At 71.6% G+C, this 55898-nt stretch carries 58 protein-coding genes (2 of these 58 cut by a window edge); 42 read left to right on the forward strand and 16 right to left on the reverse strand.

Features of this window, described 5'->3' with window-relative positions; translation table 11 throughout:
- The 3 genes from ACFPLC_RS27545 to ACFPLC_RS27555 all read left to right on the forward strand — a co-directional run.
- Positions 1-193, forward strand: the end of a protein-coding gene (locus ACFPLC_RS27545; RefSeq protein WP_378202799.1) for a Xaa-Pro dipeptidyl-peptidase. The gene continues 1604 nt to the left of window position 1, outside the view; the window shows 193 of its 1797 coding nt (coding positions 1605-1797); its start codon lies beyond the left edge, outside the window; it ends in the stop codon at positions 191-193.
- The gene (locus ACFPLC_RS27550; RefSeq protein ID WP_378202796.1) at positions 193-858 is read left to right on the forward strand and encodes a YdcF family protein; all 666 of its coding nucleotides are present in this window, start codon (positions 193-195) and stop codon (positions 856-858) included. The genes ACFPLC_RS27545 and ACFPLC_RS27550 overlap by 1 nt, the downstream gene beginning before the upstream one ends.
- A 63-nt stretch (positions 859-921) precedes the next feature.
- Entirely contained in the window at positions 922-2319 is a 1398-nt protein-coding gene (locus ACFPLC_RS27555) for an FAD-binding oxidoreductase (protein ID WP_378202793.1), read from the forward strand.
- Between the two features lie 4 nt (positions 2320-2323).
- Here ACFPLC_RS27555 and ACFPLC_RS27560 read toward each other — a convergent pair whose 3' ends face one another.
- A complete protein-coding gene (locus ACFPLC_RS27560; protein ID WP_378202977.1) occupies positions 2324-2965 on the reverse strand; it encodes a response regulator in 642 nt (213 codons plus the stop codon).
- Positions 2962-4074: a sensor histidine kinase gene (locus tag ACFPLC_RS27565; protein WP_378202790.1), complete on the reverse strand. Its 1113-nt coding sequence runs from the start codon at positions 4072-4074 to the stop codon at positions 2962-2964. The genes ACFPLC_RS27560 and ACFPLC_RS27565 overlap by 4 nt, the downstream gene beginning before the upstream one ends.
- 95 nt (positions 4075-4169) lie before the next feature.
- Between ACFPLC_RS27565 and ACFPLC_RS27570 the strand changes: the two genes are divergently transcribed.
- Both ACFPLC_RS27570 and ACFPLC_RS27575 read left to right on the forward strand, forming a co-directional pair.
- A complete protein-coding gene (locus ACFPLC_RS27570) occupies positions 4170-5024 on the forward strand; it encodes a M23 family metallopeptidase (RefSeq protein ID WP_378202787.1) in 855 nt (284 codons plus the stop codon).
- Positions 5025-5227: 203 nt separating this feature from the next.
- Positions 5228-6280 (forward strand): DUF4192 domain-containing protein, encoded by a 1053-nt coding sequence (locus ACFPLC_RS27575; protein ID WP_378202784.1) that lies wholly within the window; start codon positions 5228-5230, stop codon positions 6278-6280.
- A gap of 117 nt (positions 6281-6397) precedes the next feature.
- Here ACFPLC_RS27575 and galE read toward each other — a convergent pair whose 3' ends face one another.
- The 3 genes from galE to ACFPLC_RS27590 form a co-directional block, all read right to left on the reverse strand.
- Positions 6398-7378, reverse strand: coding sequence for a UDP-glucose 4-epimerase GalE (gene galE, locus ACFPLC_RS27580; RefSeq protein ID WP_378202781.1), 981 nt, complete (start codon positions 7376-7378; stop codon positions 6398-6400).
- 99 nt (positions 7379-7477) lie between these two features.
- The gene (gene galK / locus ACFPLC_RS27585; RefSeq protein ID WP_378202778.1) at positions 7478-8662 is read right to left on the reverse strand and encodes a galactokinase; all 1185 of its coding nucleotides are present in this window, start codon (positions 8660-8662) and stop codon (positions 7478-7480) included.
- Positions 8659-9375, reverse strand: a complete 717-nt coding sequence (locus ACFPLC_RS27590; protein WP_020644897.1) for a metal-dependent transcriptional regulator — start codon at positions 9373-9375, stop codon at positions 8659-8661. Before ACFPLC_RS27590 ends, galK begins: the two co-directional genes overlap by 4 nt.
- A 113-nt stretch (positions 9376-9488) precedes the next feature.
- Here ACFPLC_RS27590 and ACFPLC_RS27595 point away from each other — a divergent pair, with 113 nt between their 5' ends.
- From ACFPLC_RS27595 to ACFPLC_RS27615, 5 genes are read left to right on the forward strand one after another with little or no spacing between them, the layout of a single operon-like run.
- Positions 9489-10334 (forward strand): sulfurtransferase, encoded by an 846-nt coding sequence (locus ACFPLC_RS27595; protein ID WP_378202775.1) that lies wholly within the window; start codon positions 9489-9491, stop codon positions 10332-10334.
- Positions 10335-10392: 58 nt separating this feature from the next.
- Positions 10393-10932, forward strand: a complete 540-nt coding sequence (locus ACFPLC_RS27600) for a hypothetical protein (RefSeq protein WP_378235955.1) — start codon at positions 10393-10395, stop codon at positions 10930-10932.
- Between the two features lie 10 nt (positions 10933-10942).
- Positions 10943-12112: an acetoin utilization protein AcuC gene (locus ACFPLC_RS27605; RefSeq protein WP_378202772.1), complete on the forward strand. Its 1170-nt coding sequence runs from the start codon at positions 10943-10945 to the stop codon at positions 12110-12112.
- Positions 12113-12114: 2 nt separating this feature from the next.
- The gene (locus ACFPLC_RS27610) at positions 12115-14796 is read left to right on the forward strand and encodes a bifunctional acetate--CoA ligase family protein/GNAT family N-acetyltransferase (RefSeq protein ID WP_378202769.1); all 2682 of its coding nucleotides are present in this window, start codon (positions 12115-12117) and stop codon (positions 14794-14796) included.
- A gap of 2 nt (positions 14797-14798) precedes the next feature.
- A complete protein-coding gene (locus ACFPLC_RS27615; protein WP_378202766.1) occupies positions 14799-15932 on the forward strand; it encodes a serine hydrolase domain-containing protein in 1134 nt (377 codons plus the stop codon).
- A gap of 59 nt (positions 15933-15991) precedes the next feature.
- Here ACFPLC_RS27615 and ACFPLC_RS27620 read toward each other — a convergent pair whose 3' ends face one another.
- A complete protein-coding gene (locus tag ACFPLC_RS27620; protein WP_378235762.1) occupies positions 15992-16855 on the reverse strand; it encodes an IS5 family transposase in 864 nt (287 codons plus the stop codon).
- A 188-nt stretch (positions 16856-17043) separates the two neighbouring features.
- On the opposite strand from ACFPLC_RS27620, the gene ACFPLC_RS27625 reads away from it, so the two are divergent.
- Complete coding sequence (locus ACFPLC_RS27625) at positions 17044-18300, forward strand: IS4 family transposase (protein ID WP_378235794.1); 1257 nt, start codon at positions 17044-17046, stop codon at positions 18298-18300.
- 231 nt (positions 18301-18531) lie between these two features.
- Here the strand turns inward: ACFPLC_RS27625 and ACFPLC_RS27630 are convergent, their stop codons facing one another.
- Together ACFPLC_RS27630 and ACFPLC_RS27635 are read right to left on the reverse strand one after the other, a co-directional pair.
- Entirely contained in the window at positions 18532-19563 is a 1032-nt protein-coding gene (locus tag ACFPLC_RS27630) for an acyl-CoA dehydrogenase family protein (protein ID WP_378192773.1), read from the reverse strand.
- Positions 19564-19571: 8 nt separating this feature from the next.
- Positions 19572-20735 (reverse strand): acyl-CoA dehydrogenase family protein, encoded by a 1164-nt coding sequence (locus ACFPLC_RS27635; protein WP_378192775.1) that lies wholly within the window; start codon positions 20733-20735, stop codon positions 19572-19574.
- 70 nt (positions 20736-20805) lie between these two features.
- Here ACFPLC_RS27635 and ACFPLC_RS27640 point away from each other — a divergent pair, with 70 nt between their 5' ends.
- From ACFPLC_RS27640 to ACFPLC_RS27700, 13 genes are all read left to right on the forward strand, one after another.
- A complete protein-coding gene (locus tag ACFPLC_RS27640) occupies positions 20806-20997 on the forward strand; it encodes a ferredoxin (RefSeq protein ID WP_378192777.1) in 192 nt (63 codons plus the stop codon).
- Positions 20998-21079: 82 nt separating this feature from the next.
- On the forward strand, positions 21080-21937 hold the full coding sequence (locus ACFPLC_RS27645; protein ID WP_191314966.1) for a 3-oxoacyl-ACP reductase: 858 nt from the start codon (positions 21080-21082) through the stop codon (positions 21935-21937).
- Positions 21934-22692, forward strand: coding sequence for a glucose 1-dehydrogenase (locus ACFPLC_RS27650; protein WP_191314965.1), 759 nt, complete (start codon positions 21934-21936; stop codon positions 22690-22692). Before ACFPLC_RS27645 ends, ACFPLC_RS27650 begins: the two co-directional genes overlap by 4 nt.
- A 96-nt stretch (positions 22693-22788) precedes the next feature.
- Positions 22789-23580: an MlaE family ABC transporter permease gene (locus ACFPLC_RS27655; protein ID WP_373309163.1), complete on the forward strand. Its 792-nt coding sequence runs from the start codon at positions 22789-22791 to the stop codon at positions 23578-23580.
- A complete protein-coding gene (locus ACFPLC_RS27660) occupies positions 23580-24428 on the forward strand; it encodes an MlaE family ABC transporter permease (protein ID WP_191314963.1) in 849 nt (282 codons plus the stop codon). Before ACFPLC_RS27655 ends, ACFPLC_RS27660 begins: the two co-directional genes overlap by 1 nt.
- Positions 24425-25747, forward strand: coding sequence for an MCE family protein (locus ACFPLC_RS27665; RefSeq protein ID WP_378192780.1), 1323 nt, complete (start codon positions 24425-24427; stop codon positions 25745-25747). The genes ACFPLC_RS27660 and ACFPLC_RS27665 overlap by 4 nt, the downstream gene beginning before the upstream one ends.
- Positions 25744-26781, forward strand: a complete 1038-nt coding sequence (locus ACFPLC_RS27670) for an MCE family protein (RefSeq protein WP_378192782.1) — start codon at positions 25744-25746, stop codon at positions 26779-26781. Before ACFPLC_RS27665 ends, ACFPLC_RS27670 begins: the two co-directional genes overlap by 4 nt.
- Positions 26778-27809 (forward strand): MlaD family protein, encoded by a 1032-nt coding sequence (locus ACFPLC_RS27675; protein ID WP_378192784.1) that lies wholly within the window; start codon positions 26778-26780, stop codon positions 27807-27809. Before ACFPLC_RS27670 ends, ACFPLC_RS27675 begins: the two co-directional genes overlap by 4 nt.
- A complete protein-coding gene (locus ACFPLC_RS27680) occupies positions 27806-28999 on the forward strand; it encodes an MCE family protein (RefSeq protein ID WP_378192786.1) in 1194 nt (397 codons plus the stop codon). Before ACFPLC_RS27675 ends, ACFPLC_RS27680 begins: the two co-directional genes overlap by 4 nt.
- A complete protein-coding gene (locus ACFPLC_RS27685) occupies positions 28996-30159 on the forward strand; it encodes an MCE family protein (protein WP_378192788.1) in 1164 nt (387 codons plus the stop codon). Before ACFPLC_RS27680 ends, ACFPLC_RS27685 begins: the two co-directional genes overlap by 4 nt.
- The gene (locus ACFPLC_RS27690) at positions 30156-31388 is read left to right on the forward strand and encodes an MCE family protein (protein ID WP_378192789.1); all 1233 of its coding nucleotides are present in this window, start codon (positions 30156-30158) and stop codon (positions 31386-31388) included. The genes ACFPLC_RS27685 and ACFPLC_RS27690 overlap by 4 nt, the downstream gene beginning before the upstream one ends.
- The gene (locus tag ACFPLC_RS27695) at positions 31385-31873 is read left to right on the forward strand and encodes a hypothetical protein (protein WP_378192791.1); all 489 of its coding nucleotides are present in this window, start codon (positions 31385-31387) and stop codon (positions 31871-31873) included. Before ACFPLC_RS27690 ends, ACFPLC_RS27695 begins: the two co-directional genes overlap by 4 nt.
- On the forward strand, positions 31870-32352 hold the full coding sequence (locus ACFPLC_RS27700) for a hypothetical protein (RefSeq protein ID WP_378192793.1): 483 nt from the start codon (positions 31870-31872) through the stop codon (positions 32350-32352). The genes ACFPLC_RS27695 and ACFPLC_RS27700 overlap by 4 nt, the downstream gene beginning before the upstream one ends.
- Positions 32353-32357: 5 nt before the next feature.
- On the opposite strand, the gene ACFPLC_RS27705 is transcribed toward ACFPLC_RS27700, so the two are convergent.
- Complete coding sequence (locus ACFPLC_RS27705; RefSeq protein WP_378192795.1) at positions 32358-33461, reverse strand: DUF4037 domain-containing protein; 1104 nt, start codon at positions 33459-33461, stop codon at positions 32358-32360.
- 54 nt (positions 33462-33515) lie between these two features.
- The gene (locus tag ACFPLC_RS27710) at positions 33516-33992 is read right to left on the reverse strand and encodes a hypothetical protein (RefSeq protein ID WP_378192797.1); all 477 of its coding nucleotides are present in this window, start codon (positions 33990-33992) and stop codon (positions 33516-33518) included.
- Between the two features lie 62 nt (positions 33993-34054).
- On the opposite strand from ACFPLC_RS27710, the gene ACFPLC_RS27715 reads away from it, so the two are divergent.
- The 3 genes from ACFPLC_RS27715 (at position 34055) to ACFPLC_RS27725 (ending at position 37564) form a co-directional block, all read left to right on the forward strand.
- Entirely contained in the window at positions 34055-35296 is a 1242-nt protein-coding gene (locus ACFPLC_RS27715) for an aspartate aminotransferase type Ic (protein WP_378192799.1), read from the forward strand.
- Positions 35297-35412: 116 nt separating this feature from the next.
- Positions 35413-36390: a ferritin-like domain-containing protein gene (locus ACFPLC_RS27720; RefSeq protein ID WP_378192801.1), complete on the forward strand. Its 978-nt coding sequence runs from the start codon at positions 35413-35415 to the stop codon at positions 36388-36390.
- A 67-nt stretch (positions 36391-36457) separates the two neighbouring features.
- Positions 36458-37564, forward strand: a complete 1107-nt coding sequence (locus tag ACFPLC_RS27725; protein ID WP_378192803.1) for an FAD-dependent oxidoreductase — start codon at positions 36458-36460, stop codon at positions 37562-37564.
- Here the strand turns inward: ACFPLC_RS27725 and ACFPLC_RS27730 are convergent.
- Positions 37561-38307 (reverse strand): TetR/AcrR family transcriptional regulator, encoded by a 747-nt coding sequence (locus ACFPLC_RS27730; protein WP_378192805.1) that lies wholly within the window; start codon positions 38305-38307, stop codon positions 37561-37563. The genes ACFPLC_RS27725 and ACFPLC_RS27730 overlap by 4 nt on opposite strands.
- A gap of 113 nt (positions 38308-38420) precedes the next feature.
- Between ACFPLC_RS27730 and ACFPLC_RS27735 the strand changes: the two genes are divergently transcribed.
- Entirely contained in the window at positions 38421-39170 is a 750-nt protein-coding gene (locus tag ACFPLC_RS27735; protein ID WP_378192807.1) for an SDR family oxidoreductase, read from the forward strand.
- 9 nt (positions 39171-39179) lie between these two features.
- On the opposite strand, the gene ACFPLC_RS27740 is transcribed toward ACFPLC_RS27735, so the two are convergent.
- On the reverse strand, positions 39180-40223 hold the full coding sequence (locus ACFPLC_RS27740; protein WP_378192809.1) for a LacI family DNA-binding transcriptional regulator: 1044 nt from the start codon (positions 40221-40223) through the stop codon (positions 39180-39182).
- A 161-nt stretch (positions 40224-40384) separates the two neighbouring features.
- Between ACFPLC_RS27740 and ACFPLC_RS27745 the strand changes: the two genes are divergently transcribed.
- From ACFPLC_RS27745 to ACFPLC_RS27765, 5 genes are read left to right on the forward strand one after another with little or no spacing between them, the layout of a single operon-like run.
- Positions 40385-41665: an ABC transporter substrate-binding protein gene (locus tag ACFPLC_RS27745; RefSeq protein ID WP_378192811.1), complete on the forward strand. Its 1281-nt coding sequence runs from the start codon at positions 40385-40387 to the stop codon at positions 41663-41665.
- Positions 41665-42585, forward strand: coding sequence for a carbohydrate ABC transporter permease (locus ACFPLC_RS27750; protein WP_310976341.1), 921 nt, complete (start codon positions 41665-41667; stop codon positions 42583-42585). The genes ACFPLC_RS27745 and ACFPLC_RS27750 overlap by 1 nt, the downstream gene beginning before the upstream one ends.
- A 9-nt stretch (positions 42586-42594) precedes the next feature.
- Positions 42595-43482 (forward strand): carbohydrate ABC transporter permease, encoded by an 888-nt coding sequence (locus ACFPLC_RS27755; RefSeq protein ID WP_378192813.1) that lies wholly within the window; start codon positions 42595-42597, stop codon positions 43480-43482.
- A gap of 18 nt (positions 43483-43500) precedes the next feature.
- Entirely contained in the window at positions 43501-44865 is a 1365-nt protein-coding gene (locus ACFPLC_RS27760; protein ID WP_378192815.1) for a GH1 family beta-glucosidase, read from the forward strand.
- A gap of 43 nt (positions 44866-44908) precedes the next feature.
- Complete coding sequence (locus ACFPLC_RS27765; protein ID WP_378192817.1) at positions 44909-45253, forward strand: antibiotic biosynthesis monooxygenase family protein; 345 nt, start codon at positions 44909-44911, stop codon at positions 45251-45253.
- Positions 45254-45257: 4 nt separating this feature from the next.
- Here ACFPLC_RS27765 and ACFPLC_RS27770 read toward each other — a convergent pair whose 3' ends face one another.
- Positions 45258-47054 (reverse strand): AMP-dependent synthetase/ligase, encoded by a 1797-nt coding sequence (locus ACFPLC_RS27770; RefSeq protein WP_378192819.1) that lies wholly within the window; start codon positions 47052-47054, stop codon positions 45258-45260.
- A gap of 128 nt (positions 47055-47182) precedes the next feature.
- On the opposite strand from ACFPLC_RS27770, the gene ACFPLC_RS27775 reads away from it, so the two are divergent.
- The 8 genes from ACFPLC_RS27775 (at position 47183) to ACFPLC_RS27810 (ending at position 52704) form a co-directional block, all read left to right on the forward strand.
- Positions 47183-47590: a polyketide cyclase / dehydrase and lipid transport gene (locus tag ACFPLC_RS27775; protein WP_378192821.1), complete on the forward strand. Its 408-nt coding sequence runs from the start codon at positions 47183-47185 to the stop codon at positions 47588-47590.
- Positions 47591-47599: 9 nt separating this feature from the next.
- A complete protein-coding gene (locus tag ACFPLC_RS27780) occupies positions 47600-48394 on the forward strand; it encodes a metallophosphoesterase family protein (protein WP_378192823.1) in 795 nt (264 codons plus the stop codon).
- A gap of 26 nt (positions 48395-48420) precedes the next feature.
- Positions 48421-48855: an SRPBCC family protein gene (locus ACFPLC_RS27785; protein WP_378192825.1), complete on the forward strand. Its 435-nt coding sequence runs from the start codon at positions 48421-48423 to the stop codon at positions 48853-48855.
- A 3-nt stretch (positions 48856-48858) separates the two neighbouring features.
- Entirely contained in the window at positions 48859-49992 is a 1134-nt protein-coding gene (locus ACFPLC_RS27790) for an ArsA family ATPase (RefSeq protein ID WP_378192827.1), read from the forward strand.
- On the forward strand, positions 49989-50384 hold the full coding sequence (locus ACFPLC_RS27795; RefSeq protein ID WP_378192829.1) for a hypothetical protein: 396 nt from the start codon (positions 49989-49991) through the stop codon (positions 50382-50384). The genes ACFPLC_RS27790 and ACFPLC_RS27795 overlap by 4 nt, the downstream gene beginning before the upstream one ends.
- A gap of 16 nt (positions 50385-50400) precedes the next feature.
- Positions 50401-51339, forward strand: coding sequence for an ROK family protein (locus ACFPLC_RS27800; RefSeq protein WP_378193154.1), 939 nt, complete (start codon positions 50401-50403; stop codon positions 51337-51339).
- A gap of 180 nt (positions 51340-51519) precedes the next feature.
- Positions 51520-51849, forward strand: a complete 330-nt coding sequence (locus ACFPLC_RS27805; RefSeq protein ID WP_378192831.1) for a hypothetical protein — start codon at positions 51520-51522, stop codon at positions 51847-51849.
- 12 nt (positions 51850-51861) lie between these two features.
- A complete protein-coding gene (locus ACFPLC_RS27810; protein WP_378192833.1) occupies positions 51862-52704 on the forward strand; it encodes an NUDIX domain-containing protein in 843 nt (280 codons plus the stop codon).
- Here the strand turns inward: ACFPLC_RS27810 and ACFPLC_RS27815 are convergent.
- From ACFPLC_RS27815 to ACFPLC_RS27825, 3 genes are read right to left on the reverse strand one after another with little or no spacing between them, the layout of a single operon-like run.
- Complete coding sequence (locus tag ACFPLC_RS27815; RefSeq protein ID WP_378192835.1) at positions 52701-53840, reverse strand: glutamate--cysteine ligase; 1140 nt, start codon at positions 53838-53840, stop codon at positions 52701-52703. The two genes, ACFPLC_RS27810 and ACFPLC_RS27815, sit on opposite strands and share 4 nt — an antisense overlap.
- A gap of 9 nt (positions 53841-53849) precedes the next feature.
- The gene (locus ACFPLC_RS27820) at positions 53850-54350 is read right to left on the reverse strand and encodes a hypothetical protein (protein WP_378192837.1); all 501 of its coding nucleotides are present in this window, start codon (positions 54348-54350) and stop codon (positions 53850-53852) included.
- Positions 54347-55114, reverse strand: a complete 768-nt coding sequence (locus tag ACFPLC_RS27825) for an alpha/beta hydrolase (protein WP_378192839.1) — start codon at positions 55112-55114, stop codon at positions 54347-54349. The genes ACFPLC_RS27820 and ACFPLC_RS27825 overlap by 4 nt, the downstream gene beginning before the upstream one ends.
- Positions 55115-55327: 213 nt before the next feature.
- On the opposite strand from ACFPLC_RS27825, the gene ACFPLC_RS27830 reads away from it, so the two are divergent.
- On the forward strand, positions 55328-55898 hold the 5' portion of the coding sequence (locus ACFPLC_RS27830; RefSeq protein ID WP_378192841.1) for a lysophospholipid acyltransferase family protein. 191 nt of this gene lie beyond the right edge of the window; the window shows 571 of its 762 coding nt (coding positions 1-571); its start codon is at positions 55328-55330; the stop codon falls past the right edge of the window.

Genomic DNA, 55898 nt, shown 5'->3' on the forward strand with positions numbered 1-55898 from the left:
CGGCGTCGACCTGATGCCGAAGGACTACATCCTGGCGGCCGGGCACCGGCTGGAGTTCCTGCTCGCCTCCAGTGACCACGACTACACGCTGCGGCCTAAGCCGGGCGCGGGGCTCGCGCTCGACCTCACGAGGTCGTCGGTCACGCTCCCGGTCACGGGCGGCAAGCCGGCGCTGCGGGGCGCGTTCGGCTGATGCTGCCGCAGCACCTCCGCGCCGACGTCCGCACGTTGTGGGACTACCACGACCTGCGGCACGCGCCGCGACGGTCGGACGTCGGGATCGGGCTCGGCAGCCGCGATCCCGGCGTGGCCGTCCACGCGGCGGAGCTGTTCCACGCCGGGTGCTTCCCGCTGATCGTCTTCACCGGCGCCAACGCCCCGACGACGGTGGACCGCTTCCCCCGCGGCGAGGCGGTCCACTACCGCGAGATCGCCCTGGACCTGGGGGTGCCCGACGAGGCGATCCTCGTCGAGCCCGAGGCCCGGCACACGGGGGAGAACATCGCGTTCACCCGGCGGCTGCTCGCCGAGCGGGGGATCGCCGTCCGAACCGTGACGCTCGTTTCGCGGCCCTACCAGCAGCGAAGGGCGTACGCGACGGCCAAGCGGCTGTGGCCGGAAGCCGACGTCGTCTGCGCGGCGAAGAGCGTCTCGCTGGAGGACTACGTCGCCGGGAGCGAGGAGGCCGAGCGGGTGATCGGCATGCTCGTCGGCGAAACCCAGCGGATCACCGCCTACGCCGAGCGGGGCCTCACGATCCCGCAGCGGGTGCCGCCCGGCGTCGAGCGGGCGTTCGGCAGGCTGGTCGAGGCGGGGTTCACGCAACGGCTGGTCACTGTCCGCGTCGACGATCACTGAATGTAACGATCGTCGCAGGTCAGGCGACTTACCGGCGTTCCGTCCGCTGCGAGAGGACCCGCCATGACCTCGACCGCCGAACCCACCTTGGAGAGCCTGCGCACCCAGCTGTCCGGAGCCGCGCTGACCGACGGCGACCCCGGCTACGACGTCGCCCGCTCGGTCTGGAACGGAGAGATCGACCGCCGCCCCGCGGTGGTGGTGCGGCCCGCCGGGCCCGCGGACGTGGCCACCGCGCTCGCGTATGCGCGTGAAGCCGGCCTCGACGTGTCGGTGCGCGGCGGGGGCCACAACTTCGGCGGCGCCGCGGTCGTCGACGGCGGCCTTTGCGTCGACCTGAGCTCCCTCCAGGCGATCACCGTCGACCCGGAGGGCCGGACCGCGCGCTGCGGCGGCGGGACGACCTGGGCGCAGCTCGACGCCGCGACGCAGGCGCACGCGCTCGCCGTGCCGGGCGGCACGGTCAGCCACACCGGCGTCGGCGGCCTCACCCTCGGCGGCGGGTTCGGCTGGCTCACCGGCAAGCACGGCCTGTCCTGCGACAACCTGCTCTCGGCCGAGGTTGTCACCGCCGACGGCGACGTCCTGCGCGCGTCGGCCGAGGACCACGCCGACCTGTTCTGGGCGCTGCGCGGCGGAGGCGGCAACTTCGGCGTCGTCACCGAGTTCGAGTTCCGGCTGCACCCGGTCGGCCCGATCGTCCACCTGGGACTGTTCTTCTGGGGTCTCGAAGACGGCGTGGCCGCGCTGCGGCAGGCCCGGGCCGTGCTCGACACCCTGCCGGCGGAGATGGGGGTGCTCGTCGCCGGGCTCAACGCGCCGCCGGCGCCGTTCGTGCCCGAGGCCCACCACTTCCGGCCCGGCTACGCGCTGCTGATCGCCGGGTTCTCGGGGGAGGAGCAGCACGCCGAGGCGATCCGGGCGGCGCGATCGGGGCCGGCGCCGCTGTTCGAATTCGTTTCGCCGATCCCGTACGTCGAGCTGCAGCAGATGATCGACGGCGCCGCGCCGTGGGGCATCCTCGGCTACGAGAAGGCGGCCTTCGCCGACGCGCTGACCGACGAGGTCATCGAGGTGATCGCGGACTTCCTGCCCCGCAAGAGCTCGCCGATGTCGATCATGCCGATCTTCTCGCTGCACGGGGCGTTCGCCGGGAAGGCCGACGACGACACGGCCTTCGGCGGGGCGCGGCGGAAGTGCCTGGCCGTGAACATCGCCGCGATCGCCGCCGAGGCGGGACCGTACGCCGCCGACCGGGCCTGGGTGCGCGAGTTCTGGGAGGCGCTGGTGCCCTTCTCGTCCAACTCCGCGGGATACGTCAACTTCATGGCCGAGTACGAAGCCGACCGCGTCCGGACGTCCTACGGTCCGGAGAAGTACGCGCGGCTGGCCCGGGTCAAGGCGGCCTACGACCCGCGGAACGTGTTCCACCACAACGCGAACATCCCGCCGGCGCCGTGACGGGTCAGCCGGCGATGCCCGCGCGGTAGGCGAACGCGACCGCCTGCGCGCGGTCGCGCAGCCCGGCCTTGGCGAACAGGTGGTTGACGTGGGTCTTCACGGTCGCTTCGCTGACCACCAGTGTGCGGGCGATTTCGGTGTTCGAGAGGCCGGCCGCGATCAGCCGCAGCACCTCGATCTCGCGCGCGGTCAGGCCTTCGACCTCCTTGACGCGCGGCGGGGTGCTGCGGGCGGCGGCTTCGACGAGCCGCCGCTGCAGCTCGCCGTCCACTGTGGACTGGCCGGCGGCGGCCGAGCGCAGTGCCCGCGCGATGGATTCCGCGTCGGCGTCCTTGGTGAGGAACCCGCGGGCACCGGCGCGCAGCGCGGCCAGCAGCGACTCGTCGTCGGCGTAGGTGGTGAGCACGACGACCTCGGTGCCCGGGTGGCCGGCGCGGATGCGTTCGGTGGTCTCCACGCCGTCGCAGCGCGGCATCCGCAGGTCCACCAGCACGACGTCGGGGTGGTGCTCGGCGACGAGTTCGAGCGCGGTCAGCCCGTCGGCGGCGGCGCCGACCACCTCGACACCGGGCAGCAGCCCGAGCAGCGTGACCAGGCCTTCGCGGACCACCGCCTGGTCGTCGGCCAGCACGACGCGCAGCGTCACGCCGGCACCGTCAGGTGAATCCGCCATCCGTCCTCCCCCGGCCCGCTCTCCAGGCGCCCGTCGAGCAGCGCGACCCGTTCGCCCATCCCGCGCAAACCGTAGCCTGCCGCGGTGGCGGCCGGCGGGCGCCTGCCCTGCCGGTCGGCCACGGTCAGCTCCACCGACCCGTCGGCGTAGCCGAGCGTGACGTCCACCTCGGCGTGCGCCGCGTGCTTGCGGGAGTTGGCCAGCGCCTCCTGCACCGCGCGGACCAGCGCGGTGCCGACCGCCGGGTCCAGTTCGCGCGGCTCGCCTTCGACCGCGAGATCGGCGCGGGCGCCGCTGTCGAGCCGGTACGCGGCGAGGAGGTCGGCGATCGCGCGTTCGACGCCGACGGCGTCCTCGCGCAGCGCCGCCACGGCCTTCCGGGCTTCGGCGAGGCCTTCCGCCGCCAGCTGCTGGGCCCGTTGGATCTGGGCGACGGCGTCCGGGCTCGAGCCGTCGCGCACCAGCATCAGCCGTGCGCCCTGCAGGTTCAGCGCCAGGCCGGCCAGTGAATGCGCCAGGACGTCGTGCAGCTCGCGGGCGATGCGGGCGCGTTCGGCGAGCGCGGCGGCGCGGGCGTGCTCCTCGTTGGCGGTCTGTGCGCGGGCCAGCGCCAGCTCGGTCTGTTCGATGCGGGCGAGGCGGGTGCGCCGGTTCAGCCCCATCAGCACGACCACGGCGAGGACAGCGTACGTCGACAGAGCCCCTCGCCACGCGTCGTAGCGGGCCGCGCCGATGGTGATCGCCGCGAGGTCGAGCCCGATCGCCAGCACGATCGGCGCGGTGGATTGCCGCAGCACCACGAAGAAGGTGGTGCTGAACATCGCCACCGACGCCCAGCTGCTCGGCAGGAGCACCCAGAGCGCGCCCGTGCCGGCGATCACCGCGAGGGGCACCGCCGTCGTCAGCAGGCGGACGCGGGTTTCGTGGATCCACAGCAACGGGATCGACAGTGCGAGGGTGAACCCGATCAGGAACCAGGCGCGCGTGTCGGCGCGGGGCATGGCGGCGACCATCGGGACCGCGACGAGGACCCAGCGCAACCAGCCCTGAGCCCGGGGGAACACGGCTGGTCGGGTCGTCATTTCGGCAGTCCTCCGCGGGTGCTTGTACGGAAAATGTACCGACGGGGACTTCCCTTCGTGGAGTCAAGTTGTCCCGTTTGTCAGGAGGTTCCCCCATGTCCAGGTTGCGACGGCTCGCCCTGCTCGCCGCCGCCGCGGCGCTTCCCGCGCTCGGCCTCACCCTCGCCGGCCAGGCGACCGCCTCGGCCGCGCCCAACTTCCAGGTGCCGTTCAAGTGCGGCGTCACGGTCACCGCCGCCACGTTCAGCGGGCACAGCCCGGCGTACTCGGTCGACTTCCAGAAGGACGGCATCACCGGCATGCCGGTGCTCGCGGCGGCGTCGGGCACGGTGACCCGGGTGGCCGACGAAGGCAGCACGAGCTACGGCAAGTGGATCGAGGTCGACCACGGCGGCGGCTGGCGCACCCGGTACGCGCACCTGTCGGCCCAGGAGGTCTCCGTCGGGCAGTCAGTGGCGGGCGGCAAGCAGCTCGGCAAGGCGGGCGCGACCGGCGGCGTCACCGGCCCGCACCTGCACTTCGAAGAGCGCCTGGACGGCGTGGTGCAGAAGGCCAAGCTGAACGGCGTCGCCGTGCCGTACTACGGCCACACCAGCTTCACGAGCAAGAACGGCTGCGGCGGCAACCCGTACTCGGCCGAAGAGGTGTGCGGCGACGGCTTCTCCGTCGTGGACCAGCAGGCGCTGGCCAACTCCTCGGGCACGGCCTACCTGCTGTACAACGCTTCCACCAAGGCGAACTGCGTGACCACGCTGAAGGCGACGTCGCTCGGCACGGCCAGCCCGGTCGCGGCGTTCCTCGAGGTCGAGGGCGGGACCCGGACGACCGATTCCGGCAGCTTCACCTACTACGCCGGGCCGGTGAAGAAGACCGCCGACTCGACCTGCGTGAAGTGGGGCGGTTCGGTCGGTGCCAACAGCTACGAGAGCGGGTTCGAGCACTGCGGCTGAGCCGGTGGCAGCCGGGGCATCGCCACCCGGATCACGCAAGATGACGAGTAGTCGGCCGGTGGGGCCGGGCAGCATAGCCCGCCCCACCGACAAAACCGTCCCGCCCGGCCGCCGCCGGGCGGTATCCGTCCACATCGGCCCCAGCCATCCACAGATTTCCCGCCACCGCCCCATCCGGCCGCGTCCTGCCCCACAGTGGAGGCATGACCACCACCGCCCCGGCCGACCTCCGGGACCCCGCGCAGCTGCTGGCCGCACTCCCGTACCTGATCGGCTTCCGGCCCGAGAAATCCGTTGTCCTGCTCGGCCACCAGGACCCGGGCGACCGCCCCGGCCTGGTGCTGCGCGGTGACCTGCCCCGCCGCGAACACCGGGCGCACCAGGCGCGGGCGCTGGCCCCGCGGTTCGCCGCGGGCCGCCACATCGGCGTCACCGTGGTGATCGTCGGCGGACGGCGAAGACCCGGAAAGCCGCCGCCCCACGCGGGTTTCGTCGGCGAACTGGCGCGGGAGCTGGAGGAGTCCGGCCTCCCGGTGCTGCACGCGCTGTGGACGCCCACCATCGAGACGGGCGCCCCCTGGGCGTGTTACCGCGTCGAAGACTGCGCGGGCGTCCTGCCGGATCCGCGCACGACGGTCGTGGCGGCGGCCGCGACCGAGTGCGGCACAGTGGCGTTCGACAGCCGCGAGGAGCTCGAGGCGCTCCTGGCCCCGCGGTCACCGGAGGCACTCGCCCGCCGCGCGGATCGCTTGTCCGCCTTGACATCCCCACCCTGGCCGGCGGCCACCCGCATCAACGACGCGGCCGCGGTGGTCCGCGCGGCCTTCGACCGACAGCGCCGAGACGAAGGGCCACCGACGGACGAGGAAGCGGTTCTGCTCGCCAGCGCGCTGAAGCTCCCCGAAATCCGCGACCTGTGCCTGGCGATGGCGGTCCCTCCGGCGGCGGCCTCGGCCCGGGAGGCCGAGCACCTGTGGCTGACCTTGGTCCGCGAGCTCCCACCCCCGCACCGGGCAGAACCGGCGGCCCTTTTGGGCTTCACGGCATACCTGCGCGGCGACGGGACATTCGCGGGCATGGCCCTGGACAACGCCCTCGAAGCGGCACCGGACCACGTGCTGGCTTCGCTGCTGAAGAGGGTGCTGAACCGCGGAACACCCCCGCAGGTGATCCGCGGCTTGGCGGCCGCGGCAGCGGGTCCGCTGGTCGGCTTCGGCCTGGAGCCGGTGGACTTCGACGTGGACGATGCCGCATGAGAGCCGGCCTGCGTCAGCACTGGATGTCCTCTGTGGCCACCTTCACCGAGCAAGGGTGACCCTCCGACAGCCGGTGAGGCCGGGCGCGGAAGCCCCAGCCCACCGGCCGTTGCGAGGTCAGCCCCGTCGGGACTGGGTGAACTCCCAGGCGTCCCGCACAATCCCGGCGAGATCGGTCCGCTCCGGCTTCCACCCCAGCTCCTCGCGCGCCCGGTCGCTGGCCGCCACGAGCACCGACGGGTCGCCCGCCCGGCGCGGGGCCACCGCCGCCGGCACCGGGTGGCCGGTCACCTCGCGGCAGGCCTCGATCACCTCGAGAACGGAGAACCCCGTGCCATTGCCCAGGTTGTAGATGCGGTGCTCGCCCGCGGTGGCGTGCTTCAGCGCCAGCAGGTGCGCGTCCGCGAGGTCCACGACGTGGATGTAGTCGCGCACCGCCGTGTGGTCCGGCGTCGGGTAGTCGTCGCCGAAGATCTGGATGCGCTCGCGGTCGCCCGTGGCGACCTGGAGAACGAGAGGGATGAGATGGGTTTCCGTGGTGTGGCGCTCGCCGAAGCTGCCGTACGCGCCCGCGACGTTGAAGTAGCGCAGGCTCACCGCCGCCAGGCCGTGCGCGCCGGCGAAGCTGGTGATCGCGGCGTCGATGGCGAGCTTCGTGGCGCCGTAGGTGTTGGTCGGCCGGGTCGGCGCCGTCTCCGGGATCGGCGACTGCTCCGGTTCGCCGTAGGTCGCCGCGGTCGAGGAAAACACCAGCCGGGGCGTGCCGTGCTCCTGCATGGCCTCCAGCAGCCGCAGCGACGTGACGACGTTGCCTTCCCAGTACTTCGCCGGCTCCGTCATCGACTCGCCGACCAGCGACTTGGCCGCGAAGTGCAGCACGCCGTCGAAGCCCTCGCGCAGCAGGCTGCCCGCCACTTCGGCGGCGTCGCCTTCGATGAACCGCGCGTCCGGGTGGACGGCGTCGGCGTGCCCGGTGGACAGGTCGTCGACGACCGTGACCTGGTGCCCGGCTTCGACCAGCCGGGCGGCGCAGACACTTCCGACGTACCCGGCCCCGCCCGTCACGACCAGCTTCAGGGCGTTGCTCTGCTCCGACACTTCCAGGCCTTCCTGCCGAGGGTGACTGTGGGGCACAGTCTTCCCCCTCGACGACGCGCGGGTCCGCGCGGGGGTTGCCCCGGGCGGACCCGCGCGGTGTCAGAGCTCGTCGCGGCCGGCGCCGCGCGAGGGCACGGCCGTGAACATCCGCGGCCGCCGGTAACCGGCCTTCTCGTACGCCGCCTCGACGGCTTCCTTGACCCGGTCCAGGTCGGCGTCGCGGACCAGCGCGATCGCCGAGCCGCCGAAGCCGCCGCCGGTCATCCGCGAGCCGAGGGCGCCGGCCGCCCGCGCGGAGTCGACCGCGAGGTCCAGCTCGGCCGTGGAGATCCGGTAGTCGTCGCGCATGCTGACGTGCGAGGCGTCCAGGTACGGGCCGATCTCGGCCAGCCGCCCGGCGCGCAGCAGCTCGACCGTCTCGAGCACCCGCTGGTTCTCGGTGACGACGTGCCGCACGAGCGGCACGAGGTCCTCCGGCAGCCGGTCGAGGACGTCGTCGAGACCGTCGACGGTGACGTCGCGCAGCGCCTTCACCCCGAGCAGCTCGGCGGCCCGCTCGGTGCCGCGGCGGCGCTCGCCGTACCCGCCCTCGGCGTGCGAGTGCTTGGTGCGGGTGTCCATGATCAGCACCTGCAGCCCGGCCTCGGCCAGGCCGAACGGCACCTGCTCCTGCTCACCCGACCGCACGTCGAGGAACAGCACGTGGGACTCGGTGCAGCAGAGGGACGCCGTCTGGTCGAGCAGGCCGGTGGGGGCGCCGACGAAGTCGTTCTCCGACCGCTGCACCCACCGGGCGACCTGGGGCCGCGTCGGCACGTCGGTGCGGCTGCCGTCCAGCTCCAGGCCGGCCAGCCCGAGCAGCGCCAGCGACACCGCGCACTCGAGCGCGTGGGAGGAGGACAGGCCCGCCCCCGACGGCACGTCCCCGGCGATGACCAGGTCGGCTCCGTTCGCGAAGCCCTGGTCGCGCAGCACCCAGGCGACGCCCGCCGGGTACGCGGCCCACCCGTCGACGCTGCCCGGTGCCAGGTCGGCGATCTTGAGCTCGCCGCTGCGCTGGAGCTGGCCGTCGTCGCCCAGCGTGGCCACGGACAGGATGCCGTCCTCGCGGGGCGAAGCCGCCGCGGCCAGCCGGTGGGGCAGGGCGAACGGCAGCACGAAGCCGTCGTTGTAATCGGTGTGCTCGCCGATCAGGTTGACGCGGCCGGGCGCGGACCAGACGCCGGCCGGCGCCGTGCCGTGGATCGTGCGGAACGCCGCGGCGGCATCGGTGGCGGGGCTCATCGGGCCTGCGCCAGGACGGCGTGCAGCGCGGAGCTGGCGACCTGGGCGGTGGTGTCGCCGCCGGTGACCTCGATGGTGCCGCCGTTGGCCTTGCCGACGGTGACCGTGCCGCCGGGCACGATGCCGACGGACTTGAGCTCGGTCATCAGCGACTCGTCGAGCTGGACGTGCTCGGCGATGCGCCGGATCTCGACGCGGCCGCCGCCGGTGCGGGCGAACTCGTCGAGCCGGACCAGGTCGGCCTCCGCGGGCGGTGCCGGGTCGCCGTCGCCCAGCTTGTCCAGGCCGGGGATCGGGTTGCCGTACGGGGAGGTGGTCGGGTGGTCGAGCAGCTTGACCAGCTTGCGCTCGACGGCCTCGCTCATCACGTGCTCCCACCGGCACGCCTCGTTGTGCACGTGCTCCCACTCGAGCCCGATCACGTCGACGAGGAGGCGTTCGGCGAGGCGGTGCTTGCGCATCACGGCGATGGCGAGTTCCCGGCCGTGGTCGGTCAGCTGGAGGTGCCGGTCGTCGGCGACCACGACCAGCCCGTCCCGCTCCATCCGGGCGACGGTCTGGCTCACGGTCGGGCCGCTCTGCTGCAGGCGCTCGGCGATGCGGGCGCGCAGCGGAACGACACCTTCTTCTTCGAGTTCGTAAATGGTACGCAAGTACATCTCGGTGGTGTCGATGAGATCGTTCACGCTGTCCCCTTCGTCCGCGTTGCTCATCGTAGTCGTTGACCCCGGCAGCAGCGGCGGCCCTCACGGGTAACAACTCGCCGGTGGGGGAAATGTCCGCACCCCGGCGCGGCCGGGTGGGCGGCCGCTGGAAGATGGGAGGCATGCGTCCGCTGATCAGCACCACCGACCTCGCCACCGCGCTGGCCGGCCCGGCCGGGAACCGTCCCGTGGTCCTCGACGTCCGCTGGCGGCTCGCCGGTCCGCCCGGCGCCGAGTCCTACCGCGAGGGCCACGTGCCCGGAGCGGTGTTCACCGACCTCGACAGCGTGCTCGCGGGCGAGCCCGGCGAGGGCGGCCGCCACCCCCTGCCCGACCCGGCCGACCTGCAGCGCGACCTGCGCGCGGCGGGCGTACGGGAGGGGGTCCCGGTGGTGGCGTACGACGACGCGGACGGCTCGGTGGCGGCCCGGGCCTGGTGGCTCCTGCGCTGGGCGGGCCACACCGAGGTGGCGATCCTCGACGGCGGTTACGCAGCGTGGACGGCCGAGGGGCACCCGGTGAGCACGGACGAGGTGCGGCCGGAGCCGGGCGACATCACGGTCCACCCGGGAGGCATGCCGGTCCTGGACGCGGACGAAGCAGCCGCCCTGGCCCGCGACGGCCTCCTCCTCGACGCGCGCGCGACGCCGCGTTACGCGGGCGAGACGGAGCCGGTGGACCCCCGGGCGGGCCACATCCCGGGAGCGGTGAACGCCCCGTTCGCAGCCCACATCGGCGCCGACGGCCGCTGGCGCGCCCCGGAGGACCTGGCGGCGAGGTTCGCGAACCTGGGCCTGCGCCCGGGCGAGCCGGTCGGCGCCTACTGCGGCTCGGGCGTGACGGCGAGTTCGGTGGTGCTGGCCCTGGAGCTGGCGGGCCACCCGGGCGCGGGCCTGTACGCGGGCTCGTGGTCCCACTGGTCCCGAGACCCGAACCGCCCCGCGGCCACAGGCACCCTCCCGGGCTGACCGAACCCGCCCGGCTTAGGGGAGGGCGCTCAGTCGAGCCGGGCAACGCACCCCGGCCGTGCCCGCCGCCCGAGCCGCGTCGGCTCGGTCGGGCGCGTGCGCCGGGCTGGCCGCGCGCCCGGTCGGCCGAGCCAGGCCGCATGTGCTGGGTCAGCCGGGCCGCCCGTGCTCGGTCGACCGCGCCGAGCTGCCCGCGCTGGCCTTCCGGGCCGCTCGTGGACCGAGCTTGCCCGCGCGCTCGGCCGAGCCGAGCTGCGTGCGCTGGGGCAGCCGAGCGGACCGTGCCCGGTCGACCGGCGCCGAGCTGCCCGCGCTGGCCCGCCGGGCCGCTCGCGGACTGAGCCCGCCCGCGCGCGCTCGGCCGAGCCGAGCCGCCCGTGCCGGGCCAGCCGAGCCGCCCGTGCCGGGCCAGCCGAGCCGCCGTGCCGGGCCAGCCGAGCCGCCGTGCCGGGGCGGCCGAGCCGCTCGTGCCGGGCCAGTCGAGCCGCTCGTGCCGGGCCAGCCGACCATCCCCGCCCGTTCCACCCACCCGCGCCACTCGCGCCGAGGACCCGCCCACCGCATCTTCCACTCCACGCTTCCCGGCGATCGGCACTAGAGTCGATCGCATGTCGCCGGCCGTTGTTTGGGATCGGGCCCTGCTGGGTTATGACCTTGGCGGGGATCACCCGTTCAATCCCGTCCGGCTGGAGCTCACCGTCCGGCTGGCCACTGAGCTCGGCGTCCTCGAGAACGTCGAACTGCTCGTCCCCACCAGTGCCGGGGACGAGGAGCTCCTCCGGATCCACGCCCCCGAATACCTCGCCGCCGTGCGGGAGGCTCCGCTGGTCGGGTGGGATGTCGGGCACGGGCTCGGGACCTCCGACAACCCCGTCTTCTCCGACATGCACGATGCCTCCGCCCTCGTCGTCGGGTCCACGCTGCTCGCCGCGCGGAAGGTCGCCGAAGGCGAGGCCAGCCGGGCCGTCAACATCGCCGGGGGCCTGCACCACGCCATGCGGGACCAGGCCGCCGGCTTCTGCGTCTACAACGACTGCGCCGTCGCCATCTCCTGGCTGCTCGACCACGGCTTCGACCGCATCGCCTACATCGACACCGACGTCCACCACGGCGACGGCGTCCAGGCCGCCTTCTACGACGACCCCCGCGTCCTCACCATCTCGATGCACCAGCACCCCTTCACCCTCTGGCCCGGCACCGGCTACTCCGCCGAGACCGGCCGGGGGAAGGCCGACGGCACCTCCGTGAACGTCCCGCTGCCGCCGCGCACCAAAGACCCCGGCTGGCTGCGGGCCTTCCACGCCGTCGTCCCCTCGCTGCTCGCCGACTTCGAACCGCAGCTGCTGTTCACCCAGTGCGGGGTCGACTCCCACGAGGAAGACCCGCTCGCCGACCTCTCGCTGTCCGTCGACGGCCACCGCACCATCTACGCCACCCTCCGGGACCTCGCCGAGACCTACGCCGGCGGGAAGTGGATCGCCGTCGGCGGGGGCGGGTACCAGCTGATCCGGGTCGTTCCGCGGTCCTGGACGCACCTGATCGCCACCGTCCTCGACCGGGACGTCGACCCGGCGACGCCGCTGCCGCCCGGTTGGCGGGAAACCGTCACCAAGGCCGCCCCGCACGCCGAGCTGCCGCAGACCATGTCCGACGACCGCGACACGGAATTCAAGCCGTGGGGCGACGGCGAGGACGACCCGGTCGACATCGCCGTCCGGGACACCCGCCGCGCCGTCTTCCCGCTGCACGGCCTCGATCCGGACGACCCCAGGGACTGACCATGGCCGGACGGGATCCCTTCGACTACCCCCGCGACTGGGAGGCCGACGTCGTGCTGTCCGACGGCGGCACCGTCCACCTGCGCCCGGTCGTGCCCACCGACGCCGACGGCCTCGTCGCCTTCCACGCCAAGCTCTCCGAGCGCACCCGGTACTTCCGCTACTTCGGCGCGTACCCGCGGATCCCCGAAAAGGACCTGAAGCGCTTCTCGACCGTCGACCACCACGACCGGGTCGCGTTCGCCGCGTTCCTGGGCGACGACATCGTGGCCGTCGGGCGGTACGAGCGGCTCGACCACGGGCCGTCGGCGGAGGTCGCCTTCGTCGTCAGCGACGTCCACCAGGGCCGCGGGCTCGGCTCGATCCTCCTGGAACACCTCGCCGCGGCCGCGTCGGAGTGCGGGCTGCGCCGGTTCGTCGCCGAGGTGCTCGCCGAGAACGCCGCCATGGTGCGCGTGTTCCGCGACGCCGGCTACCAGGTCAGCCGCGAGTTCGAGGAAGGCGTGCTGCACCTGGAGTTCGACATCGACCCGACCGAGGAGTCCCTCGCCGTCGCGCGGTCCCGTGAGCAGGCGGCCGAGGCCCGCAGCGTGCACAACCTCCTGCACCCGAAGTCGGTCGCGGTGATCGGCGCGTCCACCGAACCGGGCAAGGTCGGCCACGTCGCCTTCGCGAACCTCCTGGTCGCCGCGTTCACCGGCACCGTCTACCCGGTCAACGCCGAGCACCGGTCGGTCCGCGGTGTCCGCGCGTACCCGTCGGTGCTGGACATCCCGGACCCGGTCGACCTGGCCGTCGTCGCGGTGCCCGCCGAGGCCGTCGAGTCCGTTTTGGACGCTTGCCTGGCGAAGGGCGTGAAGACGCTGCTGATCCTGTCCAGCGGGTTCGCCGAAGCCGGCCCGCACGGCCTGCACGCCGAGCTGCGGCTGGTCGGGGAGGCACGGGCGCACGGCATGCGCGTGGTGGGCCCGAACGCGCTCGGCGTGCTGAATACCGCGCCCGGCGTCCGGCTCAACGCCACCCTCGCGCCGCGCCTGCCCGGCCGCGGGCGCACCGGCTTCTTCTGCCAGTCCGGGGCGCTGGGCACCGCGATCCTCGCCGACGCCGAAGCGCGCGGCCTCGGCCTGTCGACGTTCGTCTCGGCCGGCAACCGCGCCGACGTCTCGGGCAACGACCTGCTCCAGTACTGGGAGACCGACCCGGACACCGACCTGGTGCTGCTGTACCTCGAGTCGTTCGGCAACCCGCGCAAGTTCGCGCGGCTGGCCCGCCGCCTCGCCCGGACGAAGCCGATCGTCGCGGTCAAGTCCGGGCGGCACGCGGTCCGGCCGCAGCTGGCGGCGACGTCGACGGAAATCGACGAGGCCAGCGTCCAGACGCTGTTCGAGCAGGCCGGCGTCGTGCGCGTGGAGTCGCTGGCGCAGCTGTTCGACACCGCGCTCGTGTTCGCCCACCAGCCGCTGCCCGCCGGTCCGCGGGTCGCCATCGTCGGCAACTCCAGCGCGATCGGGCTCCTGGCCGCCGACACCGCGCGGATGCAGGGCCTGCGGCTGGCGTCGGACCCGGTGGACGTCGGTCCGCAGGCCGGGCCGGAGGAGTTCGCCAAGGCGGTCCGCGAGGCCCTCACCTCGCCGGAGACCGACGCGCTCGTCGTCGTGTTCGCGCCGCCGATCGCCATCCCCGGCACCGCGTACGCGCGAGCGCTGCGGGAGACCGTCGTCGAACTGGGGGAGCGGAAGCCGATCGTCTCGACGTTCCTCGCCGCCGAGGGCGTCCCCGACGAACTCGCGGTCCTGTCCGGCGACGGCGTGCCGACGCGGGGATCCATCCCGTCGTACCCGAGCCCCGAACGCGCGGTGAACGCCCTCGCCCGGGTCGTGCGGTACGCGGCGTGGCGGCAACGCCCGCAGGGCACGCTGGTGCGGCCCGCGGGGATCCACACCGAGCAGGCGCAGGGCATCGTGCGCAAGCTCCTCGAGGCCGACAGCGGCAAGACGACCTTGCTTTCGGACGCCGAAGTCGTGCGGCTGCTGGACTGCTACGGCATCGACGTGGTGCCGTTCCGCATCGTGTCCACTGTGGACGAGGCGGTCGCGGCGGCGGGCGAGCTGGGCTACCCGGTGACGCTCAAGGCGGTCGACGAGCGGCTGCGCGGCCGCCCCGACCTGGCCGGCGTCCGGCTCGACCTGGCGTACGAAGACTCGGTGCGCCGGGCGTACGAGACGTTGCGCGAGGTCTCCGGGGACGACGAGGTGTACGTCCAGCGGATGGCGCCCAAGGGCCTGTCGTGCGTGATCGGCCTGCAGGACGACCCGTCGTTCGGCACGCTCGTCTCGTTCGGGCTGTCCGGGCTGGTCAGCACGCTGCTCGGCGACCGCGCGTACCGGGCCGTCCCGCTCACCGACGTCGACGCCGCGACGCTGCTGCGCGAACCCCGGACAGCGCCGCTGCTCACCGGCTACCGCGGCGACGAACCGGCCGACCTCGCCGCGCTGCAGGACATGGTGCTGCGCGTGGCCGCGCTGGCCGAGGACAACCCGGAGGTGCGGTCGCTGGTGCTGGACCCGATCCTGGCCTCGCCGGACGGCGCCTTCGTCGCCAACGCCCGCCTGGTGCTGGGCGCCCCGCCGTCCCGGCCGGACACCGGCCCGCGCCGGCTGCGCGCGATCAACCCGCAGGACTGACCATGGCTGCGCTGTCCAAGCTCCTGTCCCGGCACCTCGGCGACCTGCCGGGCGCGGTGGCCCTCGTGGCCCGCGGCGAGCAGGTCGAAGCCGCGGCCGCCGGCTCGGCCGACGCCGAGGGCACCGTGCCGATGGCGCGGGACTCGCTGTTCCGCGTCGCGTCCCTGACCAAGCCGATCACCGCCGCGGCCGTGCTCCTGCTCGTCGACGACGGTGAGCTCGCCCTGGACGACCCGATCGCGCGGTGGCTGCCGGAGCTGGCGTCTCCCGTGGTCGTCCGCACGCCGGACGGCCCGATCGACGACGTCGTGCCGGCCGCCCGCCCGATCACGGTGGCCGACCTGCTCACCTTCCGGTGCGGGTACGGCCTCGCCGGGGACATGACGCTGCCCGCGGTCGACCTGCTGCTGCAGGTGCTGGGCCACCCGGCGGCGTCCCCGCGGGCGCTGTCGCCGGACGAGTGGCTGGCCGCGCTGGCGCAGGTCCCGATGCTGTCCCAGCCGGGGCAGGCGTGGCTCTACGACACGGGCTCGGACCTCCAGGGCGTGCTGATCGCGCGGGTGGCCGGCCGTCCGCTGCCGGAGTTCCTGGCGGAGCGGCTGTTCGAGCCGCTCGGCATGGCCGACACCGGGTTCGCCGTGCCGACCGCGGCGCTCGGCCGGTTCACCAGCGCCTACCGCCGCGGCGAGGACGGGCTGCGGCTGATCGACTCGCCGGAGGGCCGGTGGAGCGCGCCGCCGTCGTTCCCGTCCGGGGCCGCGGGGCTGGTCTCGACGGCCGACGACCTCCTGGCGTTCGCGAGGTTCCTGCGCGATGAGGGCACGGCGGGCGGCCACCGCCTGCTGACGCCGGAGTCGGTGCACCGCATGACGACCGACCACCTGACCCCGGCCCAGCGAGCCGCGGCCCGGCCGTTCCTGCACGGCCAGGGCTGGGGCTACGGCGGCTCGGTGGACGTCGACGCGAAGGAACCGTGGGAGATCCCGGGCCGCTACGGCTGGGTCGGCGGCGCGGGCACGGCCCTGCACCTGGTCCCGGCGACGGGCACGGTCTCGGTGCTGTTGACCCAGGTCGAGCTGACCAGCCCCGAGCCCACCCCGCTCATGAAGGAGTTCTGGACCTACGCGGCCAGCTAGGCGGGGCGCGCGGCCGGTCGTGAGTGGTAAGGCGGGTTAGAGCCTGTCTTGGATCTTGGTTAGGTGGTCCTGGCCCGCTGTTTCTGGCGGGTCAGGCGCCTGGTCATGATAGTGATCATGGAGAGGTTGATGAAGGCTGCGGAGTGCTCGGGCAGGCGTTCGTAGTCGCGGACGTTGCGGCGGGCTTGGGTGATCCAGGAAAAGGTGCGTTCGACCACCCAGCGCCGGGGCAGGATGACGAAGGTTTTCTGACCGACGATTTTCTTGACGATGTCGAGTGTCATCCGCAGGGTTTTCCTGGCCCAGTCGACGAGGTCGGCGCTGGTGTAGCCGCCGTCGGCCCACACCCATCGCACGCCGCGGTGGGCGGCGTGCAGCGCGGGCAGCAGCAACCGGGCGGCAGTGCGGTCTTGCAGGTTGGCCGCGGTGACCAGCACGACCAGCAGCAATCCTTGGGTGTCGGTGGCGATGTGGCGTTTGCGGCCGTCGATCTTCTTCCCGCCGTCATAACCCCGGCCGGCGCGGGCGACGGTCTCGGCGGCCTTGACCGACTGGGAGTCGATCACCGCCGCGCTCGGGGCGGGATTGCGTCCCGCTTTCACCCGGATCCTCTCCCGCAGCCGGTCCCGGATCCGCTCGAACACCCCGGCCTTGGACCAGCGGGTGAAGAACCCATGCACCGTCTGCCACGGCGGGAAGTCCGGCGGCAACGCCCGCCATTTGATGCCGTTGTCGGTGACATAACGCAAGGCGTCGACGATCGCGCGGCGGGGATGTTTCTCCGGACGGCCACCTGCCGCGGTCTCGCACGCGGGCGTGGGCAGCAGCGACTCCAGCAGCGCCCACTCGGCATCGCTGGTGTCGGAGGGGTAGCGACGCGGACGACAGCCCGCTGACGTGGCCTTACCGGCGGCAGGGTACAAAGAAGACCGGGCCTCTGCTGGTCGTGATCATGATGTGGTGTCAAGATCATTAGCAGAGGCCCGACCCATACCCACAGACGGCATCAAAAACAGGCTCTTAGAACCCAATGCCGCTTAGCTTAAGTTGATGTTGTGCTGGTCGGTGTGGTGCTTCTGGCGGTGTCGGTTGGCTGGTTAGTGTCGCTGCCGTGAGCGGGATTGGTGGCGGGTGGGCGGACTCGATGTCGGTGGGGGTGCTGGCCACGGCGGTGCCACGAGACGCGGTGGACACTGCGATCGCGGTGACCCGCCGGGGCGCGAAGCGCTCCGGCGGGAAACTGCCCCCGCACGTGATGGTGTACTACGCGATGGCGCTGTCGTTGTTCGCCGACGACGATTACGAAGAGGTCATGACCCGCCTCGCCGGCACGCTGGCCTCGTGGGGATGCTGGGATCCGGGCTGGGACATTCCCACCACAGGCGGGATCACCCAGGCCCGCCAGCGGCTGGGCGCCGAGCCGCTGGCGGAGGTGTTCGACACGGTCGCGGTCCCGGTAGCCGATGAGCTGACCCAGGGCGCGTTTCTGGGGCCATGGCGGCTGATGAGCATCGACGGATTCGAGTGGGACGCCCCCGACACCGACGCCAACGTCGCCGAGTTCGGGTATTCCGGCGGCACCGGCGAGAAAGCATCCGCGTTTGCAAAGGTTCGGGTACTGACCATCGCCGAGTGCGCCTCCCACGCAGTCGTGGCCACCCGGATCGGCGGGCGCGGGACCGGCGGGAAGCGCCAGGGCGAACAGACCCTGGCCCGCCGGCTCTGGCCCGCACTGGCCGAGGACTGGCTGCTGATCGCCGATTCCGGTTTCTACAGCTACCAGGACTGGAGCAAGGCGGCCGCCACCGGCGCGGCCCTGCTCTGGCGGCTGCCCGCCACGGTGAAGACCCCGAAGCTGATGGATCTGGACGACGGATCCTACCTGTCGGTACTGATCAACAAGACCGTGCGCAGCACCACCCGCCGCGCCGAGATCCTGCAGACCGCCCGCGACGGCGGTGACCTCGACCCCGCCGAGGCGACCGTGGTGCGCGTGATCGAGTACACCGTGCCCGACCGCGGACCCGACCCGGACGAGGTGATCCGCGTGATCACCACCATCGGCGATCCCGCCGACGCCCCGGCCGAGATACTCGCCCAGGCCTACCACCAGCGCTGGGAGCACGAGACCGGCAACGACCAGCTCAAAACCCACCTCCGCGGCCCCGGCCGGGTCCTGCGATCGAAAAGCCCGGACATGATCCGCCAGGAAATCTACGGCTACCTGCTCACCCACTACGCCATCAGCACACTGATCTGCCGAGCCGCCACCGAAGCCGACATCGACCCCGACCGGGTCAAATTCCTGCGCACCGTCCGCCTCGTTCGCCGCCAGACCACCTCCGGCCCGGCGGCCTTTTCCCCCTAACCAGCAGACCAGAACACTCACCACCGCCATCACCACCCGCCGTCACCTCAACCCGCAACGCCGGCACAGAACCTACCCACGCGTGGTCAAACGAGCCCGCCACACCGCATACCGGATTAAGAAACCCACCGACACCGGCACCCACCACAACGGACCCGCCACCATCACCCTCACCACCGCCGCATGATCAACACAAGCTAAGTGGCATTGGGTTAGAACCCGCCTTACCACTCACGAGGGGGTTGGGCGGGCGAGGAGGTCGCCGAGGGTGCGGAGCTGGTGGGTGGCCGCGCCCAGCTGGAACTCCAGGCGTTTCGCCGCCGCGAAGTAGCGGTGCACCACGTGGTCGACGTCGATGCCCACGCCGCCGTGGACGTGGACCGCCGTGTGGGCCACGCGGTGGCCCGCCTCCGCGGCCCAGAACTTCGCCGTCGCCACCGCTTCGGAGGCGGCCGGGGCGTCCGACGAAAGCTGCCACGCCGCCTGCAGCGTCGTCAGGCGGACCGCCTCCACGTCCAGGTACGCGTCCGCGAGCCGCTGGCGGACGGCTTGGAACCCGCCGATCACGTGGTCGAACTGCTTCCGCTCGGCCGCGTACGCCGCCGTCAGCTCCAGCGCCCGCTCGACCACGCCGAGCTGCTGGGCGCACACCCCGGCCGTCCCGCGCAGGCGCAGCCACTCGCCGATGTCGCCCAGCGACACTCCCGGCGCGTCGGACAGTTCCAGAAGGCAGGCGTCCGCGTGGTCGACCGTCTGCTGCGGCCGCACCGAGACGCCCTCAGCCGCCGCGTCGACCAGGAAGACCTCGTCCGCGGCGGCGACCAGGAACCCGTGCGCGAAGGCCCCGAACGGCACGGCCGTCTGCGTGCCGGACACCCGGCCGCCCGAAGCCGTGAAACCGGACAGCGCCACCGCGAGGACCCGCTCGCCCCGCAGCACCGGCAGCACCCAGCGGTCCACCAGCTCCGGCGTGCCGAACCCGGCCAGCGCCGACGCCGCCATCGTGATCGACGGCAAGTAGGGGACCGCCGCCACCGCGCGGCCGATCTCGGTCAGCACCGCGCACTGCTCCAGCAGCCCGAACCCGCCGCCGCCCAGCGACGACGGCAGCGCCGCGTCCAGCACACCCGCCTGGCCGAGCGCTGTCCACGAGACCGTGTCGAAGCCGCCGGTGCCGTGGGGGTCGTGGGTGGCCTTGTCCGCGAGCAGCCGCCGGGTCAGCGCGGCGAGGTCGGCCGACGCTTCGGAAGGGGTGAAGTCCATGGTCGCTCCTAGCGCGTGACGGGCAGGCCGAGGGCGGTGGCGGCGATCATGTCCCGCTGGATCTCGTTGGTGCCGCCGCCGAAGGTGAGGATCAGCGCCGACCGGTGCAGCCGCTCGATCCGCCCGGCCAGCTGCGCGCCCGGCGAGCCTTCGCGGACGACGGCGGCCGCGCCGAGCACCTCCATCAGCAGCCGGTAGGCCTCGATCGCGAACTCCGTGCCGAACACCTTCGTCGCCGACGCCTCGGCCGGCCCGAGCTCGCTGGCCGCGGCCGCCCAGGCGATCCGCCAGTTCCGCAGCTTCAGGTACTCCGCGCCCGCGTGCACCCGCGCCAGGTGCAGCCGCACCCACTCCTGCTCGATGGCGCCGGTTTCCTTCGCCCACGCCAGGACGTCGGTCAACGCCTTGCGGATCGGCGCCGACGACGTCAGCGCGACGCGCTCGTGGTTGAGCTGGTTGGTGATCAGCGGCCAGCCCGCGTTCTCCTCGGCGACGCGCGCCGACACCGGCACGCGGACGCCGTCGTAGTAGGTCGCGCTGGTGCCGGCACCCGCGACCGTGTGCACCTTGGTCCACGAGAACCCGGGAGAAGACGTCGGCACGATGAGCATCGACAGCCCGCGGTGCTTCTTCGCCGAAGGATCGGTCCGGACCGCGAGCCAGACGTAGTCGGCGTACTCGATCAGGCTCGTCCACATCTTCTGGCCGGTGACGACGTACTCGTCGCCGTCGCGCTCGGCCCGCGTCCGCAGCGAGGCGAGGTCGGTGCCGGCCTCCGGCTCGGAGTAGCCGATCGAGAAGTGCAGCTCGCCGGCGGCGATCTTCGGCAGGTAGAACGCCTTCTGGTCTTCGGTGCCGTAGCGCATGATCGTCGGGCCCACGGTGTTCACCGTGAGGAACGGCACCGGCACCCCGGCGACGGCCGCTTCGTCGGTGAAGATCAGCTGGTCGAGCATCGACCGGCCCTGCCCGCCGTACTCGGGCGGCCAGCCCAGCGCGAGCCAGCCGTCCTTGCCCAGCTGCCGCACGATCTCCTTGTACGCCACGCCATCGCCGTACTCACCGCCGCCCGAGCGGAGGCCGGCCCGCCGTTCGGGCGTCATCAGCTCGGCGAAGTACTCCCGGAGTTCGGCCGCCAGGGCCTGCTGCTCCGGCGTGTAGTCGATCCGCACCCGTCACCTCGATCCGGCGTTACACTAGAACCCGTTCTAGTTGTACCAGGACTGACACGGCGGAGGAAGCATGGAGATCGGGGTCGACCGTTCGCTCTGCGAAGCGAACGCGGTGTGCGTGGGGTTCGCGCCGGACATCTTCGACCTGGACGACGACGAAGAACTGGTCATCCGGTCCGGCCCGGTGCCGGACGACCAGGTGGAACGCGTTTCCGATGCGATCAAAGGCTGTCCGAAGAACGCGCTGTTCACCACCGGTTAGCGGTGTTCACCTGGAGGCTTGCCCTAAACAAGAACAGATTCTACTGTAGGCCAGACCCAGGACTCGACGAGGAGGTTCCGCGGTGAGCCTGACCGGCAGGACAGCGATCGTCACCGGCGCGGCCGCGGGGCTGGGGCGGGCCGAAGCCCTCGCGCTCGCCGCCGGCGGCGCGACGGTGGTCGTCAACGACATCGGCGAGCCGAAGGACGTCGTCGCCGAGATCGAAGCGGCCGGCGGCAAGGCCGTCGCGGTGGCCGGCGACGTCGGCGAACGCGCGACGGCCGACGCGCTCACCGAGGCTGCGCTCGACCTCGGCGGGCTCGACATCGTGGTGAACAACGCGGGCGTGCTGCGCGACAAGATGCTCTTCTCGATGTCCGACGACGATTGGGACACCGTGCTGCGCGTCCACCTGCGCGGCCACTTTCTGTTGTCCCGCAACGCCGCGAAGCACTGGCGCGACCGGTCCAAAGCGGACGGCAAGCCGGTGTACGGGCGGCTGGTCAACACCGCGTCCGAGGCGTTCCTCATCGGCTCGCCCGGCCAGCCCAACTACGCCGCGGCGAAGGCGGGCATCACCGCGCTCACCATGTCGGCCGCTCGCGGCCTGGCCAAGTACGGCGTCCGCGCCAACGCGATCTGCCCGCGCGCGCGGACGGCGATGACCGAGGGCGTGTTCGGCGCCGCCCCTGCCGAAGGTGCCGATCCGCTCTCGGTCGAGCACGTCGCCCCCTTCGTCGCCTACCTCGCCTCCCCGGCGGCCGAGCACGTCAACGGCCAGGTGTTCGTCGTCCACGGCGGCACGGTCGCCCTGGTCGAGCCGCCGCGGATCGAGCACCGCTGGAAGCTCGACGAGCTCGAAACCTCGCTCAGCGCCTTTTTCGCCGACCGCGACCCCGGCCGGATGTTCGCGGCCACCGAGATCCTGGGAGAGTCATGAGGCTGGACGGGAAGATCGCCCTCATCACCGGTGCCGCCCGCGGGCAGGGCGAGGCCGCCGCCCGCGCGTTCGTCGCCGAGGGCGCCAAGGTGGTGATCGCCGACATCCTCGACGACGAGGGCAAGCAGCTGGCCGCCGAACTCGGCGAGCAGGCCGTCTACCAGCACCTCGACGTCGGCGACGAGGACGGCTGGGCCGCCGCGGTCGAGCGCGCCACCACCGAGTTCGGCGCCCCGAACGTGCTGGTCAACAACGCGGGGATCCTCCACTTTTCCGAACTCGGCAAGACGACGCTGGCCGACTACGAACGCGTCATCCGGGTGAACCAGATCGGGGCGTTTCTCGGGATGCGCTCGGTCGTTGAACCGATGACCGCCGCCGGCGGTGGCTCCATCGTCAACGTGTCCTCTGTGGAGGGTCTGGCCGGGATGCCCTACCTCGTCGCCTACACCGCGAGCAAGTTCGCGATCCGCGGGATGACCAAGGTCGCGGCGATGGAGCTCGGCAAGAAGCACATCCGCGTCAACTCGGTGCACCCCGGCGCGATCGACACGAAGATGGTCGAGACCGCGGCGGGCGGCCAGAAAGTCGACATGTCGTACGTCGGGAAGAAGGTCGCCCTGAAGCGGGTCGGCCAGCCCGAGGACATCGCCAAGCTGGTGTTGTTCCTGGCCAGCGACGAGAGCGCGTACTGCACGGGTGCCGAATTCGTCGCGGACGGCGGGGCGACGGCCACGCACGCCCTCAACTTCTGAAGGAGAACAGCCGAAGGGTTCAGTGAACACCGCTAACCAAAAGCGGGAACCGGGTGTGGAGAAGACTCGGAGGTCAACGGCGATCTACTGGGAGGTGTGGTGAGCGGAAGCAGCGGCACGCTCCCGGGAACCGCGGCCCTGACCCAGGTCGGCCGCCTGGCGACCCTCTCGTGGGAGGTCCTGCGCGCGATCTTCAAGCGCCCGTTCCAGGCCCGCGAGTGGATCCAGCAGTGCTGGTTCTTCGCCAGCGTCACGATCCTCCCGACGGCACTGGTCGCCATCCCGTTCGGCGCGGTGATCGCCCTGCAGCTCGGCTCGCTGACCGCGCAGATCGGCGCCCAGTCGTTCACCGGCGCGGCCAGCGCGCTGGCCATCGTGCAGCAGGCCAGCCCGCTGATCACCGCGCTGCTCGTCGCGGGCGCCGGCGGCAGCGCCGTCTGCGCGGACATCGGCGCCCGCAAGATCCGCGAAGAGATCGACGCCATGGAGGTCCTCGGCGTCAACCCGATCCAGCGGCTGATCGTGCCGCGGGTGCTCGCCGCGATGGTCGTTTCGGTGCTGCTGAACGGCTTGGTCAGCGTGGTCGGCGTGCTCGGCGGCTACTTCTTCAACGTCGTCCTGCAGGGCGGCACGCCGGGCGCGTACCTCGCCAGCTTCAACGCCCTCGCCCAGGTGCCGGATCTGTGGATCAGCGAGATCAAGGCGCTGCTGTACGGCTTCGTCGCCGGGGTGGTCGCCGCCTTCCGCGGGCTGAACCCGGCGGGCGGGCCGAAGGGCGTCGGTGACGCGGTCAACCAGGCCGTCGTCATCACGTTCCTGCTGCTGTTCCTGATCAACGTCGTGCTCACCGCGATCTACCTGCGGATCGTCCCGCCGAAGGCGATGTGATGACCGCCGAACCCCTGGACACGGACCGGACGCTCGAGTACATCGCGCGCCCGGGCCAGAGCCTGGAAGGGCTCGGCAAGCAGCTGGCGTTCGCGGCGAAGGCGCTCGCCTGGTCGCCGCGCACGATCCGCCGCTACAGCCGGGAAACCCTGCGGCTGCTCACCGAGGTCTGCTTCGGCACCGGCGGGCTCGCCGTCATCGGTGGCACGCTCGGCGTGATGATCGGGATGACGCTGTTCACCGGCCTCATCGTGGGCCTGCAGGGCTATTCCGCGCTCAACCAGCTCGGCACGGCCGCGCTCACCGGGTTCATCTCCGCCTACTTCAACACGCGCGAAGTCGCGCCGCTCTCGGCCGGGCTCGCGCTGTCCGCCACCGTCGGCTGCGGCTTCACCGCCCAGCTCGGCGCCATGCGGATCTCCGAGGAGATCGACGCCCTGGAAGTCATGGGTGTGCCGAGCATGCCGTACCTGGTGACGACCCGGGTCCTCGCCGGCGTCGCCGCGGTGATCCCGCTGTACGCGGTCGGCCTGCTGTCGAGCTACCTGGCGTCCCGGCAGATCACCATCTGGCTCTACGGCCAGTCCGCGGGCACCTACGACCACTACTTCACGCTCTTCCTGCCGCCCGGCGACGTCCTGTGGTCGTTCGGGAAGGTGATCGTCTTCAGCGTGCTCGTGATCCTGTCCCATTGCTACTACGGCTTCCACGCCAGCGGCGGCCCGGCCGGCGTCGGCGTCGCCGTGGGCCGCGCGGTGCGGACGTCGATCGTGCTGATCTCGGTGCTGGACTTCTTCCTGTCGCTGGCCATCTGGGGCGCGAACACCACGGTGAGGATCTCGGGATGAGGCGCGAGCTCTGGCAGCGGCTCCGGTACCAGGTGCTGGGGCTCGTCTTCCTGGTCGTCGCCGCCCTGTTCATCGCGCTCACCCTGGCCGTCTACCACAAGGCGTTCACCCCGGTGACGCTCGTGAAGCTGGAGACCGACCGCGTCGGCAGCCAGCTGCGCACCGGCGGCGACGTCAAGGTCCGCGGCATGCTCGTCGGCGAGGTCCGGTCGGTGCTGGCGAAGGGCGACCACGCCGAGCTGGAACTCGCGCTCGACCCGGACAAGACGAACGTCATCCCGAAGAACGTCTCCGCGCGGCTGCTGCCGAAGACGCTCTTCGGCGAGCGGTACGTCGCCCTGCAGCTGCCCGAGAAGGCGCAGCGCCCGATCGAAGCCGGTGACGTCATCCCGCAGGACCGCAGCAGCGCGGCGATCGAACTGCAGAAGGTCCTCGACGACGTGATGCCGCTGCTGCAGGCGGTCCAGCCGGAGAAGCTGTCGAGCACGCTGACCGCGGTGGCGACCGCGCTCGACGGCCGCGGCAAGCAGCTCGGCGAGACCCTGGCCGGGCTGTCGGACTACCTCGGCAAGCTGAACCCGTCGCTGCCGGACGTCAAAGCCGACATCACCGGCCTCGCGAACGTGGCGAACACCTACGACAAGGCCGCGCCGGACCTGTTGCAGGCGCTGTCCGACCTGACCACGACGAGCCGGACGATCGTCGACCAGCGCGCGCAGCTGAGCGACCTCTACGCCACGGTCACCGCGGCTTCGGTGGATCTCACGAGCTTCCTGCAGGTCAACAAGGACAACCTGATCCGGCTCACCACGGCCGTCCAGCCGACCCTGGACGTCCTCGCCAAGTACGCGCCCGAGTACCCGTGCCTGCTGCGGCAGCTCGCCGAGTCGGTGCCGCGGGCGGAACTGGCGTTCGGCAAGGGCACCGCGCACCCCGAGGTCAGCCGGGTCACCATCGAGTTCGCCGCCAGCCGAGGCAAGTACCTCCCCGGCGTCGACGAGCCGAAGTACGACGACAAGCGCGGCCCGCGCTGCTACCCGCAGGTGCCGAAGCCCGGCGTGTGGCCGCAGTACCCGCCGGACGGCGCGATCAAGGACGGCTCCAGCAAGCCCCCGCCGCCGAAGTACCCGCCCGAGACGCTGCCGGCCGGGGGTGGCGCGGTCGGCGGCGACGGCACGATCGTCGGCTCGGCGTACGAAACCGACCTCATCGAAGTGCTCGCCTCGCCCGCGCTCGGCACCTCGCCGGGGGACGTGCCCGGCTGGGCGGGCCTGCTCGTCGGGCCGCTCTACCGCGGGGCGGAGGTGGAGCTGAAGTGAGGAGTTTCGTCCCGTCGCTCATCAAGCTGGGGATCTTCGCGGTGGTCACCGTGCTGCTCACCGGGATCCTGGCGGCCACGATCGCGAACACGAACTTCGGTGAGACGTCCGGTTACCTGGCGAAGTTCACCGACGCGTCCGGGTTGAAGGAAGGCGACGACGTCCGCATCGCCGGGGTCAAGGTCGGCCAGGTCGACTCGATCGCGGTGGTCGAGGGCGAGCGGAACCTCGCCGAGGTCCGGTTCGACGTCGAACACGCCTACCGGCTGCCGGAGACGGTGACCGCGACGATCAAGTACCGCAACCTGGTCGGGCAGCGCTACCTCGCGCTCGGCACGGACGTCCCCGGCGACAAGGCCCTGCCCGAGGGCGGCACGATCCCGCCGGAGCGCACGAAACCCGCGCTCAACCTCACCGTGCTGTTCAACGGCTTCAAGCCGTTGTTCAAGGCGCTGAGCCCGAAGGACGTCAACCAGCTCTCGGCCGAGATCATCAGCGTCTTCCAGGGCGAGGGCGGCACGATCACCAGCCTGCTGCGGCACACCGCGTCGCTGACGTCGGCGATCGCGAGCAAGGACCAGGTGATCGGCCAGGTCATCGCCAACCTCAACACGGTGCTCGGCACGGTCAACGCGCGCGGCCCCCAGCTCGGCGACCTGATCGAGCAGACCCAAAAGCTGGTCAGCGGGCTGGCCGAGCAGCGCAGGCCGATCGGCGACGCGGTCAGCGCGCTCGGCGACCTCGCCGTGTCGACCACCGGGCTCCTGGCCGACGCCCGCCCGGCGCTCAAGGACGACGTCGCCCAGCTCGGTGTGCTCTCGCAGAACCTCGGCGACTCCGGCGAGCTGCTCAACCACCTCCTCGAGGTGCTGCCGGGCAACCTGCAGAAGTTCACCCGGACGCTGTCCTACGGCAGCTGGTTCAACTACTACCTGTGCGGGATCACCGGCACCATCGGCATTTCCTCGCTCGACATCACGCTGCCGATCATCCCGATCCCCGGCACCCAGCGCGCGGAGAGGTGTGGTCCGTGAAGCCGCTGAAGGAACGCAACCAGGCCGCGGTGGGCGCGGTCGCGCTCGTGCTGATCGTGCTCGTCACGGCCACGACGTACTTTTCCGACCAGCTCCCGTTCTTCGGCAACGGCACGACGTACTCGGCGTACTTCGGCGAGTCCGCCGGGCTGGCGCCGGACAACGAGGTCGAGGTCGCCGGCGTCAAGGTCGGCACGGTGTCGTCGGTGAAGCTGGCGGGCAAGCAGGTGCTGGTCAAGTTCCGGGTGAAGGACGTCCGGGTCGGCGACGCGACGACCGCGTCCATCGAGATCAAGACGCTGCTGGGGGAGAAGTACCTCGCCCTCGACCCGAAGGGCAGCGGCGCGCAGGAGCCCAACGACACGATCCCGCAGGCCCGCACCCGCACGCCGTTCCAGCTGCAGGACGCCTTCGAACAGCTGTCGACGACGGTCGGCGACATCGACACGAAACAGCTCGCGGACAGCTTCAACGCCCTCTCGGACAGCCTCAAGGACAGCCCGCAGTACCTGAAGGACACGCTGACCGGCCTGTCGTCGCTCGCGAAAACGGTGTCCTCCCGTGACGCCGACCTGCACACGCTGCTGGCCAACACGAGCCAGGTCTCGAAGACGCTGTCCGACCGCAACGCCCAGCTGCAGCGCGTGATCAGCGACGGCAACCTGCTGCTCACCGAGCTGCAGAACCGCAAGCAGGCCATCAGCGCCCTGCTCACCGGCACCCAGCAGCTGTCGCAGCAGCTGACCGGGCTGGTCCAGGACAACCGCGCCCAGCTCAAGCCGACGCTGGAGAAGCTCGGGAAGGTGACCGACATCCTGCAGCGCAACCAGGGCAACCTCGACCAGAGCCTGCAGCTGATGGCGCCGTTCGCCCGCGTCGGCGCGAACGCCACCGGCAACGGCCGCTGGTTCGAGGGCTACCTGTGCGGGCTGCTGCCGCCGACGATCACCGTGGGCGGGCTGCACATCAACCCCGAAGGCTGCACCCCGCCGATCGCGGCGCCGAACCAGGGGGTGGGCCGCCGATGACCATCCACACCGCCCGCGGCCGCAGCCTGGTGACCTGGCTGGCCTTCGCGTGCGTCCTCGCGCTGATCGTCACGGCCGGGCTGTACCTGGTGTTCCGGTCGTCGAACGGCACCCAGCTGTCCGCGTACTTCGGCAAGACCGTCGGGCTGTACGCGGGTTCGTCGGTGCGGGTGCTCGGCGTGCCGGTCGGCGAGGTCACCGGCGTCACGCCCGAGGGTGACGCCGTCCGTGTCGACATGCGGGTCGACGAGGTGGCGCTGCCGGCCGACGTCGGCGCGGTCGTGGTCGCGCCGAGCCTGGTCAGCGACCGGTACGTCCAGCTCACCCCGGCCTACGACAGCGGTCCCGTGCTCGCTTCGGGGACGGTGCTCGCGAAGGACCGCACGGCCACGCCGGTGGAACTGGACGACCTGTACTCCAGCCTGGACAAGCTGTCGACGGCACTGGGCCCGAACGGGGCCAACAAGGACGGCGCGCTGTCCGGCGTCCTCGACACCGCGGCAAACACGCTCAAGGGCAACGGCACCTCGCTGAACTCGACGGTCGGGCAGCTGGCCGAGCTGGCGAAGACGCTCGACGGCTCGAAGGACGACCTGTTCTCGACCGTGCAGAACCTCAACTCCTTCACCGGCGCACTGGCCCAGAGCGACCAGCAGCTCAACGAGTTCTACGGCCGCGTCGCCGACGTCAGCCGGTTCCTCGCCGCGGACTCCGGCGAAGTGGGCGCCGCGCTGCAGTCCCTCGGCGGGGCACTCGGCGACGTCCAGCAGTTCGTCAACGACAACAAGACGGCCTTGGAATCCAATGTGGACAAGCTGGCGTCGCTGTCGAAGGTGCTGGTCGACCAGCGCGCCGCGCTCGCCGAGGTGCTCGACATCGCGCCGACCGGCGCCACCAACTTCATCAACTCCTACGACGCGGCCTCGGGCACCATCGCCGTCCGCGACAACCTCAACGAGCTGACCAACCCGCCGATCCTCACCGTGTGCCGCCTGATCAGCTCGGTCACGCCGAAGGAAATCCCCGACACCCTGGGGAACATCTGCAAGCAACTCGCGCCGGTCCTAGACGGCGTCCTGAAGCTGCCGACCATCCCGCAGGTGCTCAACTCGCTCCAGAACGGGACGCTGCCGCCGTTGCCGCTCCCGCTCGTCGACGTGATGGAACAGCTGTCCGGCGGTGCGAAGTGAAGGGGCGCCGTCGGATCGCGGGAGCACTCGCCGGGGTGCTCGTGCTCGCCGGGTGCAGCGACGGCGGCTTCAACGGCCTCTACGGCACGCCGCTGCCGGGCGGGGCCGACGTCGGCGACCACCCGTACCACGTCACCGCCGTTTTCACCGACGTGCTGGACCTGGTGCCGCAGTCGAGCGTCAAGGTCAACGACGTCGCGGTCGGGCGCGTCGACAAGATCACGCTGACCCCGGACACACGGTCGGCGCTGGTGGCGATGACCGTCAACGGCGACATCGCCCTGCCCGCCAACGCCCACGCCGAGCTGAAGCAGTCTTCGCTGCTGGGCGAGAAGTTCGTCGAGCTGAGCGTGCCCACCGCCGAACCCGCGTCGGGGAAGCTCGCCGACGGCGGGCAGATCCCGCTCGGGCGTACCAACCGCAACCCCGAGGTCGAGGAGGTGCTCGGCGCGCTTTCGCTGCTGCTCAACGGCGGTGGCGTCGAGCAGATCCAGAAGATCAGCCACGAACTCAACGACGCGCTGTCCGGGAACGAGCCGGAGATCCGCGCGCTGCTGTCCCGGGTGGACGAACTGGCCACCCAGCTCGACGGGCACAAGACCGAGATCCTGCGCGCGATCGACGGCCTCGCGAAGCTGTCGCACACCTTGACCGGCCAGACGCAGAACCTGACCGACGCGCTCGACAACCTCGCGCCGGGCCTGAAGGTCGTCACGGACCAGCGCGACCAGCTCGTGGGCATGCTGAACGCGCTGAACACGTTGTCCGGCGTCGCGGTGGACACCGTGACGAAGAGCCGCGACCAGCTCGTCGCGAACCTCAAGGCGCTGCAGCCGACGCTGGCCAAGCTCGGCGAGGCGGGCCAGAACCTGCCGAACGCGTTGCAGATCCTGCTGACCTACCCGTTCCCGGACTACGCGGGCAACGTGATCAAGGGCGACTACGCGAACGTCGAGGCGAACGTGAACCTCGACCTGGACGTGCTCATCTCGAACTTCACGAACTCGTCGCAGCCGCCGATCGCGCTGCCTTCCGGGATCGGCGGTCAGCCTTCCGCGGTCGCGCCGCCGTTGCCGCTGCCGGACCTGGGCTCGGTTCCGCCGGCCGCCGGGCCGAACCTGCTGGGCGGGCTGCTCGGCCTGATCGGGGGCGGCCGGTGACCCGCAAGATCCGGATCCAGCTGTTCGCGTTCGTCGTCATCGCGGTGGTTTCGGTCGTCTACGCCGGCGGCCGGTACGCCGGGCTGGACCGGCTGTTCGGCCACCGCGGTTACGTCGTCACCGCGCAGCTGACCGACTCCGGCGGGATCTTCGTCAACTCCGAAGTCGCCTATCGCGGGGTGACGGTCGGGCGGGTGACGTCGATGACGCTCACCGAGCACGGCGTCGACGTCGCCCTCGACATCGACGCGGGCGCACCGGACATCCCGGCCGACGCGCACGCTCAGGTGGCGAACCGGTCGGCGGTGGGCGAGCAGTTCGTCGACCTGCTCCCGCAGCACAACGGCGGCCCGTTCCTGAAGGACGGCTCGGTGATCACGGCGGACCGGACGTCGCTGCCGCCGTCACCGGACACCGTGCTCACCCACCTCGACGACCTCGTGGCGAGCGTGCACCCGGAGTCGCTGCGGACGGTCGTCGACGAGACGTACAACGCGTTCGCGGGCGCGGGGCCGGAACTGCAGCAGCTGCTGGACAGCACGGGCTCGCTGACGGCAGTGGCCGCGCAGTACGTCCCGCAGACGCAGGGGCTGCTGGCGAACTCGCGGATCGTGCTCGGCACCCAGGAACGGCAGGCGGCGAACATCACCGACTTCGCCTCGGGGCTGCGGACCATCGCGGGTCAGCTCAAGAAGTCGGATCCCGATCTGCGGCGGGTGATCGCGCAGGCGCCGCAGCTGAGCCGGCAGATCAGCGACGTGCTGGCGGCGTCCGGGACCGATCTGGGCGTGCTGTTCGCCAACCTGCTGACCACGGCGCAGATCACGACGTCCCGGAAGGACTCGATCGAGGAACTCTTGGTCGCGTACCCGATCATTTCGGCGTTTTCGCCGTCGACGTCCCCGGACGGCACCGGTCACCTGGGCGTGGTGTTCAACTTCTTCGACCCGGCTTCGTGCACGAAGGGGTACGAAGGGACGAAGCAGCGTCCGGCGAACGATGAGACCGAAGCACCGGTGAACATGAACGCCTACTGCGCCGAGCCGCCGGGCAGCCCGACCGGGGTGCGCGGGGCGCAGAACGCGCCTTACGCGGGGAAGCCGCCCGCGATCCCGGCCGCGCCTCAGCAGCAGGCGGCTGCTTCTTCGCCCGCGCAGCTGCCGGGGGTGCTGAGCCTGCTGACCGGCCCGTCTTCGGGTGGGCTGGCCCGGTTGCTGGGCGCGCCGTGAAGCTGCGTCTCCTGGTGGTCCTGGCCGTCTTGTCGGTGCTGGCGGCCGCGTTCTCGGGCTGGTCCTGGTGGCGTGCGGCAGCCGACGACTCCTTCGCCCGCGGCCGCGAGCGTGACGCGGTCCTAGCCGCGGCGGGGCCTGGACTGGTCACGCTGAACACGATCGACTACCGCACGGCGGCGGCGGACGTGGACCGCTGGATCGCGGCCACGACGGGGCAGTACGCCAAGGACCTGTCCGGCGACCGCCAGCTGCAGATCGACCGCGCGACGACGGCCCGCACGGTGTCCTCGGCGTCGCTGGTCCAGGCGGCGGTGACGGAGATCGATCCCGCTCGCGGGGTGGCGCGTCTCCTGGCGGTCCTGGACGTCCGGGTTTCCACGGGCGGCGGGGCCGTTTCCCCGCGGCTCAACCGCCTGACGGTGGACGTGTCCCGCGCCCCGGACGGCTGGAAGATCAGCGGCGTCCAGGCGGCGGGCTCATGACCCGGGCGTTGATCCTGGTGGTGGCACTGGCCCTGGGCTGCACGGCCTGGTTCGGCATCGAAGCGGCCTCGCTGTCCCCGGGCGACAATGCGGCTTTGGTGGACGTCTCGGCCACTTCGGACGTTTCATCTCAGGTGAGCGACGCGGTGAAGGCGGTGTTTTCGTACGACTACGCGAACCTGGCCCGCACGGAGCGGGCGGCGTCGGAGGTCCTGACGGGGGACGCGGTCCGCCAGTACCAGACCCAGTTCGCTTCGGCCCGCCCCCGCGCGACGGCGGAGAAGCTCATCCGGACGACGACGGTCCGGGCGATCGGGGTGCGGTCGTTGCGGGGTGACTCGGCGGATCTGCTGTTGTTCCTGGACCAGCAGACGGTGGCCCAGGGCGGGGGAGCGCCGACGTCGTCGGTGGCCCAGCTGGCGGTGACGGCGAAGCGCGTGGACGGCCGCTGGAAACTGGCGACGCTGACGGCGCTCTGATCCCTTCAGACGCCGGAGCTCGGGGGAACCAGCGCGGCCGTGACGGCGCGAGCCGCCGCGCGATCGCCGAGCAGATCGGTGCTGTCGGCGAACTGGTCGATCGCCCCGGTGCGCGGCAAAACACGGAGTGCCGGGTCGGTCAGGGTGTCGAGGAGCGCCTGGCTGAACCGGTCCGCGCGCAGGACCTGGAACGGACGGTCGTGGTAGGGGCGGGTGCCGGGATCGAGCGGCTCGGTCAGGCCGAGCCGGTTGTGCAGCTCGGCGATGGCGGTGTACGCCGCCGCGAGGTGGCCCTCCCGTTCGGGCCAGGTGGTCGCGGCCAGTGCCGCGGTCAGTGCCGGCGAAACGGTGGCCGCGAACGGGAGCCGGGTGAAGGCGCTGCCGAGCCATTTGCCGTAGGGCGGAAATCGGCGGTGCATCAGCAGGCTCAGGCGCAGGAGCTCCCGGACCAAGCGGGCCGCGACGACGGCCGAGCCGAGTTCGTCGCCGACTTCGCCGCACCGTCCGACGAACGCCTCTTCCTGCGAGATCCGCTGCCACTGGCAGGCCAGGAGGTAACGCCAGATCTGCTCCGGGTACCAGCCGAGCCGCGCGCGAACCGCGGTGAGTTCGCCCGTGGGGTCGTGGAAGACCGCGCCGGCGGTGAGTTCGGCGAGGGCCTGGGTGGGGGTGGCGAGCCAGTCGAGCGTGGTGATGGCCTCGCGGGGATCGAAGCCCAATTGGCCGGGGAGCCATTCGTCGAGGGTGGTGACGTCGACGCGGTGGAAGACCGGTCCGTCGGTGGCCACCATGTGGCGCACGTGCTCGTTCTCGGTGGGGCCGAAGTTGGTGGGGTAGCCGTGGAACGCCTTGGGCAGCTCGTCGCTCAACATCGCGACGACGTCTCGGGCGTATCGCTCCGCGTCGTCGCGGCTCAAGAAGAGCTGCAGACGTGGCCCCCATTCGTGATCGGCGGAGCGAGCCGTGTCGAAGCCGAGGACCTCCGAACCGGTGCCGATCCGCGCGGCCGTGTACGGCAGTTCCCCGAAGTGCGCGTGGAGCACCGGCCGGACTGCCTCGTGGTAGAAGCGGCGGGACAGTTCCAGGCCGGGGAGGAACGACTGGTCCATGGGCCGCATGATGCCGCCCCGGCGGGTGCGCCGCGACCGGATATCGACGACCCCTCAGCCGTCCCAGACTGTCGCGCCCTGCCGCAGAACCTCCACATCGGACCGCTCTTCCACCGGCCACAGCTCCACCACGTACCGGTAGTGCTCCCCGAACTCGTGCTCGTTCCAGGTCGTCGCGGGCGGACCGGCAGGCACGTAGGAAACCCGCGCCCGGTACAACCCGGGAAGCACCGAAAAGAACTTTTCCTGCGACGGGTAATCCGAAGGCCCGGAAATCACCAACCGCCCGCTCGGAACCGGAAGATCCGCTTCCACCACGTGCTCGGCGTCGGCCAGAAGACCGGGCGCCGAGGGCAGCAGCGTCACCGAAGACTCGACCACGTCCGAGCGTGCCGTCGCGATGGCGAGGCCGCCCGGCTCCGCCCCGATCCGGTGGTCCACCGCGGAATCGGTCCAGCCGCTGCCCGTCAACCGGGCGCGGGAATCCCGGATGGCGAACTGGCGCTGGTCGGCGTGGACGACGAGATGCACACCAACCACCCTAGCCAGGACCCGCCCCGAAATGGTATCGACGGCGGGTTTAGCGTTGACCCATGACCACTGCTTCCGTCGACGTCGACACGGCCCGCAGCGAGTACGCGGCCCTGGTCGGCCGAGGCCTCTCCCTGGACATCACCCGCGGCAAGCCGTCCCCCGAGCAGCTCGACCTCTCGAACGCGCTGCTCTCCCTCCCGGGCGACGGCAGCTTCAAGGCCGAGGACGGCACCGACGTCCGCAACTACGGCGGCCTCAACGGCCTGCCCGAGCTGCGCCGCATCTTCGCCGCCGCGCTGCAGGTGCCCGCCGGGCAGCTGCTCGCCGCCGGCAACTCGAGCCTCGAGCTGATGCACGACGCCGTCGTCCAGGCCCTGCTGAGCAAGCTGCCCGGCGCCGAACGCCGCTGGGCCGACGAGCCGCAGGTGAAGTTCCTCGCCCCCGTCCCGGGCTACGACCGCCACTTCGCGCTCACCGAGCGCTTCGGCATCGAGCTCGTCCCGGTGGCGATGACCGACGAGGGCCCGGACATGGACGTCGTCGAGACGCTGGTCGCCGAAGACCCGGCCGTCAAGGGCATCTGGTGCGTCCCCAAGTACAGCAACCCCACCGGCGTCACGTTCAGTGACGACGTCGTCCGGCGGCTCGCCACCATGCGCACCGCGGCGCCGGACTTCCGGATCTTCTGGGACAACGCCTACGCCGTGCACCACCTCACCGACGACGAGCCGGAGCTGGCCGACCTGCTGGCCCTGGCCACCGAGGCCGGCCACGCCGACCGCGTCTTCGTCTTCGGCTCCACCTCGAAGATCACCCTGGCCGGAGCCGGCGTCGGCTTCTTCGGCGCGTCCGAGGCCAACCTCGCCTGGTGGACCGGCAACACAGGCAAGCGCACCATCGGCCCCGACAAGGTCAACCAGCTGCGTCACGCCCACTTCCTCAAGGACGAGGCCGGCGTCCGCGCGCACATGCGCAAGCACGCCGAGATCATCGGCCCGAAGTTCGCGGCCGTCGACCGGATCCTCTCCGAGGAGCTGGCCGACCTGGCGTCCTGGACCAAGCCGACCGGCGGGTACTTCATCACGCTGACCGTCCCGCGGGGCACCGCGAAGGAGGTCGTGCGGCTGGCGAAGGAGGCCGGGGTCGCACTGACCCCCGCCGGGGCGACCCACCCGCACGGGAACGACCCGGACGACGCCGTCATCCGCATCGCGCCGACCTTCCCGAAGCTCGAAGAGGTCGAAGAGGCCGTCCGCGCGCTCGCCGTGTGCGTCCGGCTCGCGGTCGCGCAGCGCGGCTGACCTGGGCAAACGCAAGTCGATCAAAATTTTTCCCGTTTTGACCGAGCCGGGGGACGCCCAGGTACGTATGACCGGTGGGTGAGGTGGACGAACTCGTCACGAGAGGACGTCCCCCGGTGTTCGGAAAACGCTACACACAGCAGCTGATCGAGCGCAGCGCGGAGAACGCGACCGACCGCCGCCGCTTCCTCAAGGCTGCGGGAGCGGCGGGGCTCGGCGTCGCGGGCGCCGGCGCGCTCGGCGGTGCGTTGTCGCTGGGCCTCGGCTCGGCCGGTGCCACACAGCAGTACGGAGGTCAGGGAGGTGACAAGGCGAAGGAGCAGGCGAGCGACGCCGCCGTGCTGAACTTCGCGCTGAACCTCGAGTACCTCGAGGCCAACCTGTACTCGTTCGCCGTCTACGGCTACGGGCTGAACGAGAAGTACGTCAACGGCGTCGGCAACCTGGGCAAGGTCTCCGGTGGGCACGCGGTGCAGTTCAAGAGCGAGCACACCAAGCAGCTCGTCCAGGAGATCGCCGGCGACGAGGTCGCCCACGTGAACTTCCTGCGCAAGGCGCTCGACAAAGCCGCCGTCGCGCAGCCGGAGATCGACTTCCAGAACAGCTTCACCGCGGCCATGCAGGCCGCCGGGGTGATCAAGCAGGGCCAGACGTTCGACCCGTTCGGCAGCGAGAACAACTTCCTGCTCGCCGCCTACCTGTTCGAGGACGTCGGCGTGTCCGCGTACAAGGGCGCCGCCCCGCTGGTGAACAACAAGACGTTCCTCGACGCCGCCGCGGGCATCCTGGCCGTCGAGGCCTACCACGCCGGGATCGTGCGGTCGGCGCTGTTCGAGCGCGGCCTCGGGGACATCACGAACAAGATGTCCGACGCCCGCGACAGCCTCGACGGCAAGGCCGACGACGACGAAGGCGTCCTCAAGAACGGCAAGGCGAACCTCGTCCCGGCCGACGCCAACGGCATCGCGTTCGGGCGCTCCGCCGAGCGCGTGCTCAACATCGCCTACCTCAACCCGGACAAGGTGTCCTCCGGTGGGTTCTACCCGCGCGGCTTGAACGGCGACATCGCCACCAGCGGTGCGAAGGAGAAGTAGGCACCGCGTGCCGCCGCCACGGTAACGTCACCGGCGGCGGCACGCGGAGTCGACGGGGGGACGCGAAGTGCGGGTACTGGTCGCGGGTGGCGGGATCGCGGGCACGGTCACGGCCATGGCGCTGAAGCTCGCCGGGCACGACCCGGTCGTGTACGAGGCCTACCCCGCAGGCGGGGACGACATCGGCGCGTTCCTCACGATCATGCACAACGGCATGGACGCCCTGCGCGCGATCGGGGCCGACCGGCCGGTGATCGACAGTTCGTTCGCCGCGTACGGCGTCGAACTCGTCGCCCCGACGGGGGAGACCCTGGGGCGGCGCGAGTTCGACACCGAAGGCCTCGACGGGCCGCGCACCCTGACCCGCGCGACGCTCTACCGCGTCCTGCAGGACGAGGCCGAGCGCCGCGGTGTCCCGCTGGAGCGCGGCAAGCGGCTGGTGGGCGCGCAGCCCGGCCCGGACGGGATCACGGCGGAGTTCGCCGACGGCACCACCGAAACAGGTGACGTGCTGGTCGGCGCGGACGGGTTGCGCTCGGTCGTCCGGCGGCTGATCGACCCGGCCGCGGACGAGCCCCGCTATACCGGGTTGACCGTCGTGTACGGCTACACGCGGGCCGCCGGGCTGCCCGCCGCGCCCGGGATCTACCGGATGATCCGCGGGAGCCGGGCCGCCTTCGGGTTCACCACGGACACCGGCGGCGCTACTTTTTGGTTCGCCCGCATCCCGGACGTCGAGCGCTCCCGCGAGGAGATCGCGGCGGTCACCCCGGCGGGCTGGCGCGAGTTCGCGCACGCGGCGTTCGACGGAGATCCGTTGCCCTGCGCGGACATCATCGCCGCCACCGGCGAGGAGGTGTTCGGCGGCCACTCCTACGACGTCCCGGAAACCCGGCTCTGGTCGACGCCCGAGATGGTCCTGACCGGCGACGCCGCCCACGCCGCGTCCCCGGCCGCGGGCCAGGGCGCGTCGATGGCGCTGGAGGACAGCGTCGTGCTCGCGCAGTGCCTGCGCGACCTGCCGGACCCGGCCTCGGCTTTCGCGGCGTACGAAGGGCTTCGCCGTGAGCGCGTGGAGAAGCTGGTGAAGGCGAGCGCGGGCGGGGACGTCGGCGAGCAGCCCGGCTGGCTGTACTCCCACCACATCGACTGGGACGCGAAGATCACCGCCTAGTCTGCGGCCACGGCCGGGTGACCGTCTCCGCGGGCGGGGAGGCCGGCGGCGATGCCGTCGAGGACGTGGTCGAGCCCGTACTGGAAGCGGGCGGCCGGGGGGAGGTGCGAAACCCGCGCCTCCCGGACCGTGCGGGTGAACATCGGATAGCGTCCGCTCATGACGACCTGGGCGACGTACGGCCCGACGTAGGCGCTCATCCACTCAGCCGTGTCCATGCCGGTGCGACGGGCTTCCGCCAGCCAGCCGATCTCCCGGTGCACGGCGCTGTGGACGTAGTCGGTCAGCATCCCCACCAGGCTGGTGATCCGGTCGATGTCCAGGTCGAACCCGGCCAGTGTGGCGAGGGTGAAGTCGTAGACGCGCAGGGAGTTCGGCCCCAGCGTGGGGCGCCGGTTGGCCAAGGCCACCTGCCAGGGGTGGCGCAGGCCGACCTCGCGGGTCCGGTGGGCGACCAGCGACAGGTCGGCTCGCCAGTCGCCGCCGGGCCGGTCGGGGAGCTCGATTTCCCCCGTGACGGCGTCGAGCATCAGGTCGATCAGATCGTCGCGGCTCGGTACGTACCGGTACAGCGACATGGCGCCGGTGCCGAGGTCGGCGGCGATGCGCCGCATCGTCGCGGCGTCCAGCCCCTCGGCGTCGGCGACGGTGATGGCGGCCTGCGTGATCCGCGCCCGGCTGTAGCCGGGGCGGCGGCCCGGTCCGGAGCGCTCCGGATTTTCCGGGCGCATCCAGATGGTCACGTGCTCTCCGTCCACCATGGACCCCTCTCGCTCTTGCGTACATCGTACCCGAATTGCTAGCGTCTAATTCGAGTACGACGTACTCGAATCAGACGAAACGAGGAACGAGCACCATGACAACCCTCTCCGGGAAGACCGCGCTGGTCACCGGCGGCAGCCGGGGCATCGGCCGCGCGATCTCCCGCCGCCTCGCCCGCGACGGCGCCCGCGTGGCCGTGCACTACGGCAGCAACGTGACCGCGGCCGAGGAAACGGTCGCCGAGATCGAGGCCGACGGCGGCCGGGCTTTCACGATCGAGGCCGAGCTCGGCACGCCCGGCGACGCCGAACTCCTGTGGCAGGGGTTCGACGCCCACGCCGACGGCCTGGACATCCTGGTCAACAACGCGGGGATCCACGGCGACGTCGCCGAAATCCAGGAGGTGACACCCACGAGCTTCGACCGGATCTTCGCGGTCAATACGCGCGCGCCGTTCTTCGTCATCCAGCACGGCCTGCGGCGCCTGCGGGACGGCGGGCGGATCGTCAACGTCTCCACGATGCAGACGCGTGGCTCCCGGTTCCCCGGCTCGATCGCCTACGCCATGTCCAAAGGCGCGCTCGACGTGGCGTCCGCGACGCTGGCCAAGCAACTGGCCTCCCGGGCGATCACCGTCAACGTCGTGGCGCCCGGGGTCGTCGACACCGACATCCACGAGGGCCGGCTCGTCGGGGACGCCCGGACGTGGGTGTCTTCGCTGTCCGCGCTGGGCGGGATCGGCGTACCCGAAGACATCGCCGACGTCGTCGCCTTCCTCGCCTCCGACGACAGCCGCTGGGTCACCGGGCAGTGGATCGACGCCTCCGGCGGCACCCTCGTGTAGGCCACGCGCTCACGAGCGGGCACCGCACGAATCGCGGACCACCAGTTTCGTCGGGAGCAGCACGGGTTCCGGGGCGCCGGCGTTCTCGAGCATCGCCAGCATCGCGCCCGCCGCCGCGGTGCCGAAGCCCGGCTTGTCCTGGGCCACCGTCGTCAGGGCCGGGTCCACCAGGGACGCCACTTCGATGTCGTCGAAGCCCACCACGGCCAGGTCGGCCGGCACCCGCAGCCCGGCCGCGCGGGCCGCCAAGAGCGCGCCGACCGCCATCTCGTCGCTGGCCGCGAACACCGCCGTCGGCGGCTCCTTGCGGGCCAGCAGCCGCCGCATGCCGACGAACCCGCTCTCGCGGTAGAAGTCGCCGCCGACCACGAGATCCTCCGACACCGGCAGCCCGGCTTCGGCCAGCCCGCGCCGGTAACCCTCGGTGCGGGCGGCCGCCGGCGCGTTGCCGCGGGGGCCGGTGATCGTCGCGATCCGGCGGTGCCCGAGTGCGGCCAGGTGCCGGACCGCTTCCGCCGCGCCCCCGGCGTTGTCCGACGTCACGTGCGTCGCCCGCGGACCGGACAGAGCCACGTCGAGCGCGACGCACGGCAACCCGGACTGGGCGAAGGCGGTGAACGCGTCGGCGTCCGTCCCGCTGTCGATGAGCACCAGCCCGGCCAGGTGGTGGCGCCGGGTCATGCTCACGTACCCGATCGGGTCGGCCAGCGACACGCCGGGGTGGCGGTCGCGGGCGTCGTCGCTCGTCGCGAGCAGCAGCAGGTGGTAGCCGTGCGAGCTGAGCGCCGATTTGAGGCCCAGCAACAGGTCCTGCAGGAACGGGTGCCGCCAGCCGGGCCGCCGGTGGTCGGTGTCCCAGACCAGCCCGACCATCGCCGACTGCTGCCGCGACAGCGCGCGCGCCGACTCGTTAGGCGAGAAATCGAGGTCCCGCGCGACGCGCTCGACGCGTTCCCGGGTCGTCGCGCTGACCGTGGCGGGGCGGTTGAACACCCGGGACACGGTGGCGACGGAAACCCCGCAGAGCTGCGCGACCTCGCGGGCGGTGACCATGGCGAACCTCCGTTGTTGTAACCGGTTACATCTCTAGCACACGGGCTCAGGCTGCGTAAACGCCGGGATGCTTTATCATTTCGTTACTTGACGGAAACCCCTTGGGAGCGCTCTCATGGGGCCCACGTTTTCCCGACGGCCCGCAGAACAACGGAGATCTCATGCGCCCGAAAACGAGAAACCGCCGGATCCGCCTGCTCGCCGGGGTGGGTGCCACCCTGGTCGCGCTCACCGCGCTGAGCGCCTGCGGGGACAGCGGCGCCGCCGGCGGCAAGGTCAAGCTGAGCCTCGGCCTCTTCGGCAACTTCGGCTACACCGACCTGATCAAGGAGTACCAGGCGGCGCACCCGGACATCGAGATCACCGAGCGGACCGCCGCCTACTCCGACCACCACAAGAACCTCGCCGCGCACCTGGCCACCGGCGCCGGTGCCGCGGACATCGAGGCCATCGACACCGGCTACGTCGCCCAGTTCAAGGCGACGCCGGACAAGTTCGTCGACCTCAACACCGTGGGCGGCGACAAGCTCAAGGACCGCTGGCTGAGCTGGAAGTGGGCCGCGTCGCTGGCCAAGGGCGGCCAGCAGATCGGCTACGGCACCGACGTCGGCGGCCTGGCCATCTGCTACCGCCGCGACATGTTCAAGGCCGCCGGGCTGCCGGAGGACCGGGACGCCGTCTCCGCGCTCTGGCCCACGTGGCAGAAGTTCTTCGACGCGGGCAAGCAGTTCCAGGCCAAGGCGCCGAACGGCGTCAAGTTCATGGACGGCGGCCCGACCGTGCTCAACGCGATCGTCGGCCAGGCGCCGCAGGGCTACTACGACCAGAACGACCAGATCATCGTCGGCAGCAACCCGGCGCTGCGCCAGGGCTGGGACCTCGTGGTCGACGCGGTCAAGGCGAACCTGAGCGCCGGCCTGCTCTACAGCACGCCGCAGTGGAACACCGGCTTCACCCAGGGCCAGTTCGCCACCGTCACCTGCCCGGCGTGGATGATGACCAAGATCAAGGACCAGGCGCCGGACACCGCGGGCAAGTGGGACGTCGCGGCCGTGCCCGGCGGGGGCGGCAACTGGGGCGGCTCGTACCTGACCGTGCCCAAGCAGGGCAAGCACACCAAGGAAGCCGCCGAGCTCGCCGCGTGGCTGACCGCGCCCGAGCAGCAGGCGAAGGTGTTCACCAGCAAGGGCCTGCTGCCCTCGGCGCCGTCGCTCTACGACGACCCGAAGATCACCGGCTACACGAACCCGTTCTTCAACAACGCGCCGGTGGGCAAGGTGTTCACCGACGCGGCGAAGAAGCTGAACCCGCAGTACCAGGGCCCGAAGGCCGGCGACGTGCAGACCGAGTTCGGCAACGCGATGCAGCGCGTCGAGCAGGGCAAGCAGGACGGCCCGGCGGCGTGGGACCAGCTGGTCGGTGACGTCGCGAAGATCAAGTAATGGCACTCACCTTCGCCGAGCGGCGGCAGAAGTGGGACGTCAAGCTGTCGCCGTTCGGCTTCATCAGCCCGTACTTCCTCATCTTCGGCGTCTTCGGGTTGTTCCCGCTGGTGTACACGGCCGTCGTGTCGCTGCAGAAGCGGAACCTCATCGACGCCGAGGGTGCGCAGTTCATCGGGTTCGGCAATTACGAGCAGCTGCTGTTCCACGACCCGTACTTCTGGAACTCGATGGGGAACACGGTCAGCCTGTGGCTGCTGACCACGATCCCGCAGATCCTGTTCGCGCTCGGCATCGCCCACCTGCTCAACCGGCGGCTGCGCGGGCGGATGTTCTTCCGGATGGGGATGATCCTGCCGAACATCACCTCGGTGGCGGCGGTGACGATCATCTTCGCGCAGCTGTTCGGCCGGGACTTCGGCCTGGTCAACTGGGTGCTGAGCTGGTTCGGCGCCGGGCAGGTCGACTGGCAGGCCGGCACGGCCAGCTCGCACACCGCCATCGCGGCGATGGTGGTGTGGCGCTGGACCGGCTACCACGCGCTGATCTTCCTGGCTTCGATGCAGGCGATCCCGTCGAGCATGTACGAGGCCGCCACCCTCGACGGCGCCAAGGGGTGGCAGCAGTTCTGGCGGATCACCGTGCCGCTGCTGCGGCCGCAGATCATCTTCTCCACGGTGATCGCGACGACCGGGAACATGCGGCTGCTCGCCGAGCCGCTGCTGTTCAACCCCGGCACCGCGGCCGCCACCGGAGGGTCGGACCGGCAGTTCCAGACGGCCGCGCTCTACCTCTACGAACAGGGATTCGCCAAGTACGACTTCGGCTACAGCTCGGCGATCGCGCTGATCCTGGCCGTGGCCACGATGCTCGTCGCGGGCCTGTCGTACCTGGTGACCCGGCGCATTTCCACGGACTGAGGAGCGGACATGACCACCGTGCTGACCCCGGCGGCACCCGCGCCGCCGTCGACCTCGCCCGGGCGGGCCCGGCGGCTCGCGCGCCGCGTCGCGAGCCCGTGGACCTACGCCGCGCTGATCGCCATCCTGGCCGGCTCGGCGTTCCCGGTGTACTGGTCGTTCGTCGTCTCTTCGCAGACGACGGAGGCGGTCGGGAAGGTGCCGCCGGTGCTCGTGCCCGGCGGGCACCTGTTCGAGAACATCGCCCGCGTCTTCGACGAGACGGACTTCGCGCTGGCGCTGGGCAATTCGCTCATCGTCGCGGGCACGATCACCGTGTCGGTGGTGCTGTTCTCGACGCTGGCCGGGTTCGCCTTCGCCAAGATGCGCTTCCGCGGGCGGACGGCGCTGCTGCTCGTCGTGGTCGCCACCCAGGCGATCCCGACCGAGCTGGGCGTCGTGCCGCTGTACATGATGATGGCCGACTTCGGGTGGGCCGGGCAGCTGCAGGCGGTGATCGTGCCCGGCCTGGTCACCGCGTTCGGCGTGTTCTTCATGCGCCAGTACTTCGAGCGGGCGCTCCCGCTGGAGCTGCTGGAAGCCGGCCGGATGGACGGCTGCGGCTCGCTGCGGCTGTTCTGGCACGTGGCCCTGCCCGCCGCCCGCCCGGCCGCGGCGGTGCTCGGGCTGTTCACCTTCATGCAGGCCTGGAACGACTTCTTCTGGCCGCTGGTGGTGCTGGTGCCGGAGAACCCGACCGTCCAGACCGCACTGTCCACTCTGGCCAGCGGCTACACCACCGACTACACGCTCGTGCTCACCGCCGCCACCATCGGCACCGTCCCCGTCCTGATCGTGTTCCTGCTGTTCGGCCGCCAGATCGTCGGCGGCATCATGCAGGGCGCGCTCAAGGGCTGACCCCTCCCGGAGCTCACCGTGACTTCCAGTTTCCCGCCTGCCTTTCGCTGGGGCGTCGCGACCTCGGCGTTCCAGATCGAGGGCGCCACGACCGCCGACGGCCGCGGACCGTCCATCTGGGACACCTTCGCGTCGGTGCCCGGCGCGGTGGCCGGCGGCCACACCGGCGAACCGGCGGCCGACCACTACCACCGCTGGGAGGCCGACCTCGACCTGCTCGCCGAACTGGGGGTCGACTCCTACCGGTTTTCGGTGTCGTGGCCGCGGATCCAGCCGTCCGGCCGGGGTGCTCCCGAACGCCGGGGCCTCGCCTTCTACCGGCGGCTGGTGGAAGGGCTGCGGGAGCGGGGGATCGAGCCGTTCCTGACGCTCTACCACTGGGACCTGCCCCAGGCGTTGGAGGACGAGGGCGGCTGGCGCTCCCGCGACACGGCGTACCGGTTCGCCGAGTACGCGGCGCTGGTGCACCGGGAACTGGGCGACGTCGTGGACTTCTGGACGACCCTGAACGAGCCGTACCCGTGCGCGGTGGCCGGGTACGGCGAAGGCCGCCACGCGCCGGGGGCGCGGGAGGGACACGGCGCGCTGGCGGCCGCCCACCACCTGCTGCTGGGCCACGGCCTGGCGGTCCGGGCGATGTGCGAGCAGGCGGCGCTGCCGCACCAGTTCGGCATCGTCCTCAACCAGTCCCCGGCGGTTCCGGTGTCCGACTCGCCGGCGGACGCGGCGGCGGCCGCCCGCCAGGACACGCTCCTGCGCCGCCAGTTCACCGACCCGCTGTTCGGCGGCCGGTACGCGCCGGGCCTGGCGGCGATGTTCGACGGGGTCTCGGACTTCTCGTTCCGCCGCGACGAAGACCTGGAGATCATCGGGGCGCCCCTGGACTACCTGGGCGTGAACTACTACTACCGCCTGCACTGCGCGGACGCTCCGCACCGCGAGCCGGCCCCGGCCCGGCGGACGGTGGCCGACATCGGGGTGGACACCACGCGCCTGCCGGACGTCCCGCGCACCGGGATGGGCTGGCCGGTCGAGCCGGAGGGCCTCACGGAAGCGCTGGTGGGCCTGCACAACCGCTACCCGGGGCTGCCGCCGGTGTACGTCACGGAGAACGGGTGCGTGTACGCGGACCGGAGTGACTTCGCGGACTACGAGCGCATCAGTTTCCTGAGCGAGCACATCGAGGCGGTCCGCACCGCGGCCGTGGCCGGCGTGGACCTGCGCGGGTACTTCTGCTGGTCGCTGCTGGACAACTTCGAGTGGGCGCACGGGTACAAGCACCGCTTCGGGCTGATCCACGTCGACTACGAGACGCAGGCCCGCACGCCGAGGTCGAGTTACCGCTGGTACCGCGACTTCATCGCGGCCGAGCGCACACCGTGAGAAACGGGTGGCCCGCCCGGGCGGGCCACCCTACGGTGACGCCATGAGCGATCACCCGGAAGCGCCGGTCGGCCCCTTCGAACCGCCGTACTACGTGGCCGTCTTCAGCACCGTGCGCACCGCCGAGCAGAGCGGCTACGCCGAGACCAACGCGCGCATGGAGGAGCTGGTCGCGGCGATCCCCGGGTACCTGGGCATGGACCACGCCCAGACCCCCGGCGGCCTCGGCATCACCGTCGGGTACTTCCGCGACGCCGACGCGCTCGCGCAGTGGCGGAGCCACGCCGAGCACCGGGCGGCGCAGCGGCGCGGGCGGGCCGAGTGGTACGAGAGCTACACCCTGCACGTGGCGAAGGTGGAACGCAGCACCGGCTTCACCCGGCCTTGATCGGCTACTTCTTGTACAGGCCTTCGATGTCGTCGGCGTAGTTCTTCGTGACCACGTTCCGCTTCAGCTTCAGGCTCGGCGTGATCTCCCCGCCGGCCTCGGTGAAGTCGTTCGCCAGCACGGTGAACTTCTTGATCGCCTCGGCCTTGGACACCGACTTGTTCGCCTCGTCGACCGCGGCCTGGATCTCCGCGAGCAGGTCCGGGTCCGCGGCGAGGTCCGCCACCGAAGCGCCGGAAGGCTTGCCGTGCTGGGACTTCCAGGACGGGAAGTACTCCTCGTCCACGGTGACCAGTGCCGCGATGAACGGGCGCTGGTCGCCGACCACCATCGCCTGGCTGACCAGCGGGCAGGCCTTGATCGTGTCCTCGAGGCCGGACGGGGCGACGTTCTTGCCGCCCGCCGTCACGATGATCTCCTTCTTGCGGCCGGTGATCTTCAGGAAGCCGTCGGGGTCCAGCTCGCCCAGGTCGCCGGTGTGGAACCAGCCGTCGGTGAGCGCTTCCTTCGTCGCCTGCGGGTTGTTGTAGTACGCCCGGAACACGACGTCGCCCTTGAGGAGGACCTCGCCGTCGTCGGCGATGCGGACCGACGTGCCGTTGACCGGCTTGCCGACCGTGCCGACGCGGAACGCCGTCTGCGTGTTGACGTTCGCCGCCGCGGACGTCTCGGTGAGGCCGTAGCCCTCGAACACCGGGACACCGATGCCGCGGAAGAAGTGGGCCAGCCGCGCGCCCAGCGGCGCGCCGCCCGAGACGGCCGCGACGCAGCGGCCGCCGAGGGCCGCGCGCAGCTTGCCGTAGACCAGCTTGTCGAACACGAGGTGCTTCAGCTTCAGGCCGAGCCCGGCGCCGCCCTTGTCCTGCGCCTCGCTGTAGGCGACCGCGGTGGCCTCGGCGGCGTCGAAGATCTTGCCCTTGCCCTCGCTGTGGGCCTTCTGCTTCGCCGAGTTGTAGACCTTCTCGAACACGCGCGGCACGGCGACGACGAACGTCGGCCGGAAGGTGCCCAGGTCGGCGACCAGGTTCTTGACGTCCGGGGTGTGCCCGAGGGTGACGCGGGCGGTGAGCGCGGTGACGGCGATCGCCCGGGCCAGCACGTGCGCCAGCGGCAGGAAGCACAGCAGCGAGTTGCCCTGCTCCATCAGCTGCGGGAACGCCTCGATGTCGGCGCGGATCTCGGCCAGGAGGTTGCGGTGGGTCAGCTCGACACCCTTGGGGCGGCCGGTGGTGCCCGAGGTGTAGACGATGGTGGCCAGCTCGTCCGCGGTCACCTCGCGGCGGCGGTCGTGCAGCTCGTCGTCCGAAAGGGAGGCGCCCAGCGTGGACAGCTCCTCGACGGCGGGGGAGTCGCCCTCGATCTGCCAGGTGTTCTGCAGGTCGGTGAGCCGGTCGCGGATCTCCTCGACCGCCGCGGCGTGGGCGTTCGTCTCGACGAACACGCCCTTGGCGGCCGAGTCGGAGAGGATCCAGTGCACCTGTTCGGGGGAGGACGTGTCGTAGATGGGCACGGTCACCGCGCCGGCCGCCCAGATCGCGAAGTCGATCAGCGTCCACTCGTAGCGGGTCTTCGACATCAGGCCCACGCGGTCACCGCGGCCGATCCCGGCCTTGGCCAGGCCCTTGGCCACGGCCAGCACCTCCGCCGCGAACTCCTTGGCGGTCACGTCCAGCCAGCTGCCTTCGACCTGGCGGCGGAAGCTCACCACGTCGGAGAACCGCTCGGCGTTCGCCCAGACGACGTCGGACATGTTTTCGTCGTCGGCCACCGGCTTGCCGGCGGGAGCGCTGTATTCGCGCACGTGGACCTCCGTGTTCAAACGCGTGCGGCAGGTGACACCGCTGTTACCCGCCAGTCAACTTAGCGTGGTGAGCACCTTAAGACCATGCTGATCGACCCCGCGAGGCGAGGCCGTGACATTCTTCGCACGTGAACGCGCCACCCTCACTCGACATCGTCGACGAGACGTTCCTCGCCGTTCCGCCCGCCACCGTGGCCGCGGTCTTCGCCGAGCCGGCCTCCTGGCGGCGCTACTGGCCCGACCTGGTCCTGGAGGTCTACACCGACCGGGGGGACAAGGGCCTGCGCTGGACCGTGACGGGCGCGCTCGTCGGTACGATGGAGGTCTGGCTCGAGCCGGTGCTCGACGGCACCCTGCTGCACTACTTCCTGCGGGCGACCCCCGCCGACGCGGCCGGGGCGCCCCGTGCGCTGGCGCCACGTGACCTGCGGCGGGAGTTCGACCGGCGGGCCCGCGCGGCCAAGGCGATCGCGCTCGGGCTCAAGGAGATCCTGGAGGACGGGCGCGAGCCCGGCGTCCCTCCGCGCGAGAGCTAGGGGAGCAGGGTGCGGGTACACGTCGTCTCGGACGTGCACGGCAACGCGGACGCGTTGAAGCGGGCCGGCGACGGGGCGGACGCCCTGGTCGTGCTCGGCGACCTGATCGACTTCGTCGACTACCACGACCACGAAAAGGGCATCATGGGCGCCCTGTTCGGCGGCGAGAAGGTCGGCGAGTTCGCCCGCCTGCGCCGCGAGGGCACCCGTGACGAAACCGTTGCCTTCTCGCGCACGCTCTGGGCGACCCTCGAAGACCCGGCCTCCGCGGTCGACGAGGCCATCCGCAGCCAGTACGCGACGCTGTTCGCGGCGATGACCGCGCCCACCTACGCCACCCCCGGCAACGTCGACACCCCGGCGCTGTGGCCGGAGTTCGCCGGCGAGGGCGTGCGGGTGCTCGACGGCGAGGTCGCGGAGATCGGCGGCCTGCGGTTCGGGTTCGTCGGCGGCGCGCTGCTGCCCGACGGCGTCGTCCCGCGGCCCCGCAAGGGCGCCGCCTGGCGGCCCTACCTGCGGGACCGCGCGGACTACGACCGGAGCGTGGCCGCGCTGACCGACGTGGACGTGCTCTGCACGCACGGCCCGCCGGCCCTGCCGGAGCTGACCTACGACGTCGTCGCCCGCCGCAGCGAGATCGGTTCGACGGCGCTGCTGGAGCTGATCCGGGCGCAGCGGCCGCGCTGGTCGGTGTTCGGGCACGTGCACCAGCCACTGGCGCCCCGCGCCCGGGTCGGCCTGACCGAGTGCCGCAACGTGGGGCACTTCAAGGAGACCGGGCAGCCCTACGTGCTGCGCTGGTGACCAACCGCGGCGGCTACGCTTCGACCATGGCCGAGCAGTCCACACAGTCCATCGAGGTCGACGCCGAGCCCAGCCGGGTGATGGCCGTGATCGCCGACTTCCCCGCGTACCCGGAATGGGCCAAGGCCGTCCGGCAGGCCGAGGTCCTCGACACCGACGCCGAAGGCCGGGCGAAGCAGGTCAAGCTGACCCTCGACGCCGGTCCGATCAAGGACGTCTACACCCTCGAGTACGACTGGGACGAAGACGGCCTCGGCGTCAGCTGGCACCTGGTCAAGGGCCAGATGCAGAAGGCGCAGAACGGCCGCTACGCGCTGGCCGACCTCGGCGGCCGGACGCGGGTCACCTACACGCTGTCGGTCGAGCTGGCGCTGCCGATGATCGGCCTGCTGCGCCGCAAGGCCGAGAAGATGGTCATGGACACCGCGCTGAAGGAGCTCAAGAAGCGGGCCGAGGGCTAGCCCGTGCGGATCCTGCTGTGCACCGGCAAGGGGGGTGTCGGGAAGACCACGCTGGCCGCGGCCACCGGCGCCGCCCTCGCCGCCCGCGGCAGGAAGACCCTCGTCGTGTCCACGGACCCGGCTCACTCCCTCGGTGACGCCTTCGCCCGCCCCCTCGGCGCGGAACCGTCCGAAGTGGACGCCCTGCTCTCGGGGGTGCAGGTCGATGCGCGGACCCTGGTGGACGCCTCCTGGGAGCGGCTGCGCGGCGAACTGCGCGCGGTGCTGTCCGGCGCGGGGCTCGACACCCTCGACGCCGAAGAGCTCACCGTGCTGCCCGGCGTCGACGAGCTGCTCGCCCTCACCGAGGTCCGCCGGCTGGCCGAGGACGGCCCGTGGGAGACCGTTGTCGTCGACTGCGGGCCGACGGCCGAGACGCTGCGGCTGCTCGCCCTGCCCGAGGCCGTCTCCGGCTACCTGACCCGCGTGTTCGGGCCGCGCGGCCGCGTCACGGACTCGGTGCGCCGCCTCGGCGCCCACCTCGACGGCCTGCGCGCCCTGCTCACCGACCCGGTGGTGACGACCGTCCGGCTGGTCCTGACGCCGGAGCGGGTGGTCGTCGCCGAGGCGCGGCGCACGCTCAGTTCGCTGGCCCTGCGCGGCATCGCCGTCGACGGCCTGATCGCCAACCGGCTGATGCCCGCGCCCGGCATCTGGCGCGGGGGCGCCGCGTCCTGGCTGCGCACGCGCCGGACGCAGCAGGACGCCGTGCTCGCCGAACTCGCCGCGGCCGGGATCGCGCCGGTCGCCCGGGTCGAGCACCGCGCCGTCGAGCCGGTCGGGCTGCCCGCGCTGCTGGAGATCGCCGCCGAGCTCTACCGCGGCGAAGACCCGCTCGCGGGCCACGGCACCCCGGTCACCCCGCTGCTGCGCGTGCGGCCCGCCGACGGCGGGTACACTCTGCGCGTCGCGCTCCCGCTCGCGCGGGACGCCGAGGTCGACCTCGCCCGCGTCGACGACGACCTGGCGATCACCGTGGACGGCTTCCGCAGGCTCGTCGCCCTGCCGGAGCCGCTGCGGCCGTGCCGGATCACCGGCGCGGAGTCCGACGCCGACGGCCTGGTCGTGCACCTGGCCGGGAACCGGGGACGCGGGTGAGCGAAGAGCAACACGGGCCGCGCCTGACGGAGGAGATCCGCCTGCTCGCCGAGCTGGTCGCCGACAAGGCGGCGCCGTGGCTCGAAGGCGTGCTGGCGGCCGGGCACGGCGCGCTTGACGAGGCGAAACCGGATGGTTCGGCGTGCGGGTGGTGCCCGTTCTGTGCGATCGTCGCGGTGGTACGGGGTGAACGGCCCGAGCTGGTCGCGCGGCTGGCCGAGCAGCTCGCGCAGCTGGTCGCCCTGCTGCGCGCGGTGCTCGCGGACCGCTGGGAGCCGGAGGAGGGCGTGCACATGCCCGGGTTCCGGCCCGCGCCGCGGCCCGCGGACCCGCGGCCGTCGCCGCGGGTGCAGCACATCGCCGTCCGCCGGCGCGACGAGTGGGAGAGCTGAGTTGCGGACGATAGGGGTGGACGTCGGCGGGACGAGCATCCGGGCCGGCGTGGTGGACGAACGCGGCTCCCTGCTCGACACGGCGCGCGTCGCGACGCCGACCGAGGAGGGCGCGCTCGAGGACGCCATCGCCGGCGTGGTCGAGGACCTGCGCAACCGCCACGAGGTGGCCGGGGTCGGGCTGGCGGTGGCGGGCTTCGTGGCGCGCGACCGCCGCTCGGTGATGTTCGCCCCGCACCTGGCGTGGCGCGGCGCCCCGGTCGCCGACCGGATCGAGAAGCGCGTCGGCCTGCCGGTGCTGCTGGAGCACGACGTCAATTCGGCGATCGTGGGCGAGCACCGTTTCGGAGCGGCCCGCGGCGCCCAGGTGGCGGCCCTGGTGGCCCTGGGCACGGGCATCGGCGCGGGGCTGCTGCTGGACGGCAAGCTGTACCGCGGCGCGTACGGCGTGGCCCCGGAGCTGGGCCACCTGACGGTGGTCCGCGGCGGCCGCCCGTGCCCGTGCGGCAAGTACGGCTGCTGGGAGCGCTACTGCAGCGGAACGGCCCTGGCGGCGACGGCGGTGGAGCTGCTGGCCCGCCACCCGGGCCGCTCGACGGTGCTGGCCCCGCAGGTCGCGGGCGACCCGGGATCGGTCACGGGCAGGCGAGTGGCAGGCGCGGCCCGCGACGGCGACCCGATCGCCCAGCTGGCGATGGCGGAGCTGGCCAAGTGGCTCGGCGAGGGCCTGGCGCTGGTGGCGGACGTGTTCGACCCGGAGATCATCGTCATCGGGGGAGGGGTGTCGGAGTCGGCGCCGCTGTTCCTCGACGAGGCCCGGGAGCACTACGCGGGGACGATCACGGGGGCGCGTCACCGGCCGTTGGCGAGGATCCGGACGGCTCACCTGGGCGACGACACGGCGATCGTCGGTGCGGCGGCTTTGGCGTTGGAGGTGGCGAAGACCCCGGTCTGATCCGGGCTGGGACTGTGGCCGATCCTTCGGTGGTCTTTCCCGCCGCCCCGTCTGCGTTCCCGTTCGTCTGCTGCCGTGGCTTTTCCCGCGGCTGCAGCGGCGCCCGCGTTCGGCCCGGCGAATTGCCCGGTGTCGGCCCACTCTCGATCGGGTATCCCCCACGAGGGGAAGGGAGCGGGGATGCCGACGGAAGTGTGGATCGGCGTAGGGGGAGCCATTCTGATCGCCGCCGCGGCTTTCGCCCGGCGGAAGGCGAACCGGAAATGGGCGCAGGTGGCCGCGAGCGGTCTCGTCCTCGCGGGCTGGACGCTCGTCGCGCACTTCCTGGTCAAGCCGCTCGTGCCCGCCTCGGTCTTGGCCGGCGTCATCCTCGGCGGCTGCACCCTCGGCATCTTCCTGGCCGCTCTGATCGGCGGCCGAAGCGGCCGAAGCGGCCGGAGCAGCCGTGCGGACCGGGCCGATCCGCAGCCGACCGCCCGCGACGACCAGCGACCCACGACCGACGTGTGACAGGCTGAGCAGGTGAGTGCCCCCTCCGCGAGTGTGTTCGTCCGCTGTTCCTGCGGGCACGTGCACTGGGGCCGCTACGGCGCCGCCGGGTTGCTGCTCGTCGATCCCGCCCGCGGCGTCCTCCTGCAGCGCCGCGCCTGGTGGGTGCACCACGGCCGCACCTGGGCCCTGCCCGGCGGGGCCATCGAAGCCGGCGAGACCGCCCGCACCGCCGCGGCCCGCGAAGCCTTCGAAGAGGCCTCCGTCCCCGCCGATGCCTTTCGCGCGGTCTCGGCGTCCGTCGTCGATCACGGCGACTGGAGCTACACCACCGTTCTCGCCCTCGCCGACGGCGCCGAGGCGCGCGTCGCCAACACCGAAAGTGCGGAGGTGCGCTGGGTGGATCCCGACGACGTCCCCGGTTACCCCCTTCACCGCGACTTCGCCGCCGCGTGGCCCGCTCTGCGCGACCGCGTCGGGCGCGAACTCGTCCTGGTCGTCGACGCGGCCAACGTCGTCGGCTCGCGTCCCGACGGTTGGTGGCGCGATCGGCACGGTGCCGCCGAGCGCCTCCGTGACCAGCTCGCCAAGCTCGCCGAAGCCGGCGTGCCGGACCGGGACGACCCGGCCGTGACCTGGTGGCCGCGGATCGTGCTGGTCGTCGAAGGAAAGGCGAAGCACGTCACGGGTACCGAAGGCGTCGAAGTCGTCGCGGCGGACACCGACGGCGACTCGAAGATCGTGGAGGTCGTCGCGCAGCAGCAGGCCGAGGTCCTGGTCGCGACGGCCGACCGGGAGCTGAAACGGCGCGTCGAAGCCCTCGGCGCGTCGATCCTCGGGCCCGGCACGCTCCGCACGCAGCTCGACCGGCTCTAGCCGCGCGCGATCCCGTCGCGCATCTCGGCGACCAGCGACGCCACCACGGCCTTGAGGCTGCCCTTGTGCTGCTCGGCGACCGCGCGCTGCCGCCGGTAGCTCGGCCCGTACTTCAGGATCGTCTCGACGTCGCGCAGCTCGGCCACGCAGTCCAGCCGGCGCGCCACCGGCTCGAGCCGGTCCAGCAGGTCCGCCACGTCGTCGGTGACCAGCCGCTCGCGGCCGGCCGCGTCCAGGATGACGATCGCGTCCGTGCCGTAGCGGGCCGCGCGCCACTTGTTCTCCTGGACGTGCCACGGCGGCAGCGTCGGCAGGATCTCGCCGTCTTCCAGGCGCTCGACGAAGTCGTCGACCAGGCACTGCGTCAGCGCCGCGATCGCGCCGACTTCCTCCAGCGTCGGCAGGCCGTCGCAGACGCGCATCTCGATCGTGCCGAGCTTCGGCGACGGCCGGATGTCCCAGCGGATCTCCGAGAAGCTGTCGATCACGCCGGTGGTGAACATGTCCTCGACGTAGCTCTCCAGCTCCGCCCACTTCCGGAACTGGAACGGCAGCCCGGCCGTCGGCAGCTGCTGGAACATCAGCGCCCGGTTCGACGCGTACCCGGTGTCCTCGGCGCCCCAGTACGGCGAAGACGCCGACAGCGCCTGCAGGTGCGGCGCGTAGTTGAGCAGCGCGTCGAGCACCGGCAGCACCTTCTCGCGGTGGTCGACCCCGACGTGGATGTGGACGCCGTAGATCAGCATCTGCCGTCCCCACCACTGGGTCCGGTCGATCAGCTTGGCGTAGCGCTCCTTGTCGGTGACCTTCTGCTGGTACCAGTTGGAGAACGGGTGCGTCCCGGCCGAGAACATCTCGACGCCGAGCGGGTCGGCGACGCCGTGCACGACGTCGAGTGAGTCGGCCAGGTCGGCCTTGGCCTCGGCGATCGTGTCGCAGACGCCGGTGATGATTTCGATCGTGTTGAGCAGCAGCTCCTGCTTGATCTTCGGGTGCTCCGCCTGCCCGTCGGGCCGGACGGCTTCCAGGATCTGCTCGGCGACCGAGGACAGCTCGCCGCTGCGGCGGTCCACCAGGCCGAGCTCCCATTCCGCGCCGACGGTCGATCGCCGCGAAGGACTGAACTCGATGTGCATCGCCGTCCGTCAGACCTGGGCGCCGTTGCTGGGGTCCGCGCCGGGCGGCGGGCCCTGGCGCACGCGGAGCAGCAGCAGCGCGATCGCCGTCGCGAGCGCGAGGATGCCCAGCGGGGTCGCCACCGTCGGGCCGACACCGATCGCGCCGGGCAGGATCAGCAGGAACAGCCCGGCCAGGAACAGCAGCAGGATGAGGAACGCGCCCATCTTCGGCCGGGGCAGCGGCGGTGGCTCCGGCGGGACGTAGTGCTCGTCGTCGTCCGCCGGGTCGTCGGAGAACATCGTGGTGTCCCACGACGTGCCGCCGGACCGCCAGCCGGGATCCGGCGGGGTGTCCACGGCCGGCGGCTCGGCGGGCCGCTCCGGCGTCTTGCGCGACTCGGTCCCGGCGGCTTCCGCGGTGTCGGCGGTGTCGTCTTCAGGGAGCCCGAACCCGCCGGCGCGCAGGTCGGCGACGATCTCGGCGAACGTCGCGTCGACGTCCTCCGGCCCGTCCTTCCCCCGGCTCATGCGGTCTCCTCGGGCTGGGCGGCGTGGGCCTTCGCGAACTCGACGCTGCGGGTGAAGATCACTTCGGCGTCGTTGTCCTGGGTTGCCACGTGGTAGCTGTTCTCCAGCACGACCTCGGTGACGTCGGTGCTCGAGACGCCCTCCAGCACCAGCTGCGAGTTCACCGGCTCGACGACGTGGTCGACCGACGAGTGCAGCAGCAGCACCGGCTGCGTCACCTTCGCCAGGTCGGCGCGCACGACCGCCCACAGCTTCGCCAGGCTCGCCGCCGCGCGCACCGGCGTGCGCGGGTAGGCCAGCTCCGTCTCGCCCGGCTTCTTGATGTCGTTCGCGATCGCCGGCACCGACGGCACGATCCGGCCCAGCACCGGCAGCAGCCGGGTGTCCCACTTCAGCCGCGTCACCGACGGGTTGACCAGGACGATCCCGGCGATCCGGTCGCCGAACTCCTCGGCCAGGCGCAGGGTGAGCGTGCCGCCCATGGAGAGGCCGCCGACGAAGACGGTCCGGCACGTCGCCAACAGCGCGAGCAGGGCCTCGCGGACGGCGCCGTACCAGTCTTCCCACGTCGTGCGGTTGAGGTCCGGCCAGCGGGTGCCGTGGCCCGGCAGCAGCGGGCAGCGCACCGTGAACCCGGCGGCGGCCAGGTGGTCACCCCAGGCCCGCATGCTCGCCGGGGTACCGGTGAACCCGTGGCACAGCAGGAACCCGGTTTCGGCCGAACCGGTGTGGCCGAACGGTTCCGCGCCGGCGAGCACGCCCATGCGATCGCCTTCCGTGTGAGCGGGGCAGTCCGTCCATGCTCTCACGCCCGGCGGGCGTTGTGGGGGTCCGCCCGGGCCGTGAATTCGCTGTGAGATCGATCGCTGCGGACGGGGTAACCGGGTGGTCGGCGTTGTGCGGCGGCCGCCGGTGTTCGTAGGCTGTTCGTCTCGGGTGGACAGGGGCTGCGGCTGCGATGGAGGACTGAGGCACCGGTGCTGTACTGGCTCATGAAGTGGGTGTTCCTCGGACCGCTGCTCAAGACGCTCTGGCCGACCAAGGTCGTCGGCGCGGAGAACATCCCCGAGACGGGTGGCGCGATCCTGGCCGGCAACCACCTGGCGGTCGCGGACTCGTTCTTCATGCCGCTGCGGGTCAAGCGCAAGGTGACTTTCCCGGCCAAGTCCGAGTACTTCACCGAGCCCGGGTTCAAGGGCACGCTCAAGAAGTGGTTCTTCACCGGCGTCGGCCAGTTCCCGATCGACCGCTCCGGCGGCAACGCCGCCCAGGCCGCGCTCGACACGGCGATCCGCCTGGTGCGCGAGGGGCACCTGCTCGGCATCTACCCGGAGGGCACCCGCTCCCCGGACGGACGGCTGTACAAGGGCAAGACCGGCGTCGCCCGCATCGCCCTGGAGTCCGGCGGCGTGGTGATCCCGGTGGCGATGGTCGGCACGGACAAGGTCAACCCGATCGGCTCGAAGATGTGGTGGCCGCGGCGGCTCGAGGTCCGGTTCGGCAAGCCCCTGGACTTCTCGCGCTACGAAGGTCTCTCGGGTGACCGGT

This window comes from Amycolatopsis plumensis, assembly GCF_042652605.1.
In the GTDB taxonomy this organism is placed as follows: Bacteria; Actinomycetota; Actinomycetes; order Mycobacteriales; family Pseudonocardiaceae; genus Amycolatopsis; species Amycolatopsis plumensis.

Coding starts and splice junctions, on each gene's coding strand:
- ACFPLC_RS27550 (WP_378202796.1), top strand. CDS start 193: ATGCTGCCGCAGCACCTCCGCGCCGACGTCCGCACGTTGTGGGACTAC.
- ACFPLC_RS27555 (WP_378202793.1), top strand. CDS start 922: ATGACCTCGACCGCCGAACCCACCTTGGAGAGCCTGCGCACCCAGCTG.
- ACFPLC_RS27565 (WP_378202790.1), bottom strand. CDS start 4,074: ATGACGACCCGACCAGCCGTGTTCCCCCGGGCTCAGGGCTGGTTGCGC.
- ACFPLC_RS27570 (WP_378202787.1), top strand. CDS start 4,170: ATGTCCAGGTTGCGACGGCTCGCCCTGCTCGCCGCCGCCGCGGCGCTT.
- ACFPLC_RS27575 (WP_378202784.1), top strand. CDS start 5,228: ATGACCACCACCGCCCCGGCCGACCTCCGGGACCCCGCGCAGCTGCTG.
- galK (WP_378202778.1), bottom strand. CDS start 8,662: ATGAGCCCCGCCACCGATGCCGCCGCGGCGTTCCGCACGATCCACGGC.
- ACFPLC_RS27590 (WP_020644897.1), bottom strand. CDS start 9,375: ATGAGCAACGCGGACGAAGGGGACAGCGTGAACGATCTCATCGACACC.
- ACFPLC_RS27595 (WP_378202775.1), top strand. CDS start 9,489: ATGCGTCCGCTGATCAGCACCACCGACCTCGCCACCGCGCTGGCCGGC.
- ACFPLC_RS27605 (WP_378202772.1), top strand. CDS start 10,943: ATGTCGCCGGCCGTTGTTTGGGATCGGGCCCTGCTGGGTTATGACCTT.
- ACFPLC_RS27610 (WP_378202769.1), top strand. CDS start 12,115: ATGGCCGGACGGGATCCCTTCGACTACCCCCGCGACTGGGAGGCCGAC.
- ACFPLC_RS27615 (WP_378202766.1), top strand. CDS start 14,799: ATGGCTGCGCTGTCCAAGCTCCTGTCCCGGCACCTCGGCGACCTGCCG.
- ACFPLC_RS27630 (WP_378192773.1), bottom strand. CDS start 19,563: ATGGACTTCACCCCTTCCGAAGCGTCGGCCGACCTCGCCGCGCTGACC.
- ACFPLC_RS27640 (WP_378192777.1), top strand. CDS start 20,806: ATGGAGATCGGGGTCGACCGTTCGCTCTGCGAAGCGAACGCGGTGTGC.
- ACFPLC_RS27650 (WP_191314965.1), top strand. CDS start 21,934: ATGAGGCTGGACGGGAAGATCGCCCTCATCACCGGTGCCGCCCGCGGG.
- ACFPLC_RS27660 (WP_191314963.1), top strand. CDS start 23,580: ATGACCGCCGAACCCCTGGACACGGACCGGACGCTCGAGTACATCGCG.
- ACFPLC_RS27665 (WP_378192780.1), top strand. CDS start 24,425: ATGAGGCGCGAGCTCTGGCAGCGGCTCCGGTACCAGGTGCTGGGGCTC.
- ACFPLC_RS27680 (WP_378192786.1), top strand. CDS start 27,806: ATGACCATCCACACCGCCCGCGGCCGCAGCCTGGTGACCTGGCTGGCC.
- ACFPLC_RS27700 (WP_378192793.1), top strand. CDS start 31,870: ATGACCCGGGCGTTGATCCTGGTGGTGGCACTGGCCCTGGGCTGCACG.
- ACFPLC_RS27705 (WP_378192795.1), bottom strand. CDS start 33,461: ATGGACCAGTCGTTCCTCCCCGGCCTGGAACTGTCCCGCCGCTTCTAC.
- ACFPLC_RS27715 (WP_378192799.1), top strand. CDS start 34,055: ATGACCACTGCTTCCGTCGACGTCGACACGGCCCGCAGCGAGTACGCG.
- ACFPLC_RS27735 (WP_378192807.1), top strand. CDS start 38,421: ATGACAACCCTCTCCGGGAAGACCGCGCTGGTCACCGGCGGCAGCCGG.
- ACFPLC_RS27740 (WP_378192809.1), bottom strand. CDS start 40,223: ATGGTCACCGCCCGCGAGGTCGCGCAGCTCTGCGGGGTTTCCGTCGCC.
- ACFPLC_RS27745 (WP_378192811.1), top strand. CDS start 40,385: ATGCGCCCGAAAACGAGAAACCGCCGGATCCGCCTGCTCGCCGGGGTG.
- ACFPLC_RS27750 (WP_310976341.1), top strand. CDS start 41,665: ATGGCACTCACCTTCGCCGAGCGGCGGCAGAAGTGGGACGTCAAGCTG.
- ACFPLC_RS27755 (WP_378192813.1), top strand. CDS start 42,595: ATGACCACCGTGCTGACCCCGGCGGCACCCGCGCCGCCGTCGACCTCG.
- ACFPLC_RS27765 (WP_378192817.1), top strand. CDS start 44,909: ATGAGCGATCACCCGGAAGCGCCGGTCGGCCCCTTCGAACCGCCGTAC.
- ACFPLC_RS27785 (WP_378192825.1), top strand. CDS start 48,421: ATGGCCGAGCAGTCCACACAGTCCATCGAGGTCGACGCCGAGCCCAGC.
- ACFPLC_RS27805 (WP_378192831.1), top strand. CDS start 51,520: ATGCCGACGGAAGTGTGGATCGGCGTAGGGGGAGCCATTCTGATCGCC.
- ACFPLC_RS27815 (WP_378192835.1), bottom strand. CDS start 53,840: ATGCACATCGAGTTCAGTCCTTCGCGGCGATCGACCGTCGGCGCGGAA.
- ACFPLC_RS27820 (WP_378192837.1), bottom strand. CDS start 54,350: ATGAGCCGGGGGAAGGACGGGCCGGAGGACGTCGACGCGACGTTCGCC.
- ACFPLC_RS27825 (WP_378192839.1), bottom strand. CDS start 55,114: ATGGGCGTGCTCGCCGGCGCGGAACCGTTCGGCCACACCGGTTCGGCC.